This window comes from Liquorilactobacillus sicerae, from assembly GCF_029916425.1.
Classification (GTDB): Bacteria; Bacillota; Bacilli; order Lactobacillales; family Lactobacillaceae; genus Liquorilactobacillus; species Liquorilactobacillus sicerae.
On sequence record NZ_JAHAVQ010000015.1, the window covers coordinates 1 to 57,345 of the forward strand.

General features: G+C 39.9%; 68 protein-coding genes (1 of these 68 only partly in view). 6 read left to right on the plus strand and 62 right to left on the minus strand.

Features of this window, described 5'->3' with window-relative positions:
* Positions 1-165 precede the first annotated feature (165 nt).
* The 4 genes from KH893_RS09380 to KH893_RS09395 all read right to left on the minus strand — a co-directional run bounded on the left by KH893_RS09380 (position 166) and on the right by KH893_RS09395 (position 4,289).
* On the minus strand, positions 166-750 hold the full coding sequence (locus KH893_RS09380) for a DJ-1 family glyoxalase III (RefSeq protein WP_281165895.1): 585 nt from the start codon (positions 748-750) through the stop codon (positions 166-168).
* A gap of 230 nt (positions 751-980) precedes the next feature.
* On the minus strand, positions 981-1,403 hold the full coding sequence (locus tag KH893_RS09385; protein ID WP_281165896.1) for a very short patch repair endonuclease: 423 nt from the start codon (positions 1,401-1,403) through the stop codon (positions 981-983).
* 5 nt (positions 1,404-1,408) lie between these two features.
* Positions 1,409-2,548, minus strand: a complete 1,140-nt coding sequence (locus KH893_RS09390; RefSeq protein ID WP_281165897.1) for a DNA cytosine methyltransferase — start codon at positions 2,546-2,548, stop codon at positions 1,409-1,411.
* 124 nt (positions 2,549-2,672) lie between these two features.
* A complete protein-coding gene (locus KH893_RS09395) occupies positions 2,673-4,289 on the minus strand; it encodes an AlwI family type II restriction endonuclease (RefSeq protein WP_281165898.1) in 1,617 nt (538 codons plus the stop codon).
* Positions 4,290-4,486: 197 nt separating this feature from the next.
* Here KH893_RS09395 and KH893_RS09400 point away from each other — a divergent pair, with 197 nt between their 5' ends.
* From KH893_RS09400 to KH893_RS09410, 3 genes are all read left to right on the plus strand, one after another.
* Positions 4,487-4,744 carry a transposase gene (locus KH893_RS09400; protein ID WP_281165899.1) on the plus strand — a complete coding sequence of 86 codons (258 nt, stop codon included), beginning with the start codon at positions 4,487-4,489 and terminating at the stop codon, positions 4,742-4,744.
* Positions 4,745-4,767: 23 nt separating this feature from the next.
* Positions 4,768-5,619, plus strand: coding sequence for an IS3 family transposase (locus tag KH893_RS09405; RefSeq protein WP_281165957.1), 852 nt, complete (start codon positions 4,768-4,770; stop codon positions 5,617-5,619).
* A gap of 83 nt (positions 5,620-5,702) precedes the next feature.
* Positions 5,703-5,909: a type II toxin-antitoxin system RelE family toxin gene (locus tag KH893_RS09410; RefSeq protein ID WP_281165900.1), complete on the plus strand. Its 207-nt coding sequence runs from the start codon at positions 5,703-5,705 to the stop codon at positions 5,907-5,909.
* Between the two features lie 568 nt (positions 5,910-6,477).
* Here KH893_RS09410 and rlmD read toward each other — a convergent pair.
* From rlmD to KH893_RS09500, 18 genes are all read right to left on the minus strand, one after another.
* Complete coding sequence (gene rlmD, locus KH893_RS09415; protein WP_281165901.1) at positions 6,478-7,845, minus strand: 23S rRNA (uracil(1939)-C(5))-methyltransferase RlmD; 1,368 nt, start codon at positions 7,843-7,845, stop codon at positions 6,478-6,480.
* A 73-nt stretch (positions 7,846-7,918) separates the two neighbouring features.
* Positions 7,919-8,965, minus strand: coding sequence for a diacylglycerol kinase (locus tag KH893_RS09420; RefSeq protein WP_281165902.1), 1,047 nt, complete (start codon positions 8,963-8,965; stop codon positions 7,919-7,921).
* A gap of 38 nt (positions 8,966-9,003) precedes the next feature.
* Entirely contained in the window at positions 9,004-10,434 is a 1,431-nt protein-coding gene (gatB, locus tag KH893_RS09425) for an Asp-tRNA(Asn)/Glu-tRNA(Gln) amidotransferase subunit GatB (protein ID WP_281165903.1), read from the minus strand.
* Entirely contained in the window at positions 10,434-11,897 is a 1,464-nt protein-coding gene (gene gatA, locus KH893_RS09430; protein WP_281165904.1) for an Asp-tRNA(Asn)/Glu-tRNA(Gln) amidotransferase subunit GatA, read from the minus strand. Before gatA ends, gatB begins: the two co-directional genes overlap by 1 nt.
* Before the next feature lie 3 nt (positions 11,898-11,900).
* Positions 11,901-12,203, minus strand: coding sequence for an Asp-tRNA(Asn)/Glu-tRNA(Gln) amidotransferase subunit GatC (gene gatC, locus KH893_RS09435; protein ID WP_281165905.1), 303 nt, complete (start codon positions 12,201-12,203; stop codon positions 11,901-11,903).
* 88 nt (positions 12,204-12,291) lie between these two features.
* Complete coding sequence (locus tag KH893_RS09440; RefSeq protein ID WP_281165906.1) at positions 12,292-13,428, minus strand: CamS family sex pheromone protein; 1,137 nt, start codon at positions 13,426-13,428, stop codon at positions 12,292-12,294.
* On the minus strand, positions 13,425-15,434 hold the full coding sequence (gene ligA / locus KH893_RS09445; RefSeq protein ID WP_281165907.1) for an NAD-dependent DNA ligase LigA: 2,010 nt from the start codon (positions 15,432-15,434) through the stop codon (positions 13,425-13,427). The genes KH893_RS09440 and ligA overlap by 4 nt, the downstream gene beginning before the upstream one ends.
* 21 nt (positions 15,435-15,455) lie before the next feature.
* A complete protein-coding gene (gene pcrA, locus KH893_RS09450; protein WP_281165908.1) occupies positions 15,456-17,708 on the minus strand; it encodes a DNA helicase PcrA in 2,253 nt (750 codons plus the stop codon).
* Between the two features lie 94 nt (positions 17,709-17,802).
* Positions 17,803-18,951: an ATP-grasp domain-containing protein gene (locus KH893_RS09455; protein WP_281165909.1), complete on the minus strand. Its 1,149-nt coding sequence runs from the start codon at positions 18,949-18,951 to the stop codon at positions 17,803-17,805.
* Positions 18,952-19,132: 181 nt separating this feature from the next.
* Positions 19,133-20,446, minus strand: a complete 1,314-nt coding sequence (locus KH893_RS09460; RefSeq protein ID WP_281165910.1) for a nucleobase:cation symporter-2 family protein — start codon at positions 20,444-20,446, stop codon at positions 19,133-19,135.
* A complete protein-coding gene (locus KH893_RS09465; protein WP_281165911.1) occupies positions 20,446-21,027 on the minus strand; it encodes a xanthine phosphoribosyltransferase in 582 nt (193 codons plus the stop codon). Before KH893_RS09465 ends, KH893_RS09460 begins: the two co-directional genes overlap by 1 nt.
* Before the next feature lie 162 nt (positions 21,028-21,189).
* A complete protein-coding gene (locus KH893_RS09470) occupies positions 21,190-21,846 on the minus strand; it encodes a glycoside hydrolase family 73 protein (protein ID WP_281165912.1) in 657 nt (218 codons plus the stop codon).
* A gap of 11 nt (positions 21,847-21,857) precedes the next feature.
* Positions 21,858-22,454, minus strand: coding sequence for an ECF transporter S component (locus KH893_RS09475; RefSeq protein WP_281165913.1), 597 nt, complete (start codon positions 22,452-22,454; stop codon positions 21,858-21,860).
* A 182-nt stretch (positions 22,455-22,636) separates the two neighbouring features.
* The gene (locus KH893_RS09480) at positions 22,637-23,074 is read right to left on the minus strand and encodes a MarR family winged helix-turn-helix transcriptional regulator (RefSeq protein WP_281165914.1); all 438 of its coding nucleotides are present in this window, start codon (positions 23,072-23,074) and stop codon (positions 22,637-22,639) included.
* 475 nt (positions 23,075-23,549) lie between these two features.
* Complete coding sequence (locus tag KH893_RS09485) at positions 23,550-23,756, minus strand: heavy-metal-associated domain-containing protein (RefSeq protein WP_281165915.1); 207 nt, start codon at positions 23,754-23,756, stop codon at positions 23,550-23,552.
* Positions 23,719-25,983: a heavy metal translocating P-type ATPase gene (locus KH893_RS09490; RefSeq protein ID WP_281165916.1), complete on the minus strand. Its 2,265-nt coding sequence runs from the start codon at positions 25,981-25,983 to the stop codon at positions 23,719-23,721. The genes KH893_RS09485 and KH893_RS09490 overlap by 38 nt, the downstream gene beginning before the upstream one ends.
* A 59-nt stretch (positions 25,984-26,042) precedes the next feature.
* Entirely contained in the window at positions 26,043-26,510 is a 468-nt protein-coding gene (locus tag KH893_RS09495; protein WP_281165917.1) for a CopY/TcrY family copper transport repressor, read from the minus strand.
* 33 nt (positions 26,511-26,543) lie between these two features.
* Entirely contained in the window at positions 26,544-27,722 is a 1,179-nt protein-coding gene (locus KH893_RS09500) for a pyridoxal phosphate-dependent aminotransferase (RefSeq protein WP_281165918.1), read from the minus strand.
* A 218-nt stretch (positions 27,723-27,940) separates the two neighbouring features.
* Between KH893_RS09500 and KH893_RS09505 the strand changes: the two genes are divergently transcribed.
* Entirely contained in the window at positions 27,941-28,846 is a 906-nt protein-coding gene (locus KH893_RS09505) for an L-lactate dehydrogenase (protein WP_281165919.1), read from the plus strand.
* A gap of 116 nt (positions 28,847-28,962) precedes the next feature.
* On the opposite strand, the gene rpsI is transcribed toward KH893_RS09505, so the two are convergent.
* The 35 genes from rpsI to rpsJ form a co-directional block, all read right to left on the minus strand.
* On the minus strand, positions 28,963-29,355 hold the full coding sequence (rpsI, locus tag KH893_RS09510; protein ID WP_281165920.1) for a 30S ribosomal protein S9: 393 nt from the start codon (positions 29,353-29,355) through the stop codon (positions 28,963-28,965).
* A 13-nt stretch (positions 29,356-29,368) separates the two neighbouring features.
* A complete protein-coding gene (rplM, locus tag KH893_RS09515; RefSeq protein ID WP_281165921.1) occupies positions 29,369-29,812 on the minus strand; it encodes a 50S ribosomal protein L13 in 444 nt (147 codons plus the stop codon).
* A 134-nt stretch (positions 29,813-29,946) separates the two neighbouring features.
* A complete protein-coding gene (gene truA, locus KH893_RS09520; RefSeq protein WP_281165922.1) occupies positions 29,947-30,696 on the minus strand; it encodes a tRNA pseudouridine(38-40) synthase TruA in 750 nt (249 codons plus the stop codon).
* A 29-nt stretch (positions 30,697-30,725) separates the two neighbouring features.
* The gene (locus KH893_RS09525; RefSeq protein WP_281165923.1) at positions 30,726-31,523 is read right to left on the minus strand and encodes an energy-coupling factor transporter transmembrane component T family protein; all 798 of its coding nucleotides are present in this window, start codon (positions 31,521-31,523) and stop codon (positions 30,726-30,728) included.
* The gene (locus KH893_RS09530; RefSeq protein ID WP_281165924.1) at positions 31,516-32,391 is read right to left on the minus strand and encodes an energy-coupling factor ABC transporter ATP-binding protein; all 876 of its coding nucleotides are present in this window, start codon (positions 32,389-32,391) and stop codon (positions 31,516-31,518) included. The genes KH893_RS09525 and KH893_RS09530 overlap by 8 nt, the downstream gene beginning before the upstream one ends.
* The gene (locus tag KH893_RS09535) at positions 32,367-33,203 is read right to left on the minus strand and encodes an energy-coupling factor ABC transporter ATP-binding protein (RefSeq protein ID WP_281165925.1); all 837 of its coding nucleotides are present in this window, start codon (positions 33,201-33,203) and stop codon (positions 32,367-32,369) included. Before KH893_RS09535 ends, KH893_RS09530 begins: the two co-directional genes overlap by 25 nt.
* 318 nt (positions 33,204-33,521) lie before the next feature.
* Entirely contained in the window at positions 33,522-33,905 is a 384-nt protein-coding gene (rplQ, locus tag KH893_RS09540; protein ID WP_281165926.1) for a 50S ribosomal protein L17, read from the minus strand.
* 29 nt (positions 33,906-33,934) lie between these two features.
* Positions 33,935-34,879, minus strand: a complete 945-nt coding sequence (locus KH893_RS09545) for a DNA-directed RNA polymerase subunit alpha (RefSeq protein WP_281165927.1) — start codon at positions 34,877-34,879, stop codon at positions 33,935-33,937.
* Positions 34,880-34,963: 84 nt separating this feature from the next.
* Positions 34,964-35,353, minus strand: a complete 390-nt coding sequence (gene rpsK, locus KH893_RS09550) for a 30S ribosomal protein S11 (protein ID WP_281165928.1) — start codon at positions 35,351-35,353, stop codon at positions 34,964-34,966.
* A 24-nt stretch (positions 35,354-35,377) separates the two neighbouring features.
* Positions 35,378-35,743, minus strand: coding sequence for a 30S ribosomal protein S13 (gene rpsM, locus KH893_RS09555; RefSeq protein WP_281165929.1), 366 nt, complete (start codon positions 35,741-35,743; stop codon positions 35,378-35,380).
* Between the two features lie 31 nt (positions 35,744-35,774).
* Entirely contained in the window at positions 35,775-35,888 is a 114-nt protein-coding gene (gene rpmJ, locus KH893_RS09560) for a 50S ribosomal protein L36 (RefSeq protein WP_003689393.1), read from the minus strand.
* Between the two features lie 34 nt (positions 35,889-35,922).
* Entirely contained in the window at positions 35,923-36,141 is a 219-nt protein-coding gene (gene infA, locus KH893_RS09565; protein WP_010580213.1) for a translation initiation factor IF-1, read from the minus strand.
* A gap of 176 nt (positions 36,142-36,317) precedes the next feature.
* On the minus strand, positions 36,318-36,983 hold the full coding sequence (locus KH893_RS09570; RefSeq protein WP_281165930.1) for an adenylate kinase: 666 nt from the start codon (positions 36,981-36,983) through the stop codon (positions 36,318-36,320).
* Between the two features lie 83 nt (positions 36,984-37,066).
* Positions 37,067-38,365, minus strand: coding sequence for a preprotein translocase subunit SecY (gene secY / locus KH893_RS09575; RefSeq protein ID WP_281165931.1), 1,299 nt, complete (start codon positions 38,363-38,365; stop codon positions 37,067-37,069).
* On the minus strand, positions 38,365-38,799 hold the full coding sequence (gene rplO, locus KH893_RS09580; RefSeq protein ID WP_281165958.1) for a 50S ribosomal protein L15: 435 nt from the start codon (positions 38,797-38,799) through the stop codon (positions 38,365-38,367). The genes secY and rplO overlap by 1 nt, the downstream gene beginning before the upstream one ends.
* 32 nt (positions 38,800-38,831) lie before the next feature.
* Positions 38,832-39,014: a 50S ribosomal protein L30 gene (gene rpmD, locus KH893_RS09585; protein WP_281165932.1), complete on the minus strand. Its 183-nt coding sequence runs from the start codon at positions 39,012-39,014 to the stop codon at positions 38,832-38,834.
* A gap of 15 nt (positions 39,015-39,029) precedes the next feature.
* Positions 39,030-39,530: a 30S ribosomal protein S5 gene (gene rpsE / locus KH893_RS09590; protein ID WP_281165933.1), complete on the minus strand. Its 501-nt coding sequence runs from the start codon at positions 39,528-39,530 to the stop codon at positions 39,030-39,032.
* 20 nt (positions 39,531-39,550) lie between these two features.
* Positions 39,551-39,916, minus strand: a complete 366-nt coding sequence (gene rplR, locus KH893_RS09595; protein ID WP_281165934.1) for a 50S ribosomal protein L18 — start codon at positions 39,914-39,916, stop codon at positions 39,551-39,553.
* 18 nt (positions 39,917-39,934) lie between these two features.
* Positions 39,935-40,471, minus strand: coding sequence for a 50S ribosomal protein L6 (gene rplF, locus KH893_RS09600; RefSeq protein ID WP_281165935.1), 537 nt, complete (start codon positions 40,469-40,471; stop codon positions 39,935-39,937).
* A gap of 26 nt (positions 40,472-40,497) precedes the next feature.
* Entirely contained in the window at positions 40,498-40,896 is a 399-nt protein-coding gene (rpsH, locus tag KH893_RS09605) for a 30S ribosomal protein S8 (protein WP_281165936.1), read from the minus strand.
* Between the two features lie 32 nt (positions 40,897-40,928).
* The gene (locus KH893_RS09610) at positions 40,929-41,114 is read right to left on the minus strand and encodes a type Z 30S ribosomal protein S14 (protein WP_010580222.1); all 186 of its coding nucleotides are present in this window, start codon (positions 41,112-41,114) and stop codon (positions 40,929-40,931) included.
* 14 nt (positions 41,115-41,128) lie between these two features.
* Positions 41,129-41,671, minus strand: coding sequence for a 50S ribosomal protein L5 (rplE, locus tag KH893_RS09615; protein WP_281165937.1), 543 nt, complete (start codon positions 41,669-41,671; stop codon positions 41,129-41,131).
* Between the two features lie 25 nt (positions 41,672-41,696).
* Positions 41,697-42,008, minus strand: coding sequence for a 50S ribosomal protein L24 (rplX, locus tag KH893_RS09620; RefSeq protein WP_281165938.1), 312 nt, complete (start codon positions 42,006-42,008; stop codon positions 41,697-41,699).
* Positions 42,009-42,038: 30 nt separating this feature from the next.
* Entirely contained in the window at positions 42,039-42,407 is a 369-nt protein-coding gene (gene rplN, locus KH893_RS09625) for a 50S ribosomal protein L14 (protein WP_281165939.1), read from the minus strand.
* A gap of 75 nt (positions 42,408-42,482) precedes the next feature.
* Positions 42,483-42,749 (minus strand): 30S ribosomal protein S17, encoded by a 267-nt coding sequence (gene rpsQ, locus KH893_RS09630; protein ID WP_281165940.1) that lies wholly within the window; start codon positions 42,747-42,749, stop codon positions 42,483-42,485.
* A gap of 25 nt (positions 42,750-42,774) precedes the next feature.
* Entirely contained in the window at positions 42,775-42,969 is a 195-nt protein-coding gene (rpmC, locus tag KH893_RS09635) for a 50S ribosomal protein L29 (protein ID WP_281165941.1), read from the minus strand.
* Positions 42,959-43,393, minus strand: a complete 435-nt coding sequence (gene rplP, locus KH893_RS09640; protein WP_281165942.1) for a 50S ribosomal protein L16 — start codon at positions 43,391-43,393, stop codon at positions 42,959-42,961. Before rplP ends, rpmC begins: the two co-directional genes overlap by 11 nt.
* Before the next feature lie 3 nt (positions 43,394-43,396).
* Positions 43,397-44,053, minus strand: a complete 657-nt coding sequence (gene rpsC / locus KH893_RS09645) for a 30S ribosomal protein S3 (protein ID WP_281165943.1) — start codon at positions 44,051-44,053, stop codon at positions 43,397-43,399.
* Positions 44,054-44,066: 13 nt separating this feature from the next.
* A complete protein-coding gene (rplV, locus tag KH893_RS09650) occupies positions 44,067-44,414 on the minus strand; it encodes a 50S ribosomal protein L22 (RefSeq protein ID WP_010580230.1) in 348 nt (115 codons plus the stop codon).
* 13 nt (positions 44,415-44,427) lie between these two features.
* Entirely contained in the window at positions 44,428-44,709 is a 282-nt protein-coding gene (gene rpsS / locus KH893_RS09655; protein ID WP_010580231.1) for a 30S ribosomal protein S19, read from the minus strand.
* Positions 44,710-44,758: 49 nt separating this feature from the next.
* Positions 44,759-45,589 carry a 50S ribosomal protein L2 gene (rplB, locus tag KH893_RS09660; RefSeq protein WP_281165944.1) on the minus strand — a complete coding sequence of 277 codons (831 nt, stop codon included), beginning with the start codon at positions 45,587-45,589 and terminating at the stop codon, positions 44,759-44,761.
* 21 nt (positions 45,590-45,610) lie between these two features.
* Complete coding sequence (gene rplW, locus KH893_RS09665) at positions 45,611-45,895, minus strand: 50S ribosomal protein L23 (RefSeq protein ID WP_281165945.1); 285 nt, start codon at positions 45,893-45,895, stop codon at positions 45,611-45,613.
* Positions 45,895-46,518: a 50S ribosomal protein L4 gene (gene rplD, locus KH893_RS09670; protein WP_281165946.1), complete on the minus strand. Its 624-nt coding sequence runs from the start codon at positions 46,516-46,518 to the stop codon at positions 45,895-45,897. The genes rplW and rplD overlap by 1 nt, the downstream gene beginning before the upstream one ends.
* 21 nt (positions 46,519-46,539) lie before the next feature.
* A complete protein-coding gene (gene rplC / locus KH893_RS09675) occupies positions 46,540-47,169 on the minus strand; it encodes a 50S ribosomal protein L3 (RefSeq protein WP_281165947.1) in 630 nt (209 codons plus the stop codon).
* A gap of 39 nt (positions 47,170-47,208) precedes the next feature.
* A complete protein-coding gene (gene rpsJ, locus KH893_RS09680) occupies positions 47,209-47,517 on the minus strand; it encodes a 30S ribosomal protein S10 (protein WP_281165948.1) in 309 nt (102 codons plus the stop codon).
* A 263-nt stretch (positions 47,518-47,780) separates the two neighbouring features.
* Between rpsJ and KH893_RS09685 the strand changes: the two genes are divergently transcribed.
* The gene (locus KH893_RS09685; protein WP_282564750.1) at positions 47,781-48,329 is read left to right on the plus strand and encodes a cysteine hydrolase family protein; all 549 of its coding nucleotides are present in this window, start codon (positions 47,781-47,783) and stop codon (positions 48,327-48,329) included.
* A 40-nt stretch (positions 48,330-48,369) separates the two neighbouring features.
* Here the strand turns inward: KH893_RS09685 and fusA are convergent, their stop codons facing one another.
* The 3 genes from fusA to rpsL all read right to left on the minus strand — a co-directional run bounded on the left by fusA (position 48,370) and on the right by rpsL (position 51,501).
* On the minus strand, positions 48,370-50,463 hold the full coding sequence (gene fusA, locus KH893_RS09690) for an elongation factor G (protein WP_281165949.1): 2,094 nt from the start codon (positions 50,461-50,463) through the stop codon (positions 48,370-48,372).
* Between the two features lie 119 nt (positions 50,464-50,582).
* On the minus strand, positions 50,583-51,053 hold the full coding sequence (rpsG, locus tag KH893_RS09695; RefSeq protein WP_281165950.1) for a 30S ribosomal protein S7: 471 nt from the start codon (positions 51,051-51,053) through the stop codon (positions 50,583-50,585).
* A gap of 34 nt (positions 51,054-51,087) precedes the next feature.
* On the minus strand, positions 51,088-51,501 hold the full coding sequence (gene rpsL / locus KH893_RS09700; RefSeq protein ID WP_281165952.1) for a 30S ribosomal protein S12: 414 nt from the start codon (positions 51,499-51,501) through the stop codon (positions 51,088-51,090).
* Positions 51,502-51,744: 243 nt separating this feature from the next.
* Between rpsL and KH893_RS13210 the strand changes: the two genes are divergently transcribed.
* Positions 51,745-52,425, plus strand: coding sequence for a prepilin peptidase (locus KH893_RS13210; RefSeq protein WP_427860248.1), 681 nt, complete (start codon positions 51,745-51,747; stop codon positions 52,423-52,425).
* A gap of 51 nt (positions 52,426-52,476) precedes the next feature.
* On the opposite strand, the gene rpoC is transcribed toward KH893_RS13210, so the two are convergent.
* Both rpoC and rpoB read right to left on the minus strand, forming a co-directional pair.
* Entirely contained in the window at positions 52,477-56,142 is a 3,666-nt protein-coding gene (gene rpoC / locus KH893_RS09705) for a DNA-directed RNA polymerase subunit beta' (RefSeq protein ID WP_281165953.1), read from the minus strand.
* Between the two features lie 33 nt (positions 56,143-56,175).
* Positions 56,176-57,345, minus strand: the end of a protein-coding gene (rpoB, locus tag KH893_RS09710) for a DNA-directed RNA polymerase subunit beta (protein WP_281165954.1). It continues 2,442 nt past the right edge of the window; only the last 1,170 of its 3,612 coding nucleotides appear in the window; its start codon lies beyond the right edge, outside the window — the gene reads right to left on this strand; its stop codon occupies positions 56,176-56,178.

Sequence of the window (57,345 nt, forward strand, 5' to 3'; positions counted from 1 at the left end):
TTAAATTATCATTATTACATCAAAAAAGCCATCCATTCCGCAGAACAGATAGCTTAATAATCCAGCTATACCAATTTAAATTGCAATTTAGGCAATTTTATTTATCAGTACTACTTGAAAAAGAACCGTCTTATTGAAGATCAATTTAGCAACCATTAAATAAATTCAAAGACTATCCTGAATATTGTCAGCTAAATAATCATAGAGCATCCCATGTTTCAAATCTTTAGTATCATAACCTAATGTTTCGGCAATTGCATAGGCAAATGCCCAAGCTGTTGCCGGTCCGCGGCTGGTTAAAATTTTATGTTCCTGATCAGTCACAGTAATGTCCTCTTTGAAATTGCCAGTTGGCGCATCCTGTTTAGTTTCTTGATCGATCCCCGGAAAAGCCGTGTAATCTGCATCAGCCAGAATGCCATAGCGAGCTAGCGCACGTGGAGCAGCACACATTGCGGCATCCCATTGGCCGTTTTCATGACGTTTAACCATCAAATCCTGCAGCTTTTGGTTATCCCGCAAATTAGCCGAACCAGTCATCCCACCTGGGAAAGCCACTAAGTCATAAGCTAGCAAACTATCATCGACCACTTTATCGCAAGTTATCTTAATTTTGTGATCACCCATGACATCCTTGCTAATCAAACCAACCATGTCAGTTTGAATGCCTAGGCGCCGCAAGACATCAACAACGCTAAGGCCTTCAACTTCTTCACAACCATCAGCAAACACAACTGCTACTTTTGTCATGTAAAAACTTCCTTTCTTGTTCAAAATCATGGTTTTACTTCCAATGACTGCTAAATTTGCTTAATCAGTCACTGTCAACTTAATACCGCATTAAGCACAGCTAAAATTCAGCTTGCAAATATTTCCTTGCTAAACAAATTGATGTGTTTGATGGGTATTTTGTGTATCTTTGTGAATACCTCAAGGATTACTTATAGTGGATGATTTTTACACATTATATATATAGTAATTTAGCGTTTACTATCTACGTACCATTGGACGATTGAACAGTAATACTCAAGATTTTTGAGCACCCTCTTGGACCAGAAACGTAAGACTGTCCAATCCTGATTGCGTAGTTGCTCATTTACCTTTTGGTCATGTTGCATATTATATTCGATTTTTTTTATCCAATAATCACGGTTGCTTTTTATATGAGTTTTGTAATTATTCCAATCATATCCATGCCAGAATTCACCATCAATAAAAATAGCAATTTTGTACTTAGTTATGGCAATATCTGGCTTTCCAGGAAGCTTTTTATAGTTTTTTCGATATCGAATGCCTTTGTGCCATAACATCTTCTCTAAAGCAACCTCATCTTTGCCATTAGTAGAGTGTACTCTAGACATTCGTGCCCTAGTCCTCTTGTCAGTATGAAATTTATAGACCATACAGATTACTTTCCTAGCCCCTTTAATATAGGCGTATTTCCTTTCTCAAGATTTTTTAGTTGAAGCTTCTCAGTCGGCTTAACTGAATCGTATTTAATACCAGCAAAGGTCTTAAGGACTGCTTCCATAACAACTTTGGCGCCTTCAGGCGGAACAGCCATACCAATTTGTTTCCTAACAGACTCTTTACTCCCGATGAATTCAAAATTATCTGGAAAGGTTTGTAAGCGTGCACGTTCACGGTTAGTTAGTGCTCGATTTTCCTTCCAATGGTACATGTGAGTTCCACCTCCACCGGAACCAGTAACAGTATACGCAGGCTTAGTATGATCTAATCGTTTGTAAATACTGGACAACTTAGCGCCACGAACGTGGAGACGTAGGTTTTCAGGGATACCGAGGTACCAAGCATTCTCTCCTTCTGGAATGTATGATAATCGCTCAACTACCCTTTTAGTGGTGTTTGGCATTTCATTGTTTGGTACATTAATAGGAATCGGTGGTACCTCGATAGCTTGTTGACTGGTCCTCATATCTTTTGGATCAGGTGTTGTTTGTGCTGGAACGTGATAATGAATGCCTTGTTCATACAAATCATTGCGAATTCCTACAATGATGATACGATGCCTTGCTTGTGGAACACCATACTCTTCAAACTTGTAAAGATTAGGAGTAATATGGTAGCCTCTGGCCTGAAACTCTTCAAGAATTTTTACTAAAGCGTACCCTTCATTAGCACTTGAAAGTCCACCAACATTTTCGGCAACAAATACTTTAGGTTGATAATACTTCATTACCTTAACACCGTAAGAATACAATGGACCATATATGCCATTCAAACCTTTTTGCTTTCCAACGTTAGAATAATCATTGCAAGGAAAGCCGAATGCCAAAGCATCAATATCTGGTAAAATAGATTTGTCACCGATCGGAAGGTCAGAAACATCTTCACAAAATACGGTATCGGCATCTGAATCATGAAGAATATTCAGCTTATAAGTTTCTACAGTATCTTTGTCAAAATCATTAGCCCAAGCGTGCTCAAAGCCCCATTTTTCACCTGTATTATCTATAAAGCCTGCTAACTTTGCCCCTAAAGCTAAGCCACCAGGGCCACTAAATAACTCTCCCATACGGAACTTCATGCTTCTCCATCTCCAAACGTTTGTTCTGGCATACTCGTATGCTAATAATTTAATCATACACCATATATGCAAATTAACAATAAAAAAACTGCACATACTGATATGATCGATGTTAGCTTGTTTTCTATAAATGAATATTTAATGCTTTAGCAACTTGGACGAAACTTTCATAGGATTTGTCTTGGAACAACTTGACAAACAGCCCTGGCCGATTTTCCTCTGGGATATCATTCTCAGAACAATAGTTGAGCAACCAGTATAAGGCAGAAGCAGAGATCATCATTCCATGAACTTCTAGACCACTGTTTTTCAATGCTAGCTCATTGATTTTCTGAAGGTTCTTTTCATTACTATTAGTATTGGCCGTTACATAGCAGTAGTACTTAGGGTTCAAACCATCGTACCCTTTATAGCCTTCAATGTAACTATTAGCCATAACATTTCTAAGGGCTGCAGATAGATTGAAATTTCTAGAGTAGTTCTTGGCATCAACCAAGATCATGTCTTCGTCGTTTGTTTCAGCAAGCAAGTCAATATTTTCATTGACATTATTAAATGCAGTAGTTGGGTCAGGATGCATTTCTGTCATTAGTCCCATTCCTCGTAGAATTCGAGCAGTCTTACGCTCAAACTCAAGATTATCCTCTTCATGCAAGTAAGAATCGACAAATGAATCGGAGGTAACTTTGAAATTCCGCGATTTGATATCTTCGGCTATCTTTTGCGCCTTGAATCCAATAAACTCTTTACTGAGAATTGTAGTCAGTTCCTCCATACCCAAGTCTTCAGGTTGTGGATAATCTTTCAATAACTGCTGAGCTTTAATATTACGCTTACGAGCTCTTGAAGCTGGAGTGGCATTAATGCCGTACTGCGTCTTATATGTATCAACATCCAATCCAGCACTTAAGGTATAGAACTGTGGATCGGTATCGATTCGGCTATTAAATGGGTAACGGTTGCAGAAATGTTCAAACTTTTCCCAGAGCTTAGGATCATTAATCCCTTTTAACCCACCATGATCAGAATCAGCGAGTGCAAAGCCTGTAAAACGACAGAGGATAGTAAAAGTATTCGCCACATCAACGTATTTGCTGAAGTCCCCCCGACTATCGGCTCGGCTAATATCGCCATTATCATTGAATATTTGAATTTCAATTTTTGCCTTTTCTTCATCATTATTTTTACGGTATTTCAAGATTTGTTTAATCTTGGCTTTCAGCTCCTCATTCCGTTTAGCCGTCATTGCAAACAGTATAATTTCATTTTTGGTAATGTATTTATCCAGTAACTTACTGTTGGCTAACAAGATTAAGAAAATAATTGGCTGAATCCGGTAATACTTGCTGAATTTAGGACGGAATGTAGGACCAATAAAGTAGCTGTTTGGAATTTGAAGCGTTAAGACCTGCTTACAAATATTTTCAGGAACCTTTTTACCGACTAGAATTGCCTTGGCTACCTTAGTTGGCTTTAGGTAGCCATTAGAATCCTCATAAACATAGCAATAGGTTTTCAACATTGCAACCCAAGTTCGGCCACCGGAGCCGTCATGACTTATATTATTTTGCTTCATTCCAGCGTCGACCAAACATTGTTCATATTTTTGATGTAAGGGACGATTTCTCGTCCATTTTAAAGTAAAATTATTAGTTGCTTTTTGAAGTGCTCGTAATCCATCAGCGTGATATTGTGGATCACGCAACGGTCGTGTTACAAACCAGAAATTACGTTCCGTCATTCTAATCTCCTCGATTTTTATTTACATTATAATTGTTGAATCATTATATATCTTATAAATGTTCTACATTATTCATTGGATTTTTGTCAAGCACATAAAAATCTCTGTCATATTCTTGCTATAGGCATAACTGATGCTAGTATGCATTTATGGACACGATCTGGTAGAATTTTAAACATGAAAGAATCGTGCCGTTTATGGAAAAAAAGAAATATGCAATTGATTTTAAAAAGACAATCGTCGATTTATACAACAATGGAGCTTCAGTCACCGAACTAAAAAGCGAATATGGTCTGTCAACTGCGACAATTTATAACTGGGTAAAACTTTACACAAAGGGCAAAGACACCGGGAAAACTAAAGCTGACGTTTTAGCTTTACAAAAACGGTTAGCCCAACTTGAAAGTGAGAACGATACTCTAAAAAAAGCATTGACCATATTCGCAAAAAAGTAGCTCCCAATGAATGGCTAGCAGCTATTGAAATCAACAAACCTAAACATACTATCAAAGAGTCTTGTGCTGTTTTATCTTTTCCAAGATCAACGTATTACGCCGTTAAAAATCACAAAATACCAAGAAAAAAATTGTATCATGAGTACTTAAAAGAACAAATCACTGAAATATATCATGAGTCTCATGATATTTATGGTGCACCAAAAATCCATTACATCTTGAATCATCAAGGCGATCATGCAAGTCTGAAATTAGTTCAAAAAATCATGAGAGAGCTTGGCCTTCGGTCAAAAACAGTTAGGAAATGGCGTCCCGGACCAACTGCAAGACAAAAATTGGAGCAATTACCCAACCTAATAAATCAGGATTTTTCAACAACATCACTTAACCAAAAGTGGGTCACAGATATTACCTATATTTACACAACTCTAGATGGTTGGTGTTATCTTTCATTTATCCAAGATCTTCATTCGAAGAAAATCATAGCCCATAGTCTTTCAAAAACAATGACTGTTGATTTATGCCTACAAACCTTAAAGACAGCTTGTGAAACCCAGAAAATAACTACGGGAGAATTGATTCTTCATTCAGATATGGGTTCTCAATATACTAGCAATGTGTTTAATAAAGCCCTTGAACAGCTAGGAATCAAACATTCTTACAGTCGTAAAGGCTGTCCATATGACAACGCAACTATCGAATCTTTTCATGCGTCCTTGAAAAAAGAGGAAGTCTATTTGCACACTTATAAAAATTTTGAAAGTGCAAAAATAACACTATTTCAGTATATCGAGGGCTTTTACAACAATCATCGTATTCACAGCAGTTTAAACTATTTGACACCAAACATGTTTGAACAACAACTCAGTGCCTAATTTTTAGCCAAAACAATTACGTTTCTTGAACTCATTGTCTCAATTAAGTGTTTCGAAAATTCTACCAAAATGTGTCCAAAAACTTGACTCAGATCCACAACTGGTTGGACAAACATATTGAGGGAACTAATGATCCGCGCATTTGGGGAAAAGTTTTAGAGGGTGACCTTGGTAGCTTATGGCGGTATCGAGTTGGTAGTTACCGAATTATTGCTAATATTCAAGATGAGATTTTCACTGTCGTTGTCGTCAAAGCCGGAAAACGAAATGATGTCTACAAACGAAAATGATGGAAGACTATTAAATTGGAAAGAATCGAGGACGCGGTACTATTGCCGCCATAGTTATCATGGCGTTAAGTCAGTTTATCATCGACTGTGCTAAAGAAGCCTACGCGATAATAAAAAAAACCAACCATAACGGTTAGCTTCATCTTCGATCATTCTGATCACGCTTGAGGGTAACGAGGTGCCACTCGTTGCCTTCTTTTCGTTTACTATAATATCTAATCTATCTTAATCTTTAAACTTTTCTGCTGGTGGTTTTAACTGTCAGCTTTTTACTTTGTTATAATTTACTTTTCAACTTCTGTTGGCTTATCAGTAGAAGTAATTAAGCAAGTGAAAACAGCTCAACAACTAACTTAAGTGCACTTTGACAAAGCACTTGAGCCTAATTAACATTACGAACTTTCAACTTGCATATAAATTAGTAGAAGTGCACATATGATTGAAAAAGTCACCTTGTCAAATTGCAAAGTTACACTCTCGACGGTTCGTACTTGCCAATCATTTGTCACTTTGCTTCTCATTCTTGGGTGACTATCGCATGGAGCGTTACTAAGCTTCCACGCTCCTTCTAGTCGCGTTCCAGGACTGTCACGCTCTCAACATGATTCGTCTGCGGAAATTGATCGAACGGCTGAATCGGTTGAGCAACTGAGTAGCCATGATCTAACAAGTAGCGCAGATCACGCACCAAAGTCGCCGGATTGCAGCTGACATAAACGATCCGCTTTGGTGCCAACTGCATGGTACTCTCCAAAACTTCTGAATCCAAACCTTTGCGTGGCGGATCAAAGACCACCACATCCGGTTTAAGATCTTGATCTGCCCATTTTTTCATCCATTCGACAGCTGAACCGACTTTAAATTCAGTATTGGTGATTCCATTGAGTTTGGCGTTTTTCTTGGCATCCGCAATCGCATCCGGGACGATCTCGACCCCAAAAACTTTTGCTACCTTTTGCGCCAACGTCAATGAAATCGTCCCGATTCCGCAATACGCATCAATTACCGTTTCGTTACCGCTTAAATGGGCAGCTTTGACAGCATACTGATAGATTTTTTCGGTCTGCAAAGAATTGACTTGGAAAAATGAGCGTGGTGAAATTGCAAAGTTAATTCCGTTCAGCTGGTCAGTGATTTGTTCTTTGCCGGCAAGCAATTTTTCAGTTTCTCCTAAAATAACATTGGTCCGCTCAGAATTAATATTTTGATAAACGCTAACGACATCTGGGCAATGCTCAATTATTTCCTGGGCAATTTGATTTGCGGCCGGCAATTTGCGTGAGCGGGTAACTAAGATCACCATGACCTCACCAGAATAATGGCCGCGACGAATCACGATATGGCGCAAGATCCCGCTGTGTGCCGATTCATTATAAGCGGGGATCTCAAATTCACGTAAGATGTCGCGGACAACCATCAAAACTTGATCGATTCTTGGATTTTGAATTAAGAAGTCATGTAAGACAATGAACTGGTGACTCCGTTGTTTGAAAAAACCAGTTTCCAGTTGACCGTTGACCATCCGAACCGGGATTTGAGCTTTATTGCGGTAATGCAACGGCTCAGCCATTCCGATCGTTGGCGCAACCTCAATTTGATCTAAATGAACTTTATGCAATAACTCTTGAAGCTGGTTTTGCTTGAACTGCAACTGGGCTTGGTAGGTCAAATGCTGTAGCGGCGCAATCCCCGTTTGTAAATAGGCCAGTTTAGAAACGGGTTGGCGTTCTGGACTATCATTATACCGTTCCATAACTTTAGCGAAGCCGTAATTCTTGCTGACTTTTAAGACATGTGCCAGAACTTTTTCACCTGGCAGGGCATTTTCAATAAACAAAGGATAATGTCCAACCTTGGCTACTCCTCTACCTTGATAACTTAGGTCCTCGATTGTTAATTCTAGTTCCTGATTTTTTTGAACTGGAACATTTTTCATACTTCTATCTCACTTTCTTAATTAGCCAAAAAACACCGTGCTTTTGATATTTCGAAGCAACGGTGTTCTCAGCTTATTCTTTATTTGCCGTCTGGTCAGTGATCTTTGACTCAGAAGTTTTCTCTTCCTTCGCAATTCCTTCCATTTCCTCAACAAAATGCTCACGCGCATTTTCTTGCGCAGATTCAATTGGCGAAGTAATTGCAGTAGCCGGGATTTCGGCAGTATTAGCGAACATTTCAATATGCTGTTTTAAATCGCGAAAGGCCATCGGAGCATCTCCGCCATATTCACCATCAATATTGATCATCAATTTATCATCAACTGGATGAGCAACTAACTTAGACGTTTTAACATACAAGATTCGGGGATCATTGATATGTTTACCACCATTTAAAACCATTGTAATCAGTTGCAAGATTTCTACCAAATTGCTGGTTTTAACGACAATCAGCGTAAACTTGCCATCATCCAAGGAAGCATCCGGCACGATTTGTTCAAAACCACCAACTGAATTTGTCAGTGCCAAAAAAAACATCGATGCTGTTCCCGCAAATTCACCGCCGTCATATTGCAAATGCATTTTGATCGGTTTGATCCGTGGCAGCAGTTCAGCTCCCTTGACCAGGTAGGCTAAATAGCCGAACAACGATTTATATTCAGATGGTACGCCATAGGTCAATTCCGTCAGCAAACCACCAGCTGCGATATTGACAAAGTACTTTTTGCCAGCTTGGCCGATATCCATTTTCACGGTTTTGCCGTTTGCAATCACCTTAGCAGCTTCAATTGGGTTTTCCCGTGGAATCTTTAAAGCCCGTGCGTAATCATTCGTTGTTCCGGCCGGAATAATTCCCATTTTTGGTCGGTGTTTCAACGGAGCGATCCCATTAACAACTTCATTGATCGTCCCATCCCCGCCGGCTGCGATCACTAAGCTAAAACCAGCTCGTGCAACTCTTTCCGCTTCATTTCTAGCTGAATTAGGCTCGGGAGTAGTTTGGAAAGCACTTGTTTCATAACCAGCTCTTTCCAGAATATTCAGGATGTTCACTAAATCATACTTCATGGCTTCCCGGCCAGAAGTCGGATTATAAATAATTCGACAGCGTTTTTGCATTCTCAATTGCCCCTTTAATCACACGAACTTGTTCTAGACTACCTGGCCTGCAAACTTGACAGCAATAATTGATTAACAACCTTTGGATTGGCTTTCCCATGCGTTTGTTTCATGATCTGGCCAACCAAGAAACCGATTGCCCGATCTTTGCCGTTCTTAAAGTCATCAATTGATTTTTGATTATTGTTCAAAATTTGATCAATGATTGGCTGCAAAACAGCTGGATCAGATAACTGGACCAAACCTTTTTGCTCGACCCAAGCTTTTGGTTCGGTATCCTTGGTAATGATCTCCTTAAAGACTTTTTTCGCGATCTTCGAAGAAATTGTTTCATTTTCAATCATCTTGATCATTGTTGCCAAATGAGCTGGCGTCAATTTAGTAGCCGGCAAATCGATCTGTTTGGCATTCAGATAAGCATTAACTTCACCCATTAACCAGTTGGCAGCTAATTTAGGATCAGCCCCAGCAGCAACTGTTGCTTCAAAGAAATCGGACATTTCCTTGGTCTGCGTCAAAACTCCCGCATCATATTCCGGCAATTTCCACTCTGAAACGTAGCGTGCGCGCCGTTTATCCGGCATTTCGGGAATCGACTGGCGAACTTCTTCGATCCATTCGTCAGAAATGTGAACTGGTGGCAGATCCGGTTCTGGGAAGTAGCGATAGTCGCTGGCACCTTCTTTGACCCGCATCAAGATTGTTTCACCGGTTGCTTCATCAAAGCGCCGTGTCTCCTGCTGGACTTTGCCGCCAGACATCAAAACCCGCTGCTGCCGCTTAGATTCATAATGAGTCCCCTTGCGAACATGTTCAAAAGAATTTAAATTCTTCATTTCGGTTTTAGTTCCCAGTTTGGTTGAACCGATTGGCCGCACAGAAACATTGACATCAGCCCGCATTGAGCCCTCTTCCATCTTAACGTCAGAGACACCGGTAAACTGCACAATTTGTCGTAATTTTACCAAATAGGCATAAGCTTCATCTGCTGTTGAAATATCTGGTTTTGAAACGATTTCGATTAACGGCGTCCCCTGACGATTTAGATCAACGTATGAATAGCCGTCTGGACTATGCGTATTTTTACCGGCATCTTCTTCAACGTGCATTTCTTCGATCCCGATTTTCTTCTTTTTACCATCGACTTCGATTTCGACCCAGCCATTGCGGCCAATCGGCGTTTCTGATTGGGTGATCTGATAAGCTTTCGGATTATCAGGATAGAAGTAGTTTTTCCGATCAAAAAGCATATCGCGGGTGATCTCACAATTCAAAGCTAATGCTGCCCGCATCCCGAATTCAATAATTCCGCGGTTAATCGTTGGCAAAGCACCTGGATAACCCCAGTCAACAACATTAGTATTCGTATTCGGTTCTGCCCCGTATTCAACTGGTGCGGGTGAAAATGCTTTCGAATTAGTTTTTAATTCAACATGGACTTCAAGTCCGATCGTTGCTTCAAAATTCATTAATCTTGGCCTCCAATCACTGGAACTTGTTTATGAAAATCGGTTGCTTGTTCAAAAGCATAACCGGCGCGATACAAAGTCTGCTCTTTAAACTGGTTGGCAATCAATTGCAAACCGACTGGCAAGCCATTTGAAAAACCTGCTGGCAAAGACATCCCTGGCAAGCCAGCCAAGTTAACTGGAATCGTCAAAATATCATTCATGTACATAGTGACCGGATCATCAATATCTTCACCAATCCCAAAAGCAGTGGTCGGAGTAGTTGGTCCCAAGATCAGATCATAATCTTGGTAAATTTTAGCAAAATCACGGCAAATCAAAGTCCGGACCTGTGCAGCTTTTTTGAAGAAGGCATCATAAGTTCCAGCTGATAATGAGAAAGTTCCTAACATGATCCGCCGTTTAACTTCATCGCCAAATGCTTCTGAGCGCGACTTAACATAAACATCTTCGAGGCTTTTAACATCTTGTGCCCGATAGCCGTAACGAATGCCATCAAAACGCTGCAGATTAGAGCTAGCTTCTGATGACGCGATAATGTAATAAACTGGCACACCGTATTTGCTGTGTGGTAAGCTAACTTCATCGACCGTTGCACCCAATTTTTCAAAGGTGCTGATCGCATTTTGAATTGCTTCTCGAACATCAGTGGCGATCCCCTTACCCAGATATTCTTTCGGTACTGCAATCCGCATTCCCTTAATATTGCCATCTAAACCAGCGGCAAAATCAGGAACTGGCTGCGTTGAACTGGTGGCATCATGTGGGTCAACCCCACTGATAGCATTTAAAATTAACGCATTATCTTTAACTGTTCGTGTCATGGGTCCAATCTGATCCATACTGGAAGCAAAAGCAATCAAGCCAAACCGCGATACCCGGCCATATGTCGGTTTAACGCCAACAATACCGTTAAAGGCAGCTGGTTGCCGAATCGAGCCACCAGTATCTGAACCCAAAGCCCCGATTACTTCACCACTGGCAACGGCAGCAGCTGAGCCACCGGATGAGCCACCGGGAACTTTGGTCTGATCCCAAGCATTTTTCGTAATTTTAAAAGCCGAGTTTTCAGTTGACCCACCCATTGCAAACTCATCAAGATTCGTTTTGCCGACAGTGATCATTTGTTTAGCAGCCAATTTATCTATAACTGTTGCATTGTAAATCGGCTGAAAATTCTCCAAGATCTTGCTGGCAGCGGTGGTCCGCAAACCTTTAGTGACAATGTTGTCTTTGATTGCTAAAGGAATCCCCGCCAAAATATTTTCTGGGTCAACGCCCTTTTGATCAAGCGAAGCGGCCTGAGCCAAAGCAGTTTGTTCGTTAAGTGTCAGAAAAGCTGCTAATTTTTGATCACGCTGCTTGATCGTGGCAAAGGTTTCCTTGACCAATTCAGTAACACTAATTTCTTTTTTAACTAATAACTCATGTAGACTGGTCAAATCTTGCTTAAAGTAATCCATCGATTATGCTTCCCCACTTTCATCAATGATTGCCGGAACTTTGATATAGCCGTCTTGACTGTCCGGAACATTTTTCATCAATAAATCACGATCAGTTCCTTCTTCAGCGACATCAGTTCGCATAACATTCTTGGCATCGGTAACGTGCGTCGTTACTGGTACGTTAGTTGTATCAACATCACTTAACTGTTGAACCATTTTGATGATCTCATCCATTTGTCCAGTAAACTTCTGGAGCTGTTGATCTGTGAAAGCTAATTTAGCTAACCCAGCAACATGTTTTACTTCATCTGCAGTGATTGCCATTAGTACTCCTTCTTTCCCTTTAATAACTGTATTTTAGCATAAGATTTTTACCTGCTGGGATCTCAATCACAAATTCAGGCTTTTTTTATTAATAACTACTGAAAACATGGGTATAATAATTGGTTTGCTTGGCAGTTCTGGCCAAGAAACTCTGAACTGTCCCATCACTTCCTTTGACGGTAATGTCGATGGGAATTCCACTTGGCAAATAATTTCGGGCGGCTTGCGCTAAATATTGAGTAAAACTGATAATTTCTGTTTCACTATAAAATTGCGTTGTAATATTAACGTGCAAACCTTGCAGCTGTTTATTTTCATATTCCGCTTGGGCCGTCACCCCTGCCAAATTCGGGAAAAAGTTCTGAACTTGCTTTTTAAAACTTTCAAAGGAAGTTTCATCATTATCATTCGGCACTGAATTAGTTGAAGTTTCTGGCATGATATAACTCTTCAAATTGATATCATTCCAAGTACTGATCGTACTGCCACTTTTGACATAGGTATAAGAGTAAAATGATCCGCCAACCAAACTGTCATTCGGTGCTTGTTCAAACATTGCAATCATAATCGGTACATTATTGCCAACTTTATTGCGCACCCGTTGTATTACTTTAGCTGCAGCTAAGCGACCTTCTTCAATCATCTTAGCTTTTGAAATCGTTGTTGAATAAGTTGCTCCGTATTGTTCTTTTTGATAATAATCTTTGCGATTCATACCAATTCCGATCGTTATCCCAGATAAAACCAACTTGCCATTTTTTTGCTTCATATAATCCTGTTCTTCTAATTGCTGAACATAAATTGGATTACGCTTATCTGGATCAGTTTGACCATTATTTTCTGGATTCAGCCCCGTCGAATTAGACTTAGATTGACGTCCTAACCAATTTTCAACTGTTGCTTTTGAAAGCACCTGTCCTTCGCGAAAGATGTAATCACTGGTCGAAAACTTGCTTTTAGACAATTGCAACAAGCCACTCTCAAAGCTCTTCAAATTCAGCAAATTATCTGAATTTTGCGAGATTCCGACGCCGCGCGACTTACTAGTCAAATAACTGCCATTGTTGATTACCGTTTGATACTGGCTGTCATTTGACTTAGCAGTGATCTGATAAGATGAACTGCTTTTGCTTTGTGAAGAGTTCGTTGAAGTTTTGCTGCTTTGGCTGCATCCACCTAAGATCAAAGCAATTAATGCACTAACAAGAATGCCAGTTTTTTTCACTTTTCTGCCTCCATTAATTCAATAAATCTATTTTCCGTCATGATTTTGACTTCCAAGGATTGAGCCTTGACCAATTTACTGCCGGCATCTTGGCCAACGATCAACAAATCTGTTTTAGAAGAAACACTGCCAGTCACTTGAGCGCCATGTGCTTCCAGCCATTTCTTAGCTTGCAAGCGCGTTACAGTTTCTAATCTGCCGGTCAGGACGACGCGTTTTTGACTAAAGAAACTATCGCTGGGGATCGTGGCTGGAGCTTGGCCCAAATACTTTAGATTGACTCCAACGGCCGTCAATTCAGCAATCAGTTGTTTTACCTCTTGATTTTCAAAATAAGTCACAATACTTTGGGCAATCGTCGGCCCAATCGAAGCAATTGCCGCAATTTTAGCTTCACTGGCTTGCATCAGCTGTTCCAAGTTGCCAAAATTTTGCAAGAGCAAGCGGGCAGCTTTGATTCCGACATGCCGGATCCCCAAACCGTATAATAAGCGTTCAGCTGAATTATGCCGGCTATGGTCAATTGCCGTCAAGAGGTTTTGGGTCGATTTTTCTTTAAATTTATCTAATTTTAACAAATCATTGGCTTCCAGCCGATATAAATCAGCCACATCCGCTACTAAATTCTGCCGATAAAGTTGCTCGACGATGCGCGGTCCGAGGCCCGTGATCTCCATTGCATCCCGAGAAGCAAAATGAACGATGCTTTCTTTGATCAAAGCTGGGCACTTAGGATTAATGCAACGCAAAGCCACTTCTTCGTCCAAATGGACCAACTTAGCCTGACACACCGGACAGTTAGTCAAGATTTTAGTTGGCTGAGCGGTTGTCGGCCTTTGCTTTAAAACGACCTCCGAGATTTCGGGAATTATGTCACCAGCCTTATGCAGCTTGACAGTATCACCCACCCGAATATCTTTTTGCAACAAATAGTCCGGATTATGCAGTGAAGCCCGACTGACTGTCGTCCCAGCCAACGTAACAGGGTCCATAACGGCTGTTGGGGTAACGATTCCGGTTCGGCCGACCGTCCATTCAATTTGTCGCACGATTGTTGCTTGTTCATCTGGTGGAAACTTAAAAGCAATCGCCCAGCGTGGAACTTTGATCGTATTGCCGACTTGCTGATGGACCTGCAACTGATTAGCTTTTAAAACGATCCCATCAATATCATAAGCTAATTGTGGCCGTTTGGCTTGATATTCATCGAGATAAGCCTCAATTTCTTGGTGATCATGAGCAACCCGAGATTCTTGGTTGACTTTAAATCCCCAAACCGCCAGCTGTTTGATAACAGCACTTTGCGTCTTTAAACCAAACCTTCTTGGTTCCAACAAATAATAAATAAAGGTACTCAACTGTCGTTCAGCTGTAATCCGTGGATCTAATTGTCGCAAACTTCCAGCCGCAGCATTACGCGGATTGGCAAAAACAGGCAGGCCCTGTTCTTCACGCCGCTGATTTAAACGCACAAACGCAGCTTTGGGCATATAACACTCACCCCGAACTTCTAGGGAGACCGGCTCGCTTAGCTGCAACGGGATTGCTTTGATCGTTTTTAAATTATTAGTGATGTTTTCACCAATAATTCCATTGCCACGTGTTGATCCTTCAACTAACAGCCCATCGCGATAAACTAAAGAAATCGCCAATCCATCGATCTTTAATTCACAATTATAATCAACTGGTTGTTGAACTTGCTGCTGCAAGCGTTGATCGAATTCAAATAATTCGCTTTTCGAAAAGACATCCCCCAAAGATAGCATTGGAATGGCATGCCGCTTTTTTTCAAAATTACTCAGAACTTGGCCGCCCACTCTTTGGGTCGGTGAATCAGGCGTAATCAACTGAGGAAACTGCTTTTCGAGCTGCTGCAGCTGGCGATAAGCTTGATCATAGACCTGATCTTCAACCGTCGGAGCATCTTCAACATAATACTGGCGACTCCAAGTATTCAGCTGATCGCGCAGCTGGGCCACTTGCTGAGCTGCTTGTTCCTCATTCATGATATAAGTCCTCCTTTAAGTCTACTGCTTTTGGTGACTAATTGGGGCAAAAGCTGCTAATAAACGTTTAATTCCTTGGCCTGGAAAAGCAATATCTAATTCTAGATCCTCACCCCTGCCAGATAATTTAACAATCGTCCCCTGGCCCCAATTCTTATGCCAAACTTTATCCCCGATCCTCCAGGCCGCTTTTTGTGCTCCAGTTCCTGGGTTGACCGCTTGAACGCTGGAGGCCACATGTTGCCTAGTACGTAACTGCGGATTAACAACCCGCCGGCTGCTCAGTTGATGACGATGCCAAGCACCAACATTGGTGGCAGCTGCTTGCGAATTTTTGCTTTCCAGCAAACTCGGATTGATTTCATCGATAAAGCGGGAAACCGGATTAGCTTGCTGGCGGCCATAAAGCATTCGTGATAAAGCATTCGTTAAATATAATTCCTGTTTTGCTCGGGTAATACCGACATATGCCAATCGTCGTTCTTCTTCCAATTCGGTTTCATTGAAAGCTGCACGCCCCAATGGAAAAAGTCCTTCTTCCATTCCAACTAAAAAGACAACCGGAAATTCCAACCCCTTAGCCGCATGCAAGGTCATCAAAGCTACTTCATCAGTTTCCTCGCTTAAAGAATCCTGGTCCGACATCAAAGCCAAATCAGCTAGAAAATCAACGAACCGATCACTGTCTTCATTTTCCGGCTGCCAAGCAGCATCAAATTGGCGAGTTACCGTCAAGAATTCATCCAAATTTTCTAACCGACTTTGATTTTCCAAATTTTTAGTTGCTTGCAACGCTGCTTGATAACCGCTTTTGGCGAGAACTTTTTCCGTTAATTCAGTAATATCAACTGATTGCTGTAACTGATGCAGTTGATTAATCATTACGGCAAAATTTTCAAGCTCACGTGCCGCCTTACCAGAAATATTGGCCATTGCCGGATCTTCAGCTGCTTTTAGCAAAGAAATTTGCTGGCGCGCAGCAAAATCCGTCAGCTTTTCTAAACTAGCCGCTCCGATTCCACGTTTTGGCTCATTAACAACCCGATTGAAACTTAATGAATCTTGAGGATTAGTAACTAATTGCAAATAAGCCAAAGTATCCAAGATTTCTTTGCGATCATAAAATTTATGCGCACCTACAATCCGATAAGGAATATTTGATTTAACAAAAGCTTCTTCGACTGTTCGCGATTGGGCATTAGTCCGATATAAGATGGCAAAATCTTGATAGCAATAACTTTTTTCCTGCATCAATTGCTGAATTTGGCGAATAACAAAATAAGCTTCATCATTAGCGCTTTGCGCCCGATAATAATGGATCTTATCGCCTTGATGATTTTCTGTCCATAATTTTTTCACTTTACGGTTAACGTTGTTTTTGATAACTGAGTTAGCCGCCTGCAAAATCGTTTTAGTCGAGCGATAATTCTGTTCCAATTTAACGACTTTAGCACTTGGATAATCTTTTTCAAAATCCAGAATATTTTGCATGTTAGCTCCGCGCCAACCATAAATACTCTGGTCAGCATCACCAACAACACACAGGTTATGTGACCCGGCGGCTAGCTGACTGACAAGCTGATATTGTGCCTCGTTAGTATCCTGATATTCATCAACATGCAGATAAAGGAATTTATCCTGATAATGTTTTAAAATCTCCGGTTCTTGCTTAAAAAGTTTTAAAGTCAACATGATCAAGTCATCAAAATCCACTGCCTGATTTTTTTCCAGACCTTGTTGATATAAAAGGTAAGCTTGAGCCGCTTGCTTTTCAAACGGACCATTAGCTTGAGCGGCTAATTCAGCAGGCGTCAACAGTTGATTTTTAGCATTGGAAACACTGGCTAACAAAGCCCGCGGATCAAACTTTTTGCTATCCAGATTTAATTCTGCTGAAACATTTTTCATCAATGTCCGCTGTTCACTAGTTCCAACGATCGTAAACGTCCGTTCATAGCCCAATTTGTCGATATCACGGCGCAAGATCCGCACACATAAAGCATGAAAAGTCGAAACCCAAACGTCAGCAGCCGCCGCTCCCAACAAACGGCTAACACGTTCCCGCATTTCGCGGGCAGCTTTATTCGTAAAAGTGATCGCCAAAATATTCCAAGGATCAATGCCAACATTTTCAATCAAATAAGCGATGCGATGAGTCAAAACCCGCGTTTTCCCGCTACCAGCACCGGCAATTACTAACAATGGGCCATTGATTTGTTCCACCGCTTCTTTTTGTTTATCATTTAATCCAGCTAAGATTTCTGTGGCTTCCAAAATTTTCAATCCTCTCTTGAATCCAATCAATTTTTATTATAACAAAAATAAAAACAAGCTTCTCGAAAAAAAGCCCGAAGCTTGCCTTGTTTTTTTATTCCCCATCATTCTCAGTTGGTTCCTGCCAAACACTTGTTGCAGCTAGTTGCTCTCTGATCTCGCCAATATTATCCCCTTGAGCTAACAAATAACCAGGTTCTTGCTGACGAGCCATTTTCGGATAGCGATAAAAGCGATAATGCCAGTTGGTTTTCAAGACCCATTGTGTCCGCAACGCTTCTAGGTCACTGGTATTCAATTTGACCATCACCGTTGGCTTTAACAGTTCCACGTCACCCAGCGGCATTTTAGCTAAGGCCCTGATATGCTGTTCAAACATCGAAACATTGGTTGCCTTATCAAAGACATAGCCTACAGGATGAATCGTTGGAACAATTTTTTTGACATAGATTGCTCCGCTTGCCGTTAAGAAAAAGGCAATTTCCAAAGCACCAGTATAAGTCAGATTTCCAGCGATCGTCGTTGCTAATTTGTGGATTTCAGCTGCCACGTTGGCCTCAATTTGACCACCAACTGCTGATTCAAATAAGCGTCGATCACGATAGTAGTTTTCGACAATTGGGAAAAGCTTTAACCCCCCCTCTTCATCCTTGACAACAATCACAGAAAGCTCCATTTTAAAAGGAATCCAAGCTTCTAAAACAAAAGTTCCATAATCAATAAAATCTGCACAGCGCGCAATGTCACTTTGTTTAGTGATCAACTGTTGGTAACGATGACCGAATTCTTTTTGAATCGGCTTAATGATACATGGATAACCAATCGAGCTGACTGATTGATAAACATCATCCAAACTGACGATCGTGGCATACGGTGCAATGTTCATGTTAATCTGTTCCAAAAAAGCCCGCTCTAATAACCGATCCTGTGAAATCTCAAGTGCATCTTTGCCTTGCGGAATGCGTGTGAAACGTTCCAAAAAGCCAATGACTTCTGCCGGTACTTGATCGGAAACATAAGTTACTGCTGAACACCTTTCAGCAAAGTCCTGCAACTTTGCTTTGTCTTTAAAATTGCCGATGATTCCCAAATCAGCTTCCTGAACTGTGGGAGCTGCTTCATTTGAATTATAAGCAATGACTTTAAAGCCCATCTTTTTGGCAGTTTCTGCCAACATGATTCCATTTGGACTTTCACCAATTATCCCAAGTGTATCTCCTGGAAATAATACTTCGTTAGCCATAATCTCACTACTTTCTCTGTAAACGAACTTTATTTTACCCGAAGGCTTAATCTATTTTTATTTTAACATAGAAAATCAACTTAATTATTTAATATTTGGCAAAATTATTTCCCGTTTGAGCAAACAAAAAATCGAAATCCTTAATAAGCGGACTTCGATCAAAAACAATCAATTATTATTTTTAATTTTCAGCTTGTTTACGCTCAACTAGCCCAGCCTTGCCTTTCAAAATAACATTTAAAAGAACAGAAGCTAAACTGGCTACCACAATTCCATTTCCCAAGAAAAGCTGAGCCGTCTTCGGCAAAAATTCAAAGATAGTCGGATATACTGAAACACCTAGGCCTAAACCGATTGAAACAGCAACGATTAATAAATTGCGCTGATCATTAAAGTCGACTTCAAACAGCATCCGGATCCCCTGGACACTGATCATTGAAAACATAACCAGCATGGCGCCACCTAAGACCGGAGTTGGAATAATGGTCGCAAAAGCGCCAATTTTGGGAATTAGACCCATCAGCATTAACAAAATTGCTGACCAATAAATTGGTCGTTTGGTTTTGATACCAGATAGCTGCAGCAACCCAACATTTTGTGAAAAGGTCGTGTAAGGAAATGTATTGAAAATTCCGCCTAAGATCTGAGCCAAACCTTCGGCCCGATAACCGCGTTTTAAATCAGCCGCCTGAATATCCTGATGTAAGATCCCACCTAAAGCGAAGAAAACGCCCGTTGATTCGACCATTGAAACTAAGGCAATGATAATCATTGTCAATGATGAAGACCATTCAAATTGCGGCAAGCCAAAATAAAATGGCTGAGGGAAATGGAACCAGCTGGCTTGAGCAATTGGAGCTAAAGAAACTACTCCCATTGCAAGTGCTAAAAGCGTTCCTAACACCAACCCAACCAAAACGGCAATTGAGCTTAAAAATCCTTTACCCCAGCGTTGAACAGCTAAAATGATCACAACAGTTAAAAAGGCTAACAACAAATTTTTCAAATTGCCAAAATTTTTGGCGGTCGCATCCCCACCACCCATATTTTGAACTGCAATCGGAATCAATGTTAAGCCAATCACCGTAATTAGCGAACCTGTCACCACTGGTGGAAAAAACTTCTTGATCCGCGAGAATTGACCAGCTACCAGAAAAACAAAAATTCCTGCAACGATGATTGCTCCATACATTGTACCAATTGTGAATTCTTTGCCAATCATTTTGAGTGGTTCAACTGCTTGAATCGCACAACCTAAAACAACTGGCAGACCGATTCCAAAATAACGATTACGTAATAATTGCAATAAAGTTGCTAAACCGCACATAAAAATATCAATTGAAACTAAATAAGTCATTTGTTCACTGTTGAATTTTAAAGCCGTTCCGATCAATAATGGAACCGCAACTGCTCCTGAATACATTGCTAATAAATGCTGCAAACCCAAAACAGCGGCTTTACCTTGTGAAACATTTTTTGGTGTCTCTTCAACCATTATTTACTTTCCTCCACAAATTGAACCTGACCGTTGTCAAATGAAGCAATTTTCGCCAACGATTCTAAACGAACTCCTTGATCCTTGATCCGCTTTGCGCCGCCTTGAAAGGATTTCTCAATTGCGATTCCGACGCCAATCACTCGGGCATGAGCCTGTCGACAAATTTCCAACATTCCCGAGACAGCTTCACCATTAGCTAAAAAGTCATCGATGATCAAAACCCGATCCTTTTCATTTAAGAATTTACTTTCAACCGTAACCGTATTTTCAACCTTTTTGGTATACGAATAAACATGCGCACAATAAACATCGCCAGGCATTGTGCTGCTTTTTTTCTTACGACCGAATAACACCGGAACGTGAAGCAACAGCCCAGTCATAATAGCCGGCGCAATTCCCGACGATTCAATTGTTAAAATTTTGGTTATTTTCTCTTTACCAAACAGATTAACAAATTCTTTACCGATATCCAGCATTAGATCTGGATCGATTTGATGATTAAGAAACTGATTGACTTTCAAAACATTTCCTGGTAAGACGATTCCATCTTGCTTGATCCGTTCTTCAAGTATTTTCAACTTATTTCCTTCCCTTCAAAAACAAAAGGCTCCTTCTACTGAAACGTAAAAGCAGCAATTTAGATTTTTATTTCAACTTTCCAGCAATGATGATAATGCTTAAGTAAACACTCTTGACAATAACATACAATTACGCTAAAAACAACATTCATTATTCGTTTTTTATTGCTGATCGTAGCGATTTAAATGATACTTTTCGATCACTTCAATCAATTTCTGAGCATAGGCCGGATCAGTTGCATAGCCTTGAGTTTGCAGAGCTTGGGCTGCCTGACGATAATTATCAGCTTGCAGCACAGTTTGATAGTGATTTTTATCCCACTTAGTACCGTTTAAGAGTAATTGTGTATGTGCAGCAATTGAGGCTGTCCAATTATTGTAAACAGCAAAGCGTGCTTCAACAGTGATCCAGCTTCCGTTTACATATTCCTTAGTCGTTAATAGCTTTGAGTTTGTTTGATTACTTTTGATTCCAAATAAGTTATGATATTTATTGGCTAATTGGCTTTGTCCCCAATCGGATTCCAAGGCTGCTTGTGCTAAAGTAATGCTGGTCAATAAATGATGAGACTGCTGTTGCTGCTGTGCTGCTGGTAAGATTTGTTCAATGAAAGCTTTTTTCTGCGTATTATCAATAGTGACCGCGTTTTGATTATTGCGCGAGAATTTTCCCAGCCATCCTAATGTTATTAAAAATACCAAAAAAACCAATAAGAAGATTAGCAATAAACTGCTGGCCCTCAAATGACCACGATCATACCAGAAATTATTTTTTCGCCTGCGTCTGCTTTTTCTAACAATTTTTCTTTTTGTCGTCATTTTTCCATCTCTTATTTATTAATCTGGTTTCGGCGGCTCTTGAGCAAAGCTAAACTAACAGCTGGAGCAATTACTGCTGCTGCAATTGCTTCTGGAATCCCATTTGTACCAATAACAGTCAACAAAAATGGCAACAAGGCTTTGGTGTTAATTTGATAAAGAATCTGTGATCGATCACGATAAAATAAATAAATTTGACCTAAAACCAAGAGCGTATTGGTCAGTGATCCCAAAATCGCACTGATCATCATCGCTGCTAGTGGCTTTATTTGCCAGCTTTTCAGCCAGCGAAACATCCATCCACTGATAACACCAATCATGATCCGCGGTAAAATTGCTACCAAAGGATTAACAAAAACGATTGTAGCCAAAGGACTAGTTGGCCAAACAAAGGCTCGAATAAAGGTGATCAGTCCCCAAACTCCACCAATTATTGCTCCCGCTAAGGGTCCCAAGACAAACGCTGCTACAATGACGGTAATATGAATCAAAGTTAAATTTAAAGGCCCCAGTGGAATGTAGCCTAAAAAAGGAATCACATTTTGTAAAATAATAATAGAACAAAAAAATGCCAAAATAACTAATTGTTTAATCTTTTTATTTTGCAAGAAATTCACTCCGATCTGTTATTTGGCATAATTATAGCATATCATTTTCTTTGCAGTTGACATACCAGAACTGGCAAAAATGCTGAAACCTAAGCAATAGCCTCTTAATTGAATTTTAAAACCTAGCCGACAAAAAAGGCTGAGCTAAAAAACTCAGTCTTCCCGCATATATTTTTTATATTTTAAAGCTCGTCCAAACCTTCTTCAGAAACAATGTCGGTCGTCTGACGCAAAACTCGCTTAAAGATTGCTAAGTCCTTAGGAGCAACTTCATCTTCCAAACGATTTTCTAAACGTTGCCAAAATTCTTCATCTGTTTCAAGCATTTTTAAATACTTTTCTGTAACCAGCAAATGAGTAACCCGCCGATCAACATCATCAAGCCGTTTTTCAATCAAACCTAATTTCATCAACTTTTTGATGTGGTAATTAGTGTTTGGCGTTGATTGGTCAAGTAAACGTGAAATCATTCCAATTGTTGGTTCCTTGAGTTGGTAGATTGCCTCCAGATAATAAACATCAATCGCACCTAGTCGAGCAAAGTCAGGATCATTTTGACGATGTTCATGCAGGCGCAAAACTTGAGTTAAGTTTGTTAGAGATTTTTGAAGTGTAATCAATTTAGATGCCTCCATAAATTTAAAATATTTTACAATTAAAACAGACTACCATAATATACTAAAATACATCTAAGTTGTCAAGTTTAAAATTATAAAGCAACTTTATTTTTGTATATTATAACCATATTTTACATTAAAGTCATAAAAATAGCTAAAAAAAGGTCCTGTAGAATTTTAAGTTTCTTATATTATTCAAAATTTAAAGCATGCACATTTTATTGAAGCTAATTTTTAAGAAAATTTTATTAGAATTTTTTGCAAACGTAAAAATTATTTTAAAATTCTCTTTTTTTAATAGCTATACTTATTAATTTTACTATGTCAAAGGATAAACAGATGCTTATTTTAATTACTAAATATTAAGTAAATATCTTTGTTTAAAAAAAGCTGAAGAAAATTTAATTTTCTTCAGCTTTTTAACCTGATTTTAATTAAGAACTGACTTACAGTATTTGATTATCAATAATCATTACCTTTAATCAACAAATTTATCGACATGATAATGTGTACCAACTAAAGCGTTGTTCAATTCTTCAAGAGTTGCTTGACCATTAAAACTTGCCTTGCCAGCTGCTAAACTGACTTTGACTTGATCAACACCATCTAAACCGGTAAAGGCTTTTTCCACCTTGTCTGCACAACCGCTACATTTCATTCCTGATACTAAGACTTCTTTTGACATCTTGAAGACCTCCATTTAATTGATTTAATTTTACCCGCTTTAAGCGCAGGGCATTTAAAACGACTGAAACTGAACTAAAACTCATAGCTGCTCCGGCAATTGCTGGATTGAGCAACGGTCCACCAAAGAGCGACAAAACCCCTAGAGCCACCGGAATACCTAAGAGATTGTAAGCAAAAGCCCAGAATAAGTTTTCTTTAATATTAAGGAGCGTTTTATGACTAAGGATCACTGCGTTTAACAATTCATTTAAATTTGAATGCATTAGCACTACATCAGCTGCTTCAATGGCAACATTAGTTCCGTTGCCAATCGCAATTCCAACATCTGCCAAAGCCAAAGCCGGCGCATCGTTGATTCCATCACCAACCATAGCAACTTTTTGACCTTCTTGTTGCAGTTGCTGGATCACCGCCGCTTTTTGAGTTGGTAAAACCTCTGCAAAAACTCGATTAATGCCAACCTGCTGAGCGACATGATTAGCAACTGCTTGTTTATCACCAGTTAATAAAACAACTTCGATCTTAGCAGCCTTCAACTGACTGATCACCTGCTGAACTTCAGGACGAAGTGGATCAACAATATTTATTTCTCCAAGCAGCTGCTGCTCACTAGCTAAGTAAACCACAGTTTGACCAATTACTTGATTAGGTTTCAAATCAGCAGCAATTTTTTGCTTTTGCAACAATTTTTGATTACCCAAATAATACTGTTGGCCAGAAATTTCCCCACTGATACCTAGCCCAGGATAAGTTTTAAACTCACTAACTGGTTGGCTAGCAGTTGGTGCTGCTTTAACAATTGCCGTTGCTAATGGATGACTGCTGCCACTTTCTAAGCTGGCCGCAACTGTTAATAATTCTTGACTGGAAAGATCACTATTCGTAAACACTTGAGCCACATGAGGATTACCTTGAGTTAAAGTCCCAGTTTTATCAAAAACGATCGTCGCAATCCGCGACATCATTTCCAAAGCTGGACTATTCTTAAACAAGATTCCATTTTCAGCCGCTTTGCCGCCACCGACCATTAAGGCTGTTGGCGTCGCTAAACCAAGTGCACACGGACAAGCAATTACTAATACAGCTACAAAAACTTGTAAAGCAAAGTTAAAGGATGCTCCCGCAACCAACCAACCTAACCCGCCTAAAAGAGCAATCAGTAAAATCGCTGGGACGAAATAAGCCGCAACTTGATCGGCCAACCGCGCAATTGGTGCTTTGGTTGCCTGAGCATCAGCAACTAACTTGATAATCTGTGCTAACACCGTTTTTTCGCCGACCTGCGTAGCTTGAATCGTAATTTTTCCTAATTGATTCTGGGTGCCACCAATCACTTGATCACCAACACTTTTGACCACTGGTAAGCTTTCTCCGGTAATCATTGATTCATCAATGCTCGTTTGCCCTGACAAGATTTGACCATCAGTTGGTACCTGCAAGCCTGCTCTCACCAGCAGTTTGTCGCCGGTTTGAATTTGATCAGCGGCAATTTTTTCAACCGTGCCGTCTGCTAAAAGCCGGTCAGCTTGGGGCGGGACCAGATTCAACAAAGAATTCAAAGAATCAACTGCTTTTTGTTTAGCAGAGAATTCCAGGTACTTACCGCACATGATCAGTGTTAAAATCATTGCCGCTGTTTCGTAATACAAATATCCGGAGCGTCCTTGAAATAAAATCAGCCAAGTGTTAGCCAAACTAGTTAGCATTGCCGTCCAGGTTCCTAGTGCTACTAAAGAATCCATATTAGGATGGAGTCGTAGCAGCGAGCTGAATCCGCCCAGCCAATGCCGGCGGCCAAAATAAAAGACACCACCAGTCAATAATAATTCAATGATCGCTCGTTTGCCCAAAGCTGCGCTGCCAGTGAGAAAGTTTGGCAAAGCCCAGCCAAACATCGAACCCATTGCCAAATACAAAATTGGGATTGTTAATAAGATTGCTCCCATTAAATCAGTTTTCATTTGCTGTTTTTGGTGCTGTTTTTTTTGCACCCGTTGCTGATCAATCAGCTGTTGTTGTAATTTTGCCCCATAGCCTACATACTCAACAGCCGCGACAATCTGAGCTGGTTGCAATTTTCTCTCATCATAATCCACTTGCATTTTTTCGGTTGCTAAATTAACGTTAGCAGTTTTGACCCCTTTCAGTTGTGCAACAGCCTTTTCAACTGTTTGCGCACAGCTGGCACAAACCATCCCATCTATTTCATATTGTTCCTGCTTCATCTGGTCACCTCTTTTCACTGGTCATTATACCTTTTGCGTTTACTAATGTAAACACAAAATTAACAGCTTTTTTTATCTTTTGTCATTGAACAGCCATGGTAATCTAAATGCATCGCTGGTAGACAATCACATGGTAATTGCTCTGGTGCTGTCGGATACTTCTGCTTTAACTCAGCTTCAAGCGCTGATATATCAGTCCTAGTTAACGGAAACTGCTTAACTAATGATCGTAATGCACTTCCAACATGCATTTGGCAAATTTTTTCAAAAACATTAGTCGTCATTAAATCAATGGCCTCTTGTTCATTGATCAATGGATGATAAACGAAGCTACGTTTTTGCGTAGTCGTTGCCAGGACTTCTTTTTGGACTAAACGGCGCAAGAGGGTCTTGATTGTAGCTTCTTTCCAGTGATTTCTTGCAGCTAAGTTGTCAATAATCTGTCGGCTGGTCGCCTGTTGCAAAGTCCAAACAACCCGCATGATCTGCCATTCTGCATCACTGATTTCAACTGTTTTCGCTGTCATTTTTCATCCATCTTCTTTCTGAAATCAACCTTGCTAATCAAACAAATGCAAAGCACCAATTCGTTGAACTGCTTCGATCAACCGCGCTGGCGAAACTAGCAGACCAATCCGCACATACTGATCGCCCAGCTTGCCGAAACCTTTTCCAGGTGCTACAGCAACGTTAGCCTGATCCAACAATAAATCAGCAAAAGTTTCACTGGTATAGCCTTTGGGAACCGGCATCCAAGCATAGAAAGTTCCTTTAGGCACATACGGCTGCCAACCAATTTTTCTAGCGGCGGTCAAAAAAGCATCCCGCCGTTCTTGATATAAACTAACCAAGTGAGCAATTTGCTCCTGAGCTTGGTCTGAAAGCAAAGCTGTGATCCCAGCTTCTTGGATCGCTGGAAAAATGCTGACAAATAGATGATCTTGAATCAGATTTAAAGCTGAGATAATTGAAGCATTACCAGCTGCAAACGCGATCCGCCAGCCAGCCATATTGAAAGTTTTTGAAAATGTATAAATTTCAATTCCAACATCTTTAGCACCGGTGGCCTGCAAGAAACTAGGATTTTGATAGCCATCAAAACCTAAAGCACCATAAGCAAAATCACTAACAATTCCAAGATGATGCTGCTTAGCAAATTCAACTGTTTGTTGATAAAACTCAGGTGTCGCAGCGGCACCAGTTGGATTATTAGGATAGTTAAGATACATAAACTTCGCTTGGTCAGCGGCTTGCTGATCAAAATTTTGATAATCAGGTAAAAAGTTGTTTTTTTCTAAGAGTGGGAATGTTTGATACTTAACCTGGCCCAAAGCAACCCCAGATAGATAATCAGGATAACCTGGATCTGGAAGGAGCATTAAGTCACCGGGATTCATTAAAGCCCAGGGGAGTTCGACTAAGCCAATTTTTGAACCACCTAAAATGGCAATTTCAGTTTCTGGATCAAGTTCGACACCATAGTGTTTTTGATAAAACTCGGCAGCAGCTCTCTTTAAAGTCAACAAGCCAGTAAAAGGTGAATACTTGTGATTTTGCGGCTTAGCCGTTGCAGCTTGCATGGCCTTGACAATGTAATCATAAGTTGGTTGATCAGGATTACCTTGTCCGAGATTGATCACATCGTTACCGGCAGCAATTTTTTGGTTGACCTTGCTAACTAAAGTAGCAAAAAACTGTGCTGGTAAAGTTTCCATTAATTCTGATTTTTCAAAAAACAATATTCGAACGCTTCTTTCTTTGTAAATCTTGAAATTAAAAATCAATTTCAGCTGAGTAATTTCTTAATTTGTATTATACCGCAAATTACCTTGGTTTTTTAAAATTCTATTTTATGACGGCTAATAATTTTTCTTAGCAGTTTTTCTGCTTGACTTTACATAAAATTAAACTTAAATTAATTGTAAGTGCTTTAAAAACATTCAGGGAGGTATTTATTTTGCGAAAAATTGGTGTGATTGGCCTCGGCCACGTTGGTGCAACCATTGCTTATACCCTTGTTACCAAAGGAATCACAGATGAATTAGTGATCATTGATAAAAATCATGACAAAGCAACTGCTGAAGAATATGACTTAAGAGACACCTTGGCACGCCTCGATACTTTTACCAGGATCATTCCGCAAGATTACCAGGCTTTACATGATGCGGATATTATCATTACCGCTTTTGGGAATATTGATTCGATTAGAATGGATGGTGATCGGTTTGGCGAATTGAAATTCAATGCGCAAGCTGTTAAAGAAGTCGCCGCTGAGATTAAGTCTTCGGGATTTAATGGAGTCTTGATCAATATCACCAACCCGTGTGATGTAATCACAACCATGCTGCAACGACAAACTGGACTCAGCAAGCAACAGGTCTTTGGAACCGGAACTTTTCTGGATACTGCCAGAATGCAGCGTGCAGTTGGTCAAGCACTCCATGAAGATCCCAAAAATGTTAGCGGCTATGTTTTAGGCGAGCATGGTGAGTCACAATATACTGCTTGGTCGACAGTTGAAGTTAAAGGTCATCCAATCACTAAAATGGCTCAAGAAGTGGCTCTGAACTTAGATGAATTAGACCAGCAGGCTCGGCGGGGTGGTTGGCTGGTATTCTCTGGCAAGCATTATACCTGCTATGCAATTGCAACCTGTGCAATCAAATTAGCTCTGGCTGTTTTATCCGATGCACATTTAGCCTGTCCAACTTCAGTCTACCTTGATCAGTACCAACATTACATTGGTTATCCGGCTGTTATCGGCCGCCAAGGGATCATTGAGCTTAACCAGTTGAAATTAACAACTGCTGAACAGGCTAAACTTGACCAGTCAGCCAAAACAATCAAAGAAAAACTTAATTAAAACTTTATCCATCTCCAACCTAGCTTCAGTTAGTCAGTTCAGCTAATTGAAGCTTTTTTAATTTAAAAAAAGTCAGCTGCCAAGTTGGCAACTGACTTGAAAAACCAAAATTTGATTTAACGTTTTGAAAATTGTGGTGCTTTACGAGCTTTCTTCAAACCTGGTTTCTTACGTTCTTTCATCCGAGCATCTCGTGTCAAGAGACCAGCACGTTTCAAAACTCCACGGAAATCAGGGTCAACTTCTAATAAAGCCCGAGCAATCCCATGACGAATTGCACCAGCTTGACCAGAAAAACCGCCACCATTAACATTAACTAAAACATCATAAGCATCCTTGGTTTCGGTAACGCCAAACGGCTGCACCATTACTTCACGCAAGTTTGCAAATGGAATATATTTTTCAGCTGAACGACCATTGATCGTAATTTTGCCTGTACCCGGTACCAAACGAACACGAGCAACAGAGTTTTTACGACGGCCAGTTCCTTTGTATTGTACTTGAGCCAAATTCAGTCTCCTCCTAAATTAAGTTTGTAATATCGAGTACTTCAGGCTGCTGTGCTGTATGTTGATGATCAGCACCACGATAAACACGAAGTTTCTTCATTTGAGCACGACCTAAACTTCCCTTAGGCATCATACCTTTGATCGATAAAGTAATTAATTTTTCTGGATCTTTTTCACGGTAATCTCCAGCAGTTCTTGCTTTTAAACCACCTGGATGATCCGTATGATGATAGTAAATTTTACGATCTGCTTTACGCCCAGTTAAGGCAACTTTTTCAGCATTAATAACAATTACAAAATCACCAGTATCAACATTTGGTGTAAAAGTTGGTTTGTTCTTACCACGCAAAACGGAAGCAACGACAGTCGATAAACGTCCCAAAGGAACATCTGTTGCATCAACGACATACCATTTACGTTCCACTTCGCCTGGTTTTGCAATATAAGTTGTACGCACGATTTTTTCCTCCATTTTTATATGCTTGTTTGACGCATAATAAGTTTCCGGGGCCTACTAGTGGGGCAAACAATACCAACTTTCATATTACTTTTTTTTGCCCCTAAAGTCAATATTTATCCTAAATTTAGTTGTTAATAAACAACCTCTTTTAAATATAAACCGCTAGCTGGGGCTGTGCCGCGACATTGAGTCCGATCTTTCACCTGATATAAACGTAAAAAGTCATGAACCGGACGTCGTTTGCTGCCAATTTCTAGCAAAGCTGCGACCATAATCCGAACTTGATTATACAGAAATCCATTCCCATAAAATTCAAAAATTAATTCATGTTCAGCTGGTTGCACTTGAACAGTCGCCGAATAAACTGTCCGAACATGGGTCTTGGCCTGACTGCCAGCAGCCACAAAACTCGAAAAATCATGCGTTCCCACAACATCTTTTAAGGCCTCACGAATCAAAGCAACATCTAGTGGATACTTCCAGTGTCCAGTATAGAAACGTTTAAAGGGATCCACATACCAGCGGTGACTAACACGGTATGCGTAGCGCTTGCCATGTGTTGTATACCGCGCATGGAAGTCAGCTGAAACATGCTCAGCCTGCAAGATCTGCATATCAAGCGGCAACATACTGTTTAATCCATTAACGATCCCACTATCAGGGACATCATTGACCAAATCAAAATGCACGACCTGGCCCAAAGCATGGACACCGGCATCTGTCCGGCCAGACCCAAAAACATGAACATAATTATCTGCTTTATTCATTCGATTAACAGCTTTTTCAAGTACTCCTTGAACTGTACGTTGGTGGGGTTGAACTTGGAAGCCAGCAAAGTTCGTCCCATCATAAGCCAAAGTTACTTTATATCTGACGGTCACAATTTTCCACTCTCTCTAACTATAAATTTCTACCAATTTCGCAAAAACAACATTCCAATTGTTAAGACCAAAAATGCTAAACAGCTTAAGGTATCATGGCACAACCACTGATGCACACGATACTTGGTTCGGCCTTCGCCACCATGATAACCACGTGCTTCCATTGCAGTTGCCAAATCCTCCGCCCGATTAAACGCACTGACAAATAATGGAATCAACAAAGGTACTACAGCTTTTAAACGCTGCATCAAACTGCCTTGATCAAAATTCACTCCGCGCGAGCGTTGTGCATTCATAATCTTAAGAGCTTCATCCATTAAAGTCGGCACAAATCTTAAAGCAATCGAAAGCATCAGCGAAACTTCGTAAACCGGAAAATGAACTTTTTTTAACGGTTTAAGGAGCGATTCCATGGCTCCAGCGATTTCCAAAGGAGGAGTCGTTAGAGTCAGTAACGTTGACATAAAAATAATTAAAACAAAGCGACAGAAAACGTAAATACCGCTGACTAAGCCAGTATTGGTAACTGATAAGATACCCCAATGCCAATAAACTGTTCCACCAGTACTAAAAAAAATCTGTAAAACAACTGTAAATAAAATCAACCAAATCAGTGGTCGGACACCCTTCCAAAAAAAGCCGATTTTGATTTTTGCTAGTAGAATCGTTAAAGCCATAAAGACAAACAGTAAGAGATAAGATGCCCAATTATTGGCCAAAAAGATAATAATAATAAAATAAAAGCTAAGAAGCAGTTTGGCTCGTGGATCTAAATGATGGATCAACGAAGACCCTGGCAGATATCTTCCCAAAAGAATTTTATTCATCTTGACTTACTCCTTTTGGTAAAAAGTTAGCTAGCTGGTTGGCCAACTGACTAGCAGTTAGCGGTAGTGAAGAAAACTTGAACGTTGACTTCTTTTCAATTTCAAAAGCCAATTTTGTTGCGCGTGGTAAGCCTAAATGGTGTTTAGTTAGCCACTGTGCTTGGCTAAAAAGTTGCTGCGGAGTTTGTTGAGCCAGCAACCTGCCTTGTTCCATCACTAAAACCTGATCTGCATATTGTGCTACATCATCCATTTGATGTGAAACTAAGACAATTGTCAAATGCTGTTGTGTCTTTAATTGGGCGAAAAGTTCCATAATTTCCTGATGACCCTTAGGATCTAGCCCCGCCGTTGGCTCATCCAAAACTAAAACTTTTGGTTTCATGACTAAGATCCCAGCAATCGCAACTCGCCGCATTTGGCCACCTGACAATTCGAATGGTGACTTGTTTAAAACTGAATCAGGCAGTCTAACTGCTTCAGCCGCTTCTTTAGCCAAAAGATCAGCTCTTTCTTCGTTTATCCCAAAGTTTTTAGGAGCAAAAGCAATATCACGCAAAACTGTCTCCTCAAATAATTGTGCTTCAGGAAATTGAAAAACCACCCCGACTTGTCGCCGCAGATCAACTAATTGTTTATTAGTCGTCTGTGGAGTGATCAACTGATCTTGAACCGTCAAACGGCCATGACTGGGTTTTAACAGCCCATTTAAGTGTTGAACTAAGGTTGATTTTCCACTACCAGTATGACCAATGATGGCTGTATAACTTTCATCCGGCAAAGAAAAGCTGACCTGATCTAAAGCTTGGTGAGCAAATGGTGTATTTGGCTGATAAATATAGTCTACTTTTTCGAAATTGATTGACAAATCCAATCGACCATCCTTTGCTCAGTATAATATCCTTGCGGAATCAAAACACCCTGACGTTTTAGTGCAAGTTTGACTTTTTCGGAAAATGGTATGTCCAAGCCTAAGTCAATCAAGGCTTGTCCCTGGCTAAAAACTTCAGCTGCTGGCGCAGCATTAAGAATTTCTCCATCATCTAAAACCACTACCCGGTCGGCTAGTGAAGCTTCATCAATATCATGCGTGATCGAAATAACTGTTAAACCCTCCTGCTCCTTTAATTCCTTAATTAAAGAAATCACCTCATGGCGTCCCTCAGGATCAAGCATGCTGGTTGCTTCATCCAAAATGACGATCTTCGGCTTTAACGCAATCACCCCCGCAATCGCGACCCGCTGTTTTTGACCACCTGATAAATTAGCCGGTTCTTGCTCAGCATACTCCCACATATTGACTCGTTTTAGGGCAGCAGCAACACGTTGATGCATTTTGTCGTATGGTACAGCTTGATTCTCTAAGCCAAATGCCACGTCATCAGCCACATTGGCACCAACAAACTGATTCTCAGGATTCTGAAAAACCATGCCGATTTTTTTACGAAGCTGCCAAACATTTCCTGAATTCATTTTTTGCTGATCAATCCAGATCCCACCTGTTTGCGGCACCAAAAGTCCATCTAATAATCGGGCTAAAGTGCTTTTACCACTACCATTATGTCCAATAATTGCTAACCATTCGTAACGGTTAATAGCTAAATTAAAATCATGAAACAGCCAGTTACCTTGCTGAGAGTATTTAAAATTGAGATTCTTAATTTCAGCTATCTTTTCCATGTAACCCTCCAAAAAAATTTCTTTGACAATAATAATAACATATAATTAGTTGATTATTAGCAATTGTTAGTGATTTTAGGAAAAAGCCACCTCTCAACGTCTCAACGGAGGATTTTATATTAAAAATCTAAAAAAGCCTCGACCATGAAATTTTAATCATTGCCCGGGCTTTTATTTAACGATCTATATTAAAATAAAAAAATCACTTTTTATAGTGAAGGTTTCCTCACCAAGCAGATGAGTACTTAGGACTAGACTCGGTGTGACCCAACATCGTAACGCCCAGTTATCGCTATAAAAGTGACAATCTAAAAACAATTAATCAACCAATTCCAAAACAACCATCTTGGCAGCATCGCCACGACGCTCATTCATCTTCAAGATCCGCGTATAACCACCATTACGGTCCTTAAAACGAGGAGCAACTTCGGCAAATAGTTTTTGCAAAGCTGTTTGTACAACAACTTTATCTGCTTCTTCTTTAACATCTGCAACTACGTCCATCATGAAAGCAGCAGCTCGACGACGTGAAGCTAAGTCGCCCTTTTTGCCAAGAGAAATCATCTTATCAGCCGTTTTGCGAACTTCCTTAGCACGAGCTTCAGTCGTAATGATTCGACCGTTAACAATCAAATCAGTTGTCAAATTGCGGAGCATAGCACGACGATGTCCGCTGGTGCGACCTAATTTACGGTAACCCATTTTAAATTTCCCTCCTTTGCAAACTAATCTTAATCTTCATGACGCAATGATAAGCCAAGGTCAGACAATTTGTTCTTAACTTCTTCAAGCGATTTACGTCCTAAATTACGAACTTTCATCATATCAGCTTCTGATTTGTCAGTTAACTCTTGAACGGTGTTAATACCAGCACGTTTAAGGCAATTATAGGAACGAACAGATAAATCTAACTCTTCAATCGTCATTTCAAGCATTTTTTCTTTATGTGTTTCTTCTTTTTCAACCATGATTTCAGCATTCTTAGCTTCATCAGTCAAATCAACAAATAAGGTCAAATGCTCCGTTAAAATCTTAGCCGATAAACTAATTGCTTCGCTAGGAGTAATTGAACCATTTGTCCAAACTTCCAACGTCAATTTATCATAATCGTCTTTTTGACCAACTCGTGTTTTTTCAACTTGATAATTGACACGTTCGATCGGGGTATAAATTGAATCGATTGGCAAAACACCAATCGGCATTTCATCGGCTTTTGCTTTATTTTCATCAGCAGAAACGTAGCCACGTCCAGTATTAGCAGTCATTCTAACATGAAGAGTAGTTCCTTCAGCTAACGTGAAAAGATATAGATCTGGGTTTAAAACCTCGACCTCACCACTGCCCTGAATGTCTCCAGCAGAAACCTTTGCTGGACCGGTGACGTTAATTTCGAGATTTTGAACTTCCTCAGAACTAATTTTTAGTGCTACTTTTTTCAGATTTAAGATAATCTGCGTAACATCTTCCCGAACACCTTTGATTGTGGAAAATTCATGTAAGACACCGTCAATTTGAATGCTGGTAATCGCAGCCCCAGGAAGTGAAGAAAGTAAAATCCGACGAAGCGAATTACCCAAAGTTGTGCCATAGCCACGTTCTAACGGCTCAACAATAAATTTACCAAAATTAGAACTTTCTTCGATTTTGTGAATTTTCGGTTTTTCAAATTCAATCATTCTTATCTTTACCCCTTTCAAAGCGCTACGTGCAATTTGGCGGAAACATTATGAAGATCTACCTCAAAATGAATGCTGACCATATTAAACACGGCGACGCTTTGGAGGACGACATCCATTATGAGGAACAGGTGTCACATCACGAATTGAAGTAACTTCCAGTCCAGTACTTTGTAAAGCACGAATGGCAGCTTCACGTCCAGAACCTGGACCTTTAACAGCTACTTCAACAGATTTCATACCGTGTTCCATTGAATCCTTAGCTGCGGCTTCCGCAGCCATTTGAGCAGCAAAAGGTGTCGACTTACGACTTCCCTTAAAGCCCAATGCGCCAGCTGAAGACCAAGCAATAGCATTCCCATGGACATCAGTGATCATAACTAATGTATTATTGAAGGTTGAATGGATATGTGCTACTCCGCTTTCAATATTTTTTTTGATTCGGCGTTTACGAGAACTCTTTCTAACAGCCATTAACTGATAACCCTCCTTATCCTATTATTTCTTTCTTCCAGCAATTGATGTAGCTGGGCCTTTGCATGTCCGAGCATTATTTTTCGTGTTTTGTCCGCGACTAGGTAAATGACGACGATGACGAAGACCTCGGTATGAACCAATTTCAGACAAACGTTTAACGTTCAAGCTAACTTCACGACGTAAGTCACCTTCAACTTTGTAGTGATCAACTTCTGCACGGATCTTATCCTCTTGGTCAGCAGTTAAATCACGAACGCGCACATCTTCTGATACTCCTGCATCAGCCAAAATTTTCTGAGCAGTTGAATTACCGATTCCATAAATGTAAGTTAATCCGATCACGATTCTTTTATCACGTGGCAGATCAATACCTGCAATACGAGCCATAACAATTACACCTCCTAAATTTTTAAATTAATTATCCCTGACGTTGCTTATGCTTGGGATTTGAACAAATTACCATAACACGTCCTTTGCGCTTAATAACTTTACAGTGTTCACACATTGGCTTTACTGATGGTCTTACCTTCATGAATTATACCTCCCGATAAAATTTGAAGTACAATCTATTTAAAGCGATAGGTAATGCGTCCCTTAGTTAAATCGTAAGGGGACATTTCAACTGTTACTCTGTCACCTGGTAAAATTCGAATGTAATGCATCCTGATTTTCCCAGAAACATGAGCCAAAATTTCATGTCCATTTTCGAGTTCAACCTTGAACATCGCATTGGGCAAAGTTTCTTTAACTTTGCCTTCAATTTCAATCACATCATCTTTCGCCACGTAAAAGTACCTCCTTAAATGGTCTTTTAGCTTCTCACCTGATCGATCAAATACGTTCGATCCTGTTATCTGACCAAACCGCATTGATTAATCTAAAAAATGGACAGACTGCCCCATTGAAAAGATAAACCTGAAATAGTATACCATTCTCATGGGATTGATGCAACTAACTAATCCTAATTTTCTAATCCTACCAAAACTTTTTGAATATCCTTGAAAACTTGATTGATTTCCTGGTTACCATCAACTTGATACAGTAAGCCTTTTTTTTCATAAAAATCAAGCAGTGGCGTATTCATTTTTAGATTAACATCTAAACGATTTTTAACCGTTGCTGGACGATCATCTTCACGCTGATAGAAATCAGTACCACCGCAACGATCACAGATGCCAGCTTTTTTGGTTGGATTAAAAATTTTATGATACGTCGCACCACATTGACGACAAATATACCGGCCAGTCAAACGTTTCATCAAAGAAGCTGGATCAACATGAATGTTGATCACTGCTGCCAATGAACGATCAAGATTTGTTCCCATCTTTTCCAAAGCTTTTGCCTGTGCAAGATTTCTTGGAAAACCATCTAGTAAATAACCAGCCTTAGTATCGGCCTCAGCTAAACGATCACAAACAATTCCGTTGGTCACTTCATCAGGAACCAGCTCACCACGATCAATAAATGATTTGGCTTGCATTCCCATCTCTGTTTGGTTCTGAATTGCTGCCCGAAAAATATCTCCAGTAGAAATATGCGGTATTTGATACTGATCGACGATTCGTTCAGCCTGCGTGCCCTTACCAGCACCCGGTAAGCCCATCAGCATTAAATTCAATGCAGTCATAACTTTGACCTCCAAAAATAATTTCTAATAAATGTAAAAAGCTGAATTCATTTTGAATTAAATGATATCCAACTCATTAATTATTATTTACGAATAAATCCGACGTACTCCCGCTTCATCATCATACCTTTTAATTGCCGAATTGATTCAAGCGCAACACCAACTACAATCAATAAGCTGGTACCACCTAAACCAATTGATTCGTCTAACCCCCAAATGCTTGAAGCAATTAATGGAATCAACGAAACTAAGCCAAGAAACAACGAACCTACCGAACTCAAACGTACTAATAATTTTGAAACGTAACTTTCAGTTTCTTTCCCAGGCCAAACGCTTGGGATGTAGCTTCCTTGCTTTTGAAGGTTTTTCGCCAACTTTTCAGGATTAACCTGAACAAAAGCATAAAAGAAAGTAAACAAAACGATCAAAATCGTATATAGGACCATTCCAGCAGGTTTTTGCATATTAAACAAATTCGTCAACACTTGGTACCAAGTATCTTCAGAATGATTTTGGGTAAAGACCATTAAAATCGTTTGAGGAGTAGCAATAAACGAACTGGCAAAAATAACGGGAATAACACCGGCAACATTAATTTTCAGTGGTAAATAGGAATTATCAGTTGCTCCTGCTAAACGTCGAGTATATTGAATCGGAATTTTATAATTTGCCTGTTCCACAAAGGTCACAAATGAAACAATTACCAAAACTGCAATGACTAATACTAAAACATAGAGTGCTCCTTGCCAATAATCACTTGGCGTCGAATCAACAAACTGCTCAACATAAACTTGATGGATCGCACTTGGCATTCTGGCAAGAATGCCGGCCATAATGATCACAGAAATACCATTACCAAATCCTCGATCAGTTATCATATCACCTAGCCAGGTAGTAAACATCGAACCACCTGTTAAAATAATACCAATACTGACATAAGTTTTAACGCTTGGGTCCGTCACTAAGTTTAAACTGCTTAAAGCATTAAAACCTGCAGTAATACCAATTGATTGTACAAAGGCCAACACGATCGTCAAATATCTTGCCGTCTGATTTAATTTTCGGCGACCCACTTCACCTTGTTTGCTCCATTCTACAAATCGTGGAACAATATCCATTTGCAATAATTGAACAACAATTTGTGCGGTAATATATGGTGAAACTCCCATTGCCAAAATCGAATAGTTAGTCAAACCGCCACCGCTGAAAGTGTTTAAGATACTAACTAACCCTGAAGATGCAACGCTATTCAAAGCTTTAGCGTTGATCCCAGGGACCGTGATATATGTGCCTAAACGAAATACAATCAAGACGCCTAGAGTAAACAGAATCTTATTACGAATATCTTTGACAGCTAGAGCGTTCTTCATCGTTTTAAGCATTAAATCACCTCAGCTTGACCGCCAGCAGCTTCAATTGCTTCTTTTGCAGCTGCAGAAAATTTATTTGCTTTAACAGTTAACTTTTTAGTTAATTGACCATTGCCAAGAACTTTCACACCAGCTTTTTCATTTTTAACAATTTTCTTTTCAACTAACAAAGTTGGCGTAACTTCTGTACCATCTTCAAAAGTATCAAGCATCTTTAAATTTACAACTGCATATTCTTTACGATTAATATTTTTAAAACCACGTTTTGGCATCCGCCGGAACAATGGCATCTGACCACCTTCAAAGCCCAAGCGAACTTTGCCACGTGCTTTTTGACCCTTTTGACCACGGCCAGCAGTCTTGCCATTACCAGATGAAGTTCCACGACCAACACGATTACGAACTTGACGAGAACCTTCATTTGCTTTTAATTCATGCAATTTCACCAAAAAGGCACCTCCTTTAATTCAGAATTTTCTTAATCAGCTAATTCAACTGCAACCAAGTGATTGATTTTTGCAATTGCACCACGAGTTGCTGCATTATCAGGTAAAACAACTGAACTATTAATACGTCCAAGGCCTAGAGCTTTAACTACCTCACGTTGTTTTTGCGGACGGCCAATGACGCTACGAGTTAATGTAACTTTTAAATTTGCCATTTTCTAACGCCCTCCTTATTCAACTAAATGTTGCGTTGAAACGCCGCGTAAAGCAGCCACTTCAGCATTACTCTTCAGCTTTGCCAATCCGTTCATCGTTGCTCTAACAACGTTGACTGGAGTGTTTGAACCAAGTGATTTACTAGTTACATCAGCAACACCAGCCAATTCCATAACGGCCCTAACAGCTCCACCAGCTGCAACACCAGAACCAGCAATAGCAGGTTTTAATAAAATTCGACTACCACTGTGCTCACCTAAAACTTCGTGTGGTAATGTTTCTCCAACCATTGGCACCTCGATCAAATTCTTACGAGCTGCATCAACTGCTTTGCGAATAGCATCCGGAACTTCTTGTGCTTTCCCAGTTCCAAATCCTACATGACCGTTGTGATCACCAACAATTACCAAGGCAGCAAAACGCAAACGACGTCCACCTTTAACCACTTTTGTGATCCGATTGATAGCAACCACACGATCTTCTAAATCCAATTTTGCTGGATCAATAAAAGCCATAAACTATTTCCCTCCCTTGATTAAAAGTCTAATCCATTTTCGCGAGCAGCATCAGCCAATGCTTCAACCCGACCATGATATAAATAACCGCCACGATCAAAGACAACTTCTTTAATACTTTTTTCAACAGCACGCTTAGCGACTAACGCACCAACTGAAGCAGCCTGTTCTGTTTTGGTTTTGCCATTAACTTCTTCGTCTAATGTAGAGGCACTAACAAGCGTCACACCCGCTACGTCATCAATTACTTGAGCGTAGATGTTTTTGTTTGAACGATAAACATTTAAGCGTGGGCACTTAGCTGTACCAGAGACTTTTCCACGAACACGGAAATGACGTTTTTGCCGTGTTTTATTTTTGTCTGGTTTTGTAATCAAAATTTTCACCTCTTAAATAGTTAATAATTATTTACCAGTCTTGCCTTCCTTGCGACGTACATATTCACCAACGTAGCGAATACCTTTACCCTTGTAAGGCTCTGGGGCACGAGTCAAGCGAATCCTTGCAGCAAGGTCGCCAACCTTTTCTTTTGAAATACCTGACACAACAATTGAAGTTGCTGAAGGTGCTTCAAGTTTGATTTCATCTGTTGATTCGAATTCTACTGGATGAGAATAACCAACGTTCAAAATCAAGGTCTTGCCTTTCATTTGAGCACGGTAACCGACACCTCTAAGCTCAAGTTCCTTCTTGAAACCTTCTGTGACACCAAGTACCATATTATGAAAGTTAGCTCGACTTGTTCCATGTAACGCCCTTGTTTTGCTATCATCAGCTGAACGATCAAACTTGACAACATTATCTTTAATTTCAAAAGAGATTTTGTCAGAAAATTCACGTGTCAATTCACCCTTAGGCCCTTTGACAGTAATTTTGCCGCCATCTTTTTTTACTTCAACACCCGCCGGCAATACAACTTCTTTATAACCAATTCGACTCACAAGTTACACCTCCCTGCTTTTTAATTTTACCAAACGTAGGCAAGAACTTCTCCACCAATTTTCTTTGCTCTCGCTTGTTTGTCCGTGATAACTCCTTCAGAAGTCGAAAGAATTGCAATTCCCAAACCATTTAGAACTTTAGGAACAGCGTCAGATTTAACATATGATCTCAAACCGGGTTTAGAGATACGTTTAATTCCAGAAATTACACGCTCATTGTCTTTGCTGTACTTTAAGAAAATACGGATCATACCCTGCTTATTATCATCGATGTATTCAACATCCCGAACGAATCCTTCATTTTTTAAGATCTCTGCAATATCATGCTTGATTTTTGATGCCGGAATTTCTACTGATTCATGCTTAGCTAAACTAGCATTCCGAATCCGTGTCAAAAAGTCTGCAATCGGATCTGTCATGGCCATTGATTTTGCCCTCCTTTTTCAAAAAATATAATTTACCAGCTAGCCTTTTTCATACCAGGAATCTGGCCCTTATGTGCCAGTTCACGCAGGCAAACACGGCATAACTTAAATTTGCGATAAACTGAATGAGGACGTCCACAACGTGCACAACGTGTATATTCCTGTGACGAGAACTTTGCTGGACGTTTGTTCTTAGCAATTTGTGATTTTTTAGCCAATGTAAAACCCCCTTTTATTTAGCAAATGGCATTCCTAGTTTTGTCAATAGTTCATGTGCCTCTTCATCAGTCTGAGCAGTGGTTACTAAAACAATATCCATCCCACGAACTTTGTTAACATCATCAAAATCAATTTCTGGGAAAATCAATTGTTCACGAATTCCTAATGTATAATTTCCGCGACCATCAAAGGCCCGTTTGCTAACGCCATGAAAATCACGAACACGCGGCAATGAAACCGAAACTAATTTATCAAGAAAATCATACATCCGGCTAGCCCGTAAAGTTACCTTTGTGCCAATCGGCATTCCTTCACGTAAGCGGAAGCCAGCGATCGATTTCTTTGCTTTCGTAATAATTGGCTTTTGACCGGAAATCAATGTCAATTCTTCAACAGCTTCATCCAAATTCTTTGAATTCGAAACAGCATCACCAACACCCATGTTGATCACAATTTTTTCAACCTTTGGCACTTGCATAATTGAAGTATAATTAAACTTTTCCATTAAAGCAGGAACGATCTCTTTATCATACTTTTCTTTTAAACGATTTGTCATGAAGATTTTATCCTCCCTTCTCGATTTACTTATCTAAAATTTCACCGCTTTTTTTTGAAAAACGGACTTTTTTGCCGTCGACAATCTTGTGGCCGACACGAGTTGGATGGTTGTTTGAAGGATCAAGCACAGCAACATTTGATACATGAATCGGTGCTTCAACCTCAACAATTCCACCGTTTGGATTAGTATTGCTTGGTTTTTGATGTTTTTTAATTACGTTAACACCTTTAACAATTACACGTTGCTCTTTCAATAAGACTTTTTCAACAACGCCTTCCTTGCCTTTATCTTTACCAGCAATTACTTTTACTTTATCATTCTTTTTTACGAACATCTTCGCACCTCCTTGAGCAATTGGCTTAAATTACAATACTTCAGGTGCTAAGGAAACAATTTTCATAAAGTTTCCATCACGTAATTCACGTGCCACCGGTCCGAAAATACGAGTCCCTTTTGGTGATTTGTCATCATTAATAATAACTGCAGCATTCTCATCGAACTTAATGTAAGAACCGTCAACACGATGCGTACCAAATTTTGTCCGTACAACTACTGCTTTGACAACATCGCCCTTTTTGACAACGCCACCTGGTGTTGCTTGTTTTACCGTAGCAACAATAATATCACCGACATTTGCTGTTTTAACTCTTGAACCCCCTAAAATTTTAATTACTAAAATTTCACGAGCTCCAGAGTTGTCAGCAACTTTTAAACGACTTTCCTGTTGGATCACTGGATGTGTCCTCCTTTCGCAAACAAATCAGAATACGAATCAAGTAGATCGCTAATTAATCTAAGAATCTAAGCATTAAATAATAACTGCTTTCTCAACGACATCAACTAAACGAAAACGCTTGGTCGCTGACAATGGACGTGTTTCCATGATCCGTACAACGTCGCCAATTTTTGCTTCATTATTCTCATCATGAGCTTTGAATTTCTTTGAATATTTAACACGTTTGCCGTATTCTTTATGATTTTTATATGTTTCAACGACAACGGTAATTGTTTTATCCATTTTGTCAGAAACGACCCGACCTTGATAAACTTTACGTTGATTGCGAGTTTCAGCCATGCTTTATTTGCCCCCTTTTCGTATTCTATTTCTTAAGTTCTTCTTGTCGTAAAACAGTCTTAATACGAGCAATCGACTTACGAACTTCCTTTAATCTAGCAGTATTCTGCAACTGACCAGTTGCAAGTTGAAAACGCAGATTAAAAAACTCTTTCTTAAATTCTTCTTCTTTTTTGAGCATTTCAGCAGTGGTTAATTCTTTAATTTCTTTAGTTTTCATTCGATTCGCCACCTACTTCCTCACGTTTTACAAACTTAGTTCTGATAGGCAGTTTGTAAGAAGCCAATCTAAATGCTTCACGTGCAACTTCTTCAGAAACATCACCAATTTCAAACAAAATTTTACCACGTTTTACTGGAGATACCCAACCTTCAGGAGCACCTTTCCCAGAACCCATCCGAACACCAATTGCTTTTGATGTATATGATTTATGAGGGAAAATTTTAATCCAAACTCTTCCACCACGTTTCATATAACGCGTCATAGCAATTCTGGCAGCTTCGATCTGACGGTTTGTAATCCAATGTGAATCAAGTGCTTGTAGACCATATTCTCCAAATGCTATGGTCTTACCGCCCTTAGCTTCACCCCGCATCTTACCGCGAAATTCACGACGATGCTTTGTCCGCTTTGGTACTAACATAGACTATTTCCCTCCTTCGCGGTTTGCCTTTTTCTCAGGCAGCACCTCTCCACGATAGATCCAAACTTTAACACCCAATCTACCATAAGTTGTGGCTGCTTCTGTCCAGGCATAATCAACATCCGCACGTAATGTATTCAGTGGAACAGTTCCTTCAGAAAAATGCTCAACTCGAGACATATCTGCTCCATTTAAACGACCAGCAACCTGGACTTTAATACCCTTGGCTCCAGCTCGCATTGTCCGTTGAATTCCTTGCTTCATGGCCCGACGAAATGCAACACGATTTTCCAACTGCTCAGCAATTGCCTCTCCAACCAATTTAGCATCAAGATCCGGTTTTTTGATTTCAACGATATTAATGTGAACACGTTTGCCAGTTAATTTATTTAATTGATTACGAAGCTTTTCTACCTCAGCTCCACCTTTACCAATGACCATTCCTGGCTTGGCTGTATGAACTGAAATATTTACTCTCTTAGCAGCACGTTCAATTTCAATGGTTGAAACCGAAGCGTCAGCTAACTTTGTCTGAATGTATTTCCGAATATGCAAATCTTCATGCAAATTATCCGCAAAATCTTTTTCAGCATACCATTTAGCATCCCAATCACGAATAATTCCGACACGCAATCCAGTTGGATTTACTTTTTGACCCACGCATTATCCCTCCTTATTTGCTTGATACAACGACTGTAATATGACTTGTTCGTTTGTTGATCGGAGAAGCTGAACCTTTAGCTCTTGGACGAAAACGTTTCAAGGTTGGTCCTTCGTTGACAAATGCTTCACTGACTACAAGATCCTCTGCATCAAGATCAAAATTATTTTCTGCATTGGCAATTGCAGATTTTAAAACTTTTTCAATAATAGTAGCTCCAGCTCTTGGAGTAAATTTCAAAATACCTAAAGCTTCGGCAACACTTTTACCGCGAATCAGATCAATCACCAGCCGTGCTTTACGAGCAGGGATTCGAACTGTTTTGGCAGTTGCTTTTGCTGATGTAACTTGTTCAGCCATTTATAACCCTCCCTTACTTAACAGCTGTTTTTTTGTCATCTGTTCCATGGCCATGGAATGTCCGGGTCGGTACAAATTCTCCTAATTTATGACCAACCATATCTTCTTGAATATATACCGGAACATGCTTACGTCCGTCATAAACGGCAATTGTATAACCAATGAAGCTTGGGAAAATTGTTGAACGACGCGACCAAGTCTTGATAACTGATTTCTTTTCTTTATCTGCTTGTGCTTCAATTTTTTTCATTAAATGAGCATCTGCAAAAGGTCCTTTTTTCAAACTGCGACTCAATGTAAATCCTCCTTTCGGACTTAAAAGATTTTAAACAACTAATTTAAGCTTAGGCATTACGCTTACGCACAATAAACTTATCAGATTTTGCCTTCTTCGAACGTGTCTTGTAACCAGCGGTCTTTTTGCCCCACGGAGACATTGGACTTGGACGACCAACAGGAGCTTTACCTTCACCACCACCATGTGGATGATCGTTAGGGTTCATAACAGAACCACGAACCTTTGGACGACGACCAGCCCAGCGTGTCCGGCCTGCTTTTCCACTATTGATCAATTCATGCTGTTCATTACCAACAGCTCCAATAGTTGCTCGACAATCAGCTAAAATCATACGAACTTCACCAGAGTTAAGCCGAACTAAAACATATTTATCTTCTTTACCTAAAACTTGTGCAGAGGTACCCGCAGCACGAACTAATTGACCACCCTTGCCAGGTTTTAACTCAATATTGTGAACAATCATTCCAACTGGAATTTCTGAAAGCTTTTTAGAATTTCCAACTTTAATATCTGCATTATCACCTGATTGCACTACTTGGTCTACTTCTAAGTCCTTTGGTGCAATGATATATGACTTAGTACCATCAGCATAAACCAACAATGCAATGTTGGCCGAGCGATTTGGATCATACTCAATCGCCTTGACTGTTGCTGGAACATCATCTTTAAGTCGCTTGAAGTCAATCAAACGATATTGACGTTTATGACCGCCACCACGATGACGAACCGTAATACGACCATAACTGTTACGGCCAGCTGTCTTGCTCTGTGAAACTAGTAAGGATTTTTCAGGCACAGTTTTGGTGATTTCTGAAAAATCGGAACCAGTCATATTGCGACGGCCGTTTGAGGTCGGTTTGAATTTCTTGATCCCCACGTGAATTCCCTCCTATGTTAATTATTCTTCAAAAAACTTGATCGCTTTTGAATCGGTACTCAAGGTTGCAATTGCTTTGCGACGTTTGTTAGTGTAACCAACAAAACGACCAACGCGTTTTTTCTTACCTTTGACATTGATAACATTCAGTTTTACTACTTTAACATCAAACATTTCTTCAATTGCAGCTTTAATTTGTGGCTTTGTTGCTTGAGTTGCTACATCAAAAACATAGCGTTTGCTATCCATATCAGCTGTAGATGCCTCAGTAATAACTGGTTTTAAAATTATTTTTTGTGATTCCATTATGCAAGAACCTCCTCTACTTGAGAAAGAGCTTCTTGAGTCATGACTAACTTATCATTATTAAGAATATCTAAAACATTGACATTCTTAGCATTAATGACCGTAACATTTGCCAAATTACGAGCTGATAAAGCAGCCAAGTCATTGCCATCTTCAAGAACTACTAAAACTTTAGTCGCAACATCCAAGCTTGCCAAAACTTTAGCAAAATCTTTGGTTTTTGGTGCTTCAAAAGTTAATTTATCAACAACGATCAATCCTTGATCGACCACTTTTTGCGACAAAACAGACTTGATTGCTAAGCGACGAACTTTTCTCGGAAGTTTATAACTGTATGAACGTGGTGTTGGTCCAAAGACGGTTCCACCACCAACCCATTGCGGTGAACGAATTGAACCTTGACGAGCGCGACCGGTTCCTTTTTGACGCCATGGCTTTTTACCACCACCAGAAACTGCACTCCGATTCTTTACCGCATGAGTTCCTTGACGTAAAGATGCACGCTGCATAAGTACAGCGTCAAACACAACACTTTCATTTGGTGTGATTCCAAAAACTTCTTCGCTTAATGAAACCTCACCATTTTTGCTACCATCTTGCTTATATAATGCAACTGTCGGCATTTAAACTTCCTCCTTTCCTAATTATTTTTCTTTTACTGTGCCAGTAATCGTTACTAATGATTTGTTTGCACCAGGAACATTTCCTCTGATCAACAAAACATTATTGTCGGTATCAGCTTTAACAATTTGCAGGTTTTTAATTGTTACCCGTTTGTTACCCATTCTACCCGGTAAAACCTTGCCTTTGAAAACACGGTTAATAATAACACCCATTGATCCTGGACGACGATGGTACCGAGAACCATGAGCCATTGGTCCACGTGATTGTCCCCAGCGTTTAATGTTGCCTTGGAAGCCATGGCCTTTCGATGTGCCGGTAACGTCAACTACATCCCCAGCTGCAAAGATATCAGCTTTTACTTCGTCTCCTACTTTATAGTCTCCCAGCTCAACATCTCTGATTTCACGAATGAAGCGCTTAGGAGCAGTTTTTGCTTTTGCTGCATGACCCTTAGCAGGTTTGTTAGCTAAGACTTCGCGTAAATCATCAAAACCTAATTGAACAGCCTCGTAACCGTCATTTTCAGCAGTTTTGACTTGCAAAACAACGTTAGATCCAACTTCAACAACAGTAACTGGGATCAATTCGCCATTTTCAGCAAAGACTTGCGTCATACCTACTTTTTTTCCTAAGATTCCTTTTTTGGTCATGTCTACACCTCCAAATTTAAATTTGATTTTCTCTCTAAATTACAGCTTGATCTCAATATCAACGCCGCTTGGCAAATCCAGTTTCATCAATGAATCAACTGTTTTTGGTGTTGGGTTGATAATATCGATTAAACGTTTATGTGTTTGCATTTCGAATTGTTCACGTGAATCCTTATATTTATGTGGTGCACGAATCACCGTGTACAATGTCCGCTCTGTCGGCAACGGAATTGGACCTGAAATTGCAGCCCCTGTTCTCTTAGCAGTCTCAACGATTTTGTCTGCTGACTGGTCGAGAATCCGATGCTCGTATGCCTTTAAACGAATCCGAATTTTTTGTTTTGCCATTTTATTCCCTCCTTCGTCTATTTTAAAAATAAGACTAGCTCCGCGAAAATTACCGCCGCACCCCATGGCAATGCTTCCGGGTGTGTCGCAACCTTTCGCATCAATGCTCACACAATCAGTAATTGTGCGCACTCATCCCATGACAAGTACCTTACTATAATAACTGTTTTCTCCATTCAAATCAAGAATAAAATTATTAATTCTTGTTTTTTTTCAAAAAAAGTGTATCTTTTGGATTAAGGTAGAGCCAAGGAGGTGCTATTTTGCCAAAAGCATTATTGATAATTGATTATACAAACGACTTTGTAGCTGATTCAGGAGCATTAACTTGTGGTCAACCTGGTCAAAAAATTGAGAAAGCAATTCTTTCATTAGCTAACTCGTTTTTGAAAAAAAATCACTGGATCATCTTTCCAACTGATCTGCATCAAAGAAAAGACCCTTATCATCCAGAAACCAATCTTTTCCCACCTCATAACCTCAAAGATACGTGGGGAAGAAAATTATTTGGAAAAGTTAACGACTGGTATCAACAAAACCAGGAAAATTCCCACGTTTGTTTTCTTGACAAAAATCGCTATTCAGCTTTTGCTAATACAAATTTAGAAAACTATCTACGCAGTCGCAAAATCGATGAGCTTTGGTTAACTGGCGTTTGTACTGATATTTGTGTTTTACACACAGCTATTGATGCTTATAATAAGAATTTTAAGATCGTGGTACCGCAATTAGCTGTCGCTAGTTTTGATCCACAAGGACATCAATGGGCTTTGCGGCATTTCAAAAATTGTTTAGCTGCAAGCATCATTTAAATCAAAAAAGGAAACTCAAACTGAGTTTCCTTTTTTGGTTTTAGGCAGCATTCCCGCCATTTTTCTTAATAATTTCTTCTTGAATTGATTTTGGTACTGGTTCGTAATGATCCATAGTCATAGTAAATGTACCACGACCCTGGGTTGCAGAACGCAAAGTTGTAGCATAACCAAACATTTCCGCAAGTGGAACAAAGGCTTTAACCATTTGGGCATTACCACGGTTTTCCATTCCTTCAACTCGGCCGCGACGGGCAGTTACGTGTCCCATAACATCTCCTAAGTAATCCTCAGGGGCCACAATTTCCACCCGCATAATTGGTTCAAGAATTACTGCACCTGCCACTTTGGAAGCATTTCTCAAAGCTAGTGAAGCTGCAATTTTGAATGCCGCTTCACTTGAATCGACTTCGTGATAGCTACCATCATAGAGCTTAGCTTTCACATCAATCAACGGATAGCCTGCTAAAACACCATTCTTCATAGCTTCTTTTAGACCGGCCTCAACAGCTGGAATATACTCACGTGGAACAACGCCACCGACAATTGCATCTTCAAATTCAAAGCCCTTGCCTTCATCATTTGGAGTAAACTCAATCCAAACATCACCATATTGGCCTTTACCACCAGACTGATGAACAAACTTGCCTTGAACTGAAACTTGTTTGGTGAAGGTTTCACGATAAGCAACTTGTGGCTCACCAACTCTAGCATCAACTTTAAATTCACGCCGCATCCGATCAACGATGATATCCAAATGCAATTCACCCATGCCGGCAATTAAAGTTTCACCAGTTTCAGGATTAGTTTCAGCTTTAAAGGTTGGATCTTCTTCAGCCAGTTTTTGTAAAGCAACATCCATTTTATCTTGATCAGCTTTAGTTTTAGGTTCAATTGATACTTGGATAACTGGATCTGGGAAATCCATTGATTCAAGGATCAATGGATGATCAACATCTGTCAAGGAATCACCGGTTGTAGTTGCTTTTAAACCAATTGCAGCAGCAATGTCACCTGAAAATACTTCAGGGATCTCTTTACGATGATTTGAATGCATTTGCAGTAAACGTCCAACACGTTCACGTTTATCTTTAGTTGCATTCAAAACATAAGAGCCAGATTCAAGCGTTCCAGAATAAACTCTAAAGAAAGTCAAACGTCCAACAAATGGATCGGTTGCAATCTTAAAGGCTAAACCAGCAAATGGCTTATCGTCGCCAGCTGTCAATTCAACTTCATCATCAGTATCTGGATCAGTGGCTTTATAAGGCTTAACATCTAATGGGGAAGGCAAATAGTCATTCACACCATCAAGCATCATCTGAACACCCTTGTTTTTGAAAGCTGAACCAGCAAATACTGGATAAATTTCCAAATTCAAAGTAGCTTTACGGATCGCTGCTTTAATTTCTTCAACAGTGATTTCTTCGCCACCAAGATATTTTTCCATAATACCGTCATCAACATCAGCAATTTCTTCAATCATTTGTTCACGACGTTTTTGTGCTTCTGCTTTATAATCATCAGGAACATCGACTGTATCCCATTTCGAACCTAATTTATCTTCATCATAAATATCGGCTTTCATTTCAACTAAGTCGATAACACCTTCAAAATTATCTTCAGCACCAATCGGCATTTGAACAGCTACCGCATTAGCCTGCAAGCGATCATGAATAGTGCTGACTGAATAGTCAAAATCTGCACCGATTTTATCCATTTTGTTGACAAAAACGATTCTTGGAACTGAATAAGTCGTGGCTTGACGCCAAACATTTTCAGTTTGGGGTTCAACACCTGATTGTGCATCTAAAACAACAACTGCACCATCAAGCACACGTAAAGAACGTTCAACTTCAACAGTAAAATCAACGTGTCCTGGAGTATCAATGATGTTGATTCGATGATCTTTCCATTGTGCCGTCGTAGCAGCTGATGTAATTGTAATTCCACGTTCCTTTTCCTGAGCCATCCAGTCCATTTGAGAATCACCATCATGAGTTTCTCCAATTTTGTGAATTTTACCAGTGTAGTAAAGAATACGTTCAGTTGTTGTAGTTTTCCCTGCATCAATATGAGCAACAATCCCAATGTTTCGCGTTTTTTCAAGCGGAAATTCACGTTTATTAGCCATCTTTGAGAATTTCTCTCCTTTCAGAATTATGACCAATCTCAAAAAATCAATTGTAGTTCCTTAAAAAAATGACTACTATAAGGGTTTACCCAAACCATATAATAGCCATTTACTAAAAATTACCAACGATAATGTGCAAATGCTCGGTTTGCATCTGCCATTTTATGTGTATCTTCACGTTTTTTAACTGAAGCACCAGTATTATTTGCTGCATCGATAATTTCTTTTGCTAATCTTTCTGGCATCGTATGTTCGCCGCGAAGACGAGAATAGTTTACGATCCAACGTAAGCCTAATGTTGTTCTTCTGTCAGGACGAACTTCAATCGGCACTTGATAGTTAGATCCACCGACACGCCGAGCACGAACTTCAAGTACTGGCATAACATTTTTCATAGCTTCTTCAAAAACGTCCAATGGTTCATTGCCAGTCTGTTCTTTAATTAAATCGAAAGCTTCATACAAAATTTTTGAAGCTGTCCCACGTTTGCCATCGATCATTAAATGGTTGATCAAGCGCGTAACCAATTTAGATTTGTAAATTGGATCTGGGAGCACTTCACGCTTTGAAACTGCACCTTTTCTTGGCATTTAAATAACCTCCTAATATTCCTTTTTAACTTGATTACTTCTTTGGTTTCTTAGTACCATACTTCGAACGGCCCTGTTTACGATCAGTTACACCGGCTGTATCCAAAGCACCACGAACGATATGATAACGAACACCAGGAAGGTCTTTAACACGGCCACCACGAATCAAAACAACACTATGTTCCTGTAAATTATGACCAATTCCAGGAATATAAGCAGTAACTTCGATTAAGTTTGACAAACGAACACGAGCATACTTCCGCAAAGCTGAATTAGGCTTCTTGGGGGTCATAGTCCCGACACGAGTAGCTACTCCACGTTTTTGTGGTGCAGGATTGTTAGTCTGAGCTTTGTTATAACTGTTGTAACCGAAGTTTAAAGCAGGCGAATTTGACTTAGAAGTCTTTGATTTGCGCCCTTTACGAATCAACTGATTAATTGTTGGCATCTAATGCTTCTCCTCCTAATATTTTCTCTAATTTAAGTACACACATCCAGGCGGTTCATTTTTTTGTAAAAATAAAAGCCCAAACGTACTATGAATGCTAACGTTCCACAGTCAGCATGTTCCGCACAGTACGGAAGAACTGTTCACATAAAGCACCTTGACTAGGTTACCACGATATATAAAAGCTTGTCAACCTAAATTGTTTCTTCATTTTGCGTATTTATCTGCTGAGGAGGAAAATTTATGATTATAGCTTGTTTATGTTTCAGCTTAGGTTGTTGCTGGGGATCTTTTTTCTGGTGTTCACACTGGCGAATGCAACACCGGCTTTCCTTAAAAATTAAACGTTCTTTTTGTGATCACTGTCTTCATCAATTGGGCTGGCTTGAATTGATCCCACTGTTCAGCATCATTGTTTTGCGCGGTAAATGTCGGTATTGTCAACGATCGATTGCTTTCAATAGTACATTTTGTGAATTCTTTTTTGGAGTAGAATTCCTTTTGCTTAGTTTTAACTATCATAATTCACTAGAACTTATTTTGATTTATCTACTTGTTTGTTGGAGCAGTTGGCTAGCGCTTGAAGATTGGCACACGATGGTGGTTTCAGCTATCATTCTTTGGTCGGGAAATCTGTTTTTTCTATTAGGCTCACTGTTTGTCAATAAATTTTGTTTTCAAAGTTTTGATCTCATTTGTCTTTTATTTGTCATTCTTAGTTTCTTCGTGCTTAACCACTGGCTTGGCAGCGGTGATCTAATTTTTTTAATTACTATTTATTATTGTGTCGGTTTCAATAAATTATTGTTTCTACTTTTGATTGCCTCACTAGGTGGAATAGTTTATTGTTGGTATTTTCGAGAAAATAAAATTCCTTTCTTGCCGCTACTGGCATCAAGTCTGCTAATCGTTTTGATTCTTTAATAAAAAGGCCCGGCTAGTTAAACTAGCCGAGCTAAAAAACTATTTTATTAATTACTTAGATGTTGGATCAGTTTTAGCTGATTCTTCATCCTTCATTTGCTGTTCAATATCTGAAATTGAATAAACATTTTGAGAAACTCCGCCAATCTCTTTCGGCTTGATTTGACGATAAAGTGGCATTCCAGTTCCAGCTGGAATCAGTTTGCCAATAATAACATTTTCTTTCAAACCAATCAATGGATCATTCTTCCCACGAATAGCTGCATCTGTCAGAACACGAGTAGTTTCCTGGAAGGAAGCAGCTGATAAGAAACTATTAGTTTCCAATGATGCTTTAGTGATTCCCAATAAGACCGGACGAGCTGTTGCTGGAATTGCACCTTTAACTAAGGTATCACGATTACGGTCCTTAAAATCATTAATATCCATTAAAGTGCCAGGTAAAAGGTCTGTGTCTCCTGGATCCATAACCCGAATCTTACGTAACATTTGCCGAGCCATAACTTCAATATGCTTATCGGCAATTTCAACACCTTGCATTCGGTAAACTTTTTGGACTTCACGCAAGATATAATTTTCAGTTGACAAGACATCACGAACTTTGATTAATTCTTTGGGATCGATTGAACCAACTGTCAATGGATCACCACGATGAACCTGATCGCCTTCAGCCACTTTCAAGACCGCTGTAAATGGCAAGCTATATTTTCGAGTATCAGTTTCACCTTTGACCGTTACGGTCTTAGTCCGCTCAGCTGGGTTTTCTTCAACTGAATCAATCACACCAGTAACTTCAGAGATCTTGGCCAAACCTTTTGGATTACGAGCTTCAAAAATTTCCTGAACACGAGGCAAACCTTGTGTAATATCATCACCAGCAACTCCACCAGTATGGAAGGTCCGCATAGTCAACTGCGTACCAGGTTCACCAATTGATTGAGCAGCAACTGTTCCGACCGCTTCACCAACTTCAACTTGATCGCCGGTTGCCATATTGCGACCGTAGCATTTCTCGCAAACACCATGACGGGTGTTGCAGGTAAAGGCTGACCGAATCGTAACCTTTTCAACTCCAGCATCAATAACTGCTTGAGCTTTGTCTCCATCGATCATTTCATTTGCTGGAACAATCACTTCACCAGTTTTCGGATTTTTAACAGTCTTCATTGCGTAACGACCCAAAATTCGATCGTAAAGTGGCTCAATCATTTCATTGCCTTCTTTAATGGCAGTTACATCTAAGCCACGATCGGTTCCACAATCTTTTTCACGAATGATAACATCCTGAGCAACATCAACTAAACGTCGAGTTAAATAACCTGAATCTGCAGTCTTTAAAGCTGTATCTGTCATACCTTTCCGCGCGCCGTGGGTAGAAATAAACATTTCCATCACTGATAGCCCTTCACGAAAGTTAGAAACAATTGGCAGTTCCATCGTTTTACCATTAGGAGCAGCCATCAGGCCACGCATGCCAGCCAACTGGGTAAAGTTTGAAATATTGCCACGAGCCCCAGAATCAGACATCATTTGAATTGGGTTCTTTGGATCCATGTTTTGAACTAATTTATCCTGAATCTGATCCTTGGCATTATTCCATATAGCAATTACACGATTATAGCGTTCATCTTCAGTAATTAAGCCACGCCGGAATTGTTTAGCAACCGTTGCAACTTCTTTATGTGCTCGCTCAATGATGGCAGGCTTTTCTTTCAGATCGGTTACATCAGCCATTCCAACTGTCAACCCAGAACGAGTTGACTCGTAGTAACCTAAATCTTTAATTCGATCCAAAAATTTTGAAGTCTCAGTCACTTTAAATTTTTTGTATACTTGGGCAATAATATCACTCAAGAACCCTGCCTTAAATGGTCCAACTAATGGTTGATCTGCCAAAAACTGACGAATATCAGTTCCTAGTTCTAAAAAGTATTTATCAGGAGTTTGAATAGTTAAATTCTCTTCAGTTGGTTCATTTAAATAAGGAAAATCTTTCGGTAAGATTTCATTAAAGAATGCTTTACCAACGGTCGTAACCATTACGCGTTGTTTTTGCCAATCTGTAAATGGTTTCCCACTAGCGGCTAATGATGAAGTTTGCAAACCAATTCTTGTATGCAAATGGACATAATTATTTTGATAAGCTGTCCGAATCTCATTAACATCTTTGAAAATCATTCCTTCGCCTTCACGATCAGCTTCTTCAACAGTCATATAGTAGTTACCAATAACCATATCCTGTGAAGGAGTAACGATCGGTTTACCATCTTTTGGCGCTAAGATGTGGTGGGCAGCCAGCATCAGCAAACGAGCTTCAGCTTGAGCTTCATCAGAAAGTGGCACATGAATCGCCATCTGATCACCATCAAAATCGGCATTATAAGCCTCACAAGCCAAAGGATGCAATCTCATTGATTTTCCATCAACCAACCTTGGTTCAAAGGCTTGAATACCCAGGCGATGTAAAGTAGGCGCTCGGTTTAATAAGACTGGATGTTCTTTGATAACTTCTTCAAGGACATCCCAAATGTCTTCATCACGTCGTTCAAGTTTTCGCTTGGCATTTTTAATGTTTGAAGCCATTCCACGCTTAACAAGCTCTTTCATCATGAATGGTTTGAACAACTCCAAAGCCATTTCATGTGGAATACCCATTTCGTTCATTTTAAGTTTTGGTCCCACATCAATAACTGACCGTCCAGAATAATCAACACGTTTACCTAACAAGTTTTGACGAAAACGACCTTGCTTGCCTTTTAACATATGTGATAATGATTTTAATGGTCGATTCCCGGGCCCTGTTACTGGACGTCCTCGGCGACCATTATCAATCAAAGCATCTACAGCTTCCTGCAACATTCGTTTTTCATTTTGAACAATAATTCCAGGTGCATGCAGATCTAACAAGCGTTTTAACCGGTTATTTCGGTTAATTACCCGCCGATATAAATCGTTCAAATCTGAAGTGGCAAAACGACCACCTTCTAGTTGAACCATTGGCCGCAAATCTGGTGGAATAACTGGAACTGCATCCATTACCATCCATTCAGGTTTGTTTCCAGATTCCAAGAAGGCTTCCAAAATATCCAACCGGCGCACTGCCCGGGTCCGCTTTTGACCGGTCGCTTCTTTCAATTCCTCTTTCAATTCGACACATTCTTTTTCAAGATTAACATCTCTCAATAATGTCCGAACAGCTTCGGCACCCATCCCAGCTTTAAATTCCTGACCATACTTTTCACGTTTTTCACGGTACTCACGTTCAGTCAAAAGTTGCTTTTTCTCAAGTGGCGTATTACCCGGCTCGGTTACCACATATGATGCAAAATAAATGATTTCTTCTAGTGCTCGCGGACTCATATCCAAAACTAAGCCCATCCGACTAGGAATTCCTTTGAAATACCAAATATGAGTTACAGGTGCAGCCAATTCAATATGTCCCATCCGTTCACGACGAACTTTCGAACTAGTGACTTCAACGCCGCAACGATCACAAACGATTCCTTTATAGCGAATTCGTTTGTACTTACCGCAAGCACATTCCCAATCTTTAGTAGGACCAAAAATTCTTTCGTCAAACAAACCGTCTTTTTCTGGTTTCAAAGTACGGTAATTGATGGTTTCAGGTTTCTTTACTTCTCCATAAGACCAGCTTCGAATCTTATCGGAAGAAGCCAAACCAATCTGCATACTGTCAAATTTATTGACATCGATCAAAAAGACCGACCTCCTTTTTTGTTATGCTCAAATCTAATTTTCTGTCTTTGTTTCTGGATCATTCTCACTGCTTTTGGAGGAATCATCAACTTGAGCTTGTTCCTTCTTGGCAGCCTGCTCTTTAGCCAGTTTGCTCAACGCATCGACATTCATTACGTCGTCTTCATCATCATCCATATCACGCAACTCAATTTCATGCTTATCGGAATCGAGAACCTTCATATCCAAACCAAGTGATTGTAATTCTTTAACCAACACGCGAAATGATTCTGGAACACCTGGTTTTGGAATTGGCTCACCTTTAACAATTGCTTCATAGGTTTTAACCCGTCCAACAACATCATCCGACTTGTAAGTCAAAATTTCTTGTAAAGTATAGGCTGCACCATAAGCTTCAAGAGCCCAAACTTCCATTTCCCCAAAGCGCTGGCCACCGAATTGTGCTTTACCACCTAGGGGCTGCTGAGTAACTAATGAATACGGTCCAATTGAACGTGCATGGATCTTATCGTCAACCATATGAGCCAATTTCATATAGTACATAACACCAACTGCAATACGATTATCAAACGTTTCACCTGTTCGACCATCATAAAGCACGGTTTTACCATCATTATCTACGCCAGCTTCCTTCAAAGCCGCCCAGATATCACTATCACGAGCACCATCAAAAACAGGAGAAGCTACATGGATTCCCAATTTACGAGCAGCCATCCCTAAATGCAGATCCAAAACCTGACCAATGTTCATACGTGAAGGAACACCCATTGGACTTAACATGATATCAATTGGTGTACCGTCTGGCATAAATGGCATATCTTCCTCTGGGATCACAATTGAAACCGTCCCTTTATTTCCATGCCGTCCAGCCATTTTGTCACCAACTTGAATCTTACGTTTTTGAGCAATATACACACGAACCATCATATTAACTCCTGGGGCAAGTTCATCGCCAGCCTCACGCGTAAATATTTTGACATCTTGAACTATACCGCCACCGCCATGTGGAACCCGTAATGATGTATCACGAACTTCACGAGCTTTTTCACCAAAAATCGCATGCAGTAAACGTTCTTCAGCTGATAATTCAGTGACACCTTTTGGAGTGACCTTACCAACTAAAATGTCGCCATCATGTACTTCGGCTCCAACCCGGACAATTCCAAATTCATCAAGATCTTTCAGAGCATCTTCACCAACATT

What these genes read in the sequence shown, in the direction of transcription:
- KH893_RS09400 (WP_281165899.1), top strand. Translation starts at nt 4,487, where the DNA reads ATGGAAAAAAAGAAATATGCAATTGATTTTAAAAAGACAATCGTCGAT.
- rpsK (WP_281165928.1), bottom strand. Translation starts at nt 35,353, where the DNA reads ATGGCTGTTAGAAAGAGTTCTCGTAAACGCCGAATCAAAAAAAATATT.
- rpsG (WP_281165950.1), bottom strand. Translation starts at nt 51,053, where the DNA reads ATGCCAAGAAAAGGTGCAGTTTCAAAGCGTGAAGTGCTCCCAGATCCA.
- rpsL (WP_281165952.1), bottom strand. Translation starts at nt 51,501, where the DNA reads ATGCCAACAATTAATCAGTTGATTCGTAAAGGGCGCAAATCAAAGACT.
- rpsM (WP_281165929.1), bottom strand. Translation starts at nt 35,743, where the DNA reads ATGGCTCGTATTGCAGGTATTGATCTGCCACGTGATAAAAGAATCGTG.
- rplE (WP_281165937.1), bottom strand. Translation starts at nt 41,671, where the DNA reads ATGACAAATCGTTTAAAAGAAAAGTATGATAAAGAGATCGTTCCTGCT.
- gatA (WP_281165904.1), bottom strand. Translation starts at nt 11,897, where the DNA reads ATGGATTACTTTAAGCAAGATTTGACCAGTCTACATGAGTTATTAGTT.
- rpsQ (WP_281165940.1), bottom strand. Translation starts at nt 42,749, where the DNA reads ATGGCTGAAACTCGCAATCAACGTAAAGTTTATCAAGGTCGGGTCGTT.
- rpmC (WP_281165941.1), bottom strand. Translation starts at nt 42,969, where the DNA reads ATGAAAACTAAAGAAATTAAAGAATTAACCACTGCTGAAATGCTCAAA.
- fusA (WP_281165949.1), bottom strand. Translation starts at nt 50,463, where the DNA reads ATGGCTAATAAACGTGAATTTCCGCTTGAAAAAACGCGAAACATTGGG.
- KH893_RS09485 (WP_281165915.1), bottom strand. Translation starts at nt 23,756, where the DNA reads ATGTCAAAAGAAGTCTTAGTATCAGGAATGAAATGTAGCGGTTGTGCA.
- KH893_RS13210 (WP_427860248.1), top strand. Translation starts at nt 51,745, where the DNA reads ATGATTATAGCTTGTTTATGTTTCAGCTTAGGTTGTTGCTGGGGATCT.
- KH893_RS09545 (WP_281165927.1), bottom strand. Translation starts at nt 34,879, where the DNA reads ATGATTGAATTTGAAAAACCGAAAATTCACAAAATCGAAGAAAGTTCT.
- KH893_RS09390 (WP_281165897.1), bottom strand. Translation starts at nt 2,548, where the DNA reads ATGAAGTTCCGTATGGGAGAGTTATTTAGTGGCCCTGGTGGCTTAGCT.
- KH893_RS09380 (WP_281165895.1), bottom strand. Translation starts at nt 750, where the DNA reads ATGACAAAAGTAGCAGTTGTGTTTGCTGATGGTTGTGAAGAAGTTGAA.
- gatB (WP_281165903.1), bottom strand. Translation starts at nt 10,434, where the DNA reads ATGAATTTTGAAGCAACGATCGGACTTGAAGTCCATGTTGAATTAAAA.
- KH893_RS09570 (WP_281165930.1), bottom strand. Translation starts at nt 36,983, where the DNA reads ATGACTGCATTGAATTTAATGCTGATGGGCTTACCGGGTGCTGGTAAG.
- rlmD (WP_281165901.1), bottom strand. Translation starts at nt 7,845, where the DNA reads ATGAAAAATGTTCCAGTTCAAAAAAATCAGGAACTAGAATTAACAATC.
- ligA (WP_281165907.1), bottom strand. Translation starts at nt 15,434, where the DNA reads ATGAATGAGGAACAAGCAGCTCAGCAAGTGGCCCAGCTGCGCGATCAG.
- rpmJ (WP_003689393.1), bottom strand. Translation starts at nt 35,888, where the DNA reads ATGAAGGTAAGACCATCAGTAAAGCCAATGTGTGAACACTGTAAAGTT.
- KH893_RS09525 (WP_281165923.1), bottom strand. Translation starts at nt 31,523, where the DNA reads ATGAATAAAATTCTTTTGGGAAGATATCTGCCAGGGTCTTCGTTGATC.
- KH893_RS09455 (WP_281165909.1), bottom strand. Translation starts at nt 18,951, where the DNA reads ATGGCTAACGAAGTATTATTTCCAGGAGATACACTTGGGATAATTGGT.
- rplP (WP_281165942.1), bottom strand. Translation starts at nt 43,393, where the DNA reads ATGTTAGTACCAAAGCGGACAAAGCATCGTCGTGAATTTCGCGGTAAG.
- rpsH (WP_281165936.1), bottom strand. Translation starts at nt 40,896, where the DNA reads ATGGCCATGACAGATCCGATTGCAGACTTTTTGACACGGATTCGGAAT.
- secY (WP_281165931.1), bottom strand. Translation starts at nt 38,365, where the DNA reads ATGCTTAAAACGATGAAGAACGCTCTAGCTGTCAAAGATATTCGTAAT.
- rplW (WP_281165945.1), bottom strand. Translation starts at nt 45,895, where the DNA reads ATGGAATCACAAAAAATAATTTTAAAACCAGTTATTACTGAGGCATCT.
- KH893_RS09395 (WP_281165898.1), bottom strand. Translation starts at nt 4,289, where the DNA reads ATGACGGAACGTAATTTCTGGTTTGTAACACGACCGTTGCGTGATCCA.
- rplX (WP_281165938.1), bottom strand. Translation starts at nt 42,008, where the DNA reads ATGTTCGTAAAAAAGAATGATAAAGTAAAAGTAATTGCTGGTAAAGAT.
- KH893_RS09385 (WP_281165896.1), bottom strand. Translation starts at nt 1,403, where the DNA reads ATGGTCTATAAATTTCATACTGACAAGAGGACTAGGGCACGAATGTCT.
- rplD (WP_281165946.1), bottom strand. Translation starts at nt 46,518, where the DNA reads ATGCCGACAGTTGCATTATATAAGCAAGATGGTAGCAAAAATGGTGAG.
- rplV (WP_010580230.1), bottom strand. Translation starts at nt 44,414, where the DNA reads ATGGCTGAACAAGTTACATCAGCAAAAGCAACTGCCAAAACAGTTCGA.
- rpsE (WP_281165933.1), bottom strand. Translation starts at nt 39,530, where the DNA reads ATGGCTTTTATTGATCCAGCAAAATTGGATTTAGAAGATCGTGTGGTT.
- KH893_RS09535 (WP_281165925.1), bottom strand. Translation starts at nt 33,203, where the DNA reads ATGGAAAAGATAGCTGAAATTAAGAATCTCAATTTTAAATACTCTCAG.
- KH893_RS09470 (WP_281165912.1), bottom strand. Translation starts at nt 21,846, where the DNA reads ATGACGACAAAAAGAAAAATTGTTAGAAAAAGCAGACGCAGGCGAAAA.
- rpsJ (WP_281165948.1), bottom strand. Translation starts at nt 47,517, where the DNA reads ATGGCAAAACAAAAAATTCGGATTCGTTTAAAGGCATACGAGCATCGG.
- KH893_RS09460 (WP_281165910.1), bottom strand. Translation starts at nt 20,446, where the DNA reads ATGGTTGAAGAGACACCAAAAAATGTTTCACAAGGTAAAGCCGCTGTT.
- KH893_RS09490 (WP_281165916.1), bottom strand. Translation starts at nt 25,983, where the DNA reads ATGAAGCAGGAACAATATGAAATAGATGGGATGGTTTGTGCCAGCTGT.
- rplQ (WP_281165926.1), bottom strand. Translation starts at nt 33,905, where the DNA reads ATGGGTTACCGTAAATTAGGTCGCACCAGCGGACATCGTCGTGCTATG.
- gatC (WP_281165905.1), bottom strand. Translation starts at nt 12,203, where the DNA reads ATGGCAATCACTGCAGATGAAGTAAAACATGTTGCTGGGTTAGCTAAA.
- rplC (WP_281165947.1), bottom strand. Translation starts at nt 47,169, where the DNA reads ATGACCAAAAAAGGAATCTTAGGAAAAAAAGTAGGTATGACGCAAGTC.
- rpmD (WP_281165932.1), bottom strand. Translation starts at nt 39,014, where the DNA reads ATGGCAAATTTAAAAGTTACATTAACTCGTAGCGTCATTGGCCGTCCG.
- KH893_RS09495 (WP_281165917.1), bottom strand. Translation starts at nt 26,510, where the DNA reads ATGACAGCGAAAACAGTTGAAATCAGTGATGCAGAATGGCAGATCATG.
- KH893_RS09420 (WP_281165902.1), bottom strand. Translation starts at nt 8,965, where the DNA reads ATGCAAAAACGCTGTCGAATTATTTATAATCCGACTTCTGGCCGGGAA.